The 57,671-nt window shown below is 56.6% G+C and carries 56 protein-coding genes, 1 riboswitch and 1 other annotated feature (1 of these 58 running past the window's edge); of the genes, 52 read left to right on the top strand and 4 right to left on the bottom strand.

Annotation, left to right across the window (positions count from 1 at the left end):
- From BR83_RS15080 to BR83_RS17740, 3 genes are all read right to left on the bottom strand, one after another.
- A protein-coding gene (locus tag BR83_RS15080; RefSeq protein ID WP_051617900.1) for a polysaccharide deacetylase family protein crosses the window boundary here: on the bottom strand, positions 1-358 show its start. The gene continues 950 nt to the left of window position 1, outside the view; the window shows 358 of its 1,308 coding nt (coding positions 1-358); it begins with the start codon at positions 356-358; its stop codon lies off the left edge, out of view.
- A gap of 119 nt (positions 359-477) precedes the next feature.
- Complete coding sequence (locus BR83_RS0104760; RefSeq protein WP_027356117.1) at positions 478-1,653, bottom strand: MFS transporter; 1,176 nt, start codon at positions 1,651-1,653, stop codon at positions 478-480.
- A 142-nt stretch (positions 1,654-1,795) separates the two neighbouring features.
- Complete coding sequence (locus BR83_RS17740; protein ID WP_259497669.1) at positions 1,796-1,930, bottom strand: hypothetical protein; 135 nt, start codon at positions 1,928-1,930, stop codon at positions 1,796-1,798.
- A gap of 172 nt (positions 1,931-2,102) precedes the next feature.
- Here BR83_RS17740 and BR83_RS0104750 point away from each other — a divergent pair, with 172 nt between their 5' ends.
- The 35 genes from BR83_RS0104750 (at position 2,103) to nrdG (ending at position 39,132) form a co-directional block, all read left to right on the top strand.
- The gene (locus tag BR83_RS0104750) at positions 2,103-3,332 is read left to right on the top strand and encodes a D-alanyl-D-alanine carboxypeptidase family protein (RefSeq protein WP_027356116.1); all 1,230 of its coding nucleotides are present in this window, start codon (positions 2,103-2,105) and stop codon (positions 3,330-3,332) included.
- A gap of 112 nt (positions 3,333-3,444) precedes the next feature.
- Complete coding sequence (locus BR83_RS0104745; protein WP_027356115.1) at positions 3,445-3,906, top strand: Fur family transcriptional regulator; 462 nt, start codon at positions 3,445-3,447, stop codon at positions 3,904-3,906.
- 171 nt (positions 3,907-4,077) lie between these two features.
- On the top strand, positions 4,078-4,527 hold the full coding sequence (locus BR83_RS0104740; protein ID WP_027356114.1) for a DUF4912 domain-containing protein: 450 nt from the start codon (positions 4,078-4,080) through the stop codon (positions 4,525-4,527).
- A 27-nt stretch (positions 4,528-4,554) separates the two neighbouring features.
- Complete coding sequence (locus BR83_RS15075) at positions 4,555-7,389, top strand: 1,4-alpha-glucan branching protein domain-containing protein (protein ID WP_051617898.1); 2,835 nt, start codon at positions 4,555-4,557, stop codon at positions 7,387-7,389.
- Positions 7,390-7,445: 56 nt separating this feature from the next.
- Positions 7,446-8,363, top strand: a complete 918-nt coding sequence (locus BR83_RS0104730; protein ID WP_027356113.1) for a patatin-like phospholipase family protein — start codon at positions 7,446-7,448, stop codon at positions 8,361-8,363.
- A gap of 82 nt (positions 8,364-8,445) precedes the next feature.
- Positions 8,446-9,516, top strand: a complete 1,071-nt coding sequence (locus BR83_RS0104725; RefSeq protein ID WP_027356112.1) for a uroporphyrinogen decarboxylase/cobalamine-independent methonine synthase family protein — start codon at positions 8,446-8,448, stop codon at positions 9,514-9,516.
- Positions 9,517-9,518: 2 nt separating this feature from the next.
- Entirely contained in the window at positions 9,519-10,322 is an 804-nt protein-coding gene (locus tag BR83_RS0104720) for a histidinol-phosphatase (protein ID WP_027356111.1), read from the top strand.
- A 441-nt stretch (positions 10,323-10,763) separates the two neighbouring features.
- A complete protein-coding gene (mraZ, locus tag BR83_RS0104715) occupies positions 10,764-11,186 on the top strand; it encodes a division/cell wall cluster transcriptional repressor MraZ (protein WP_027356110.1) in 423 nt (140 codons plus the stop codon).
- 67 nt (positions 11,187-11,253) lie between these two features.
- Positions 11,254-12,207: a 16S rRNA (cytosine(1402)-N(4))-methyltransferase RsmH gene (gene rsmH / locus BR83_RS0104710; RefSeq protein WP_027356109.1), complete on the top strand. Its 954-nt coding sequence runs from the start codon at positions 11,254-11,256 to the stop codon at positions 12,205-12,207.
- 23 nt (positions 12,208-12,230) lie between these two features.
- Positions 12,231-12,728: a cell division protein FtsL gene (locus tag BR83_RS16345; protein ID WP_051617896.1), complete on the top strand. Its 498-nt coding sequence runs from the start codon at positions 12,231-12,233 to the stop codon at positions 12,726-12,728.
- 47 nt (positions 12,729-12,775) lie between these two features.
- Positions 12,776-14,959 carry a stage V sporulation protein D gene (locus BR83_RS0104700; RefSeq protein ID WP_027356108.1) on the top strand — a complete coding sequence of 728 codons (2,184 nt, stop codon included), beginning with the start codon at positions 12,776-12,778 and terminating at the stop codon, positions 14,957-14,959.
- Between the two features lie 118 nt (positions 14,960-15,077).
- Positions 15,078-16,571: a UDP-N-acetylmuramoyl-L-alanyl-D-glutamate--2,6-diaminopimelate ligase gene (locus BR83_RS0104695; RefSeq protein ID WP_027356107.1), complete on the top strand. Its 1,494-nt coding sequence runs from the start codon at positions 15,078-15,080 to the stop codon at positions 16,569-16,571.
- Positions 16,568-17,971, top strand: coding sequence for a UDP-N-acetylmuramoyl-tripeptide--D-alanyl-D-alanine ligase (locus BR83_RS0104690; RefSeq protein ID WP_027356106.1), 1,404 nt, complete (start codon positions 16,568-16,570; stop codon positions 17,969-17,971). Before BR83_RS0104695 ends, BR83_RS0104690 begins: the two co-directional genes overlap by 4 nt.
- Before the next feature lie 77 nt (positions 17,972-18,048).
- A complete protein-coding gene (mraY, locus tag BR83_RS0104685) occupies positions 18,049-19,050 on the top strand; it encodes a phospho-N-acetylmuramoyl-pentapeptide-transferase (RefSeq protein WP_027356105.1) in 1,002 nt (333 codons plus the stop codon).
- A gap of 34 nt (positions 19,051-19,084) precedes the next feature.
- Complete coding sequence (gene murD, locus BR83_RS0104680; protein WP_027356104.1) at positions 19,085-20,476, top strand: UDP-N-acetylmuramoyl-L-alanine--D-glutamate ligase; 1,392 nt, start codon at positions 19,085-19,087, stop codon at positions 20,474-20,476.
- 30 nt (positions 20,477-20,506) lie between these two features.
- Positions 20,507-21,616 carry a putative lipid II flippase FtsW gene (ftsW, locus tag BR83_RS0104675; RefSeq protein WP_027356103.1) on the top strand — a complete coding sequence of 370 codons (1,110 nt, stop codon included), beginning with the start codon at positions 20,507-20,509 and terminating at the stop codon, positions 21,614-21,616.
- Positions 21,617-21,630: 14 nt separating this feature from the next.
- Positions 21,631-22,743 (top strand): undecaprenyldiphospho-muramoylpentapeptide beta-N-acetylglucosaminyltransferase, encoded by a 1,113-nt coding sequence (gene murG, locus BR83_RS0104670; protein ID WP_027356102.1) that lies wholly within the window; start codon positions 21,631-21,633, stop codon positions 22,741-22,743.
- A gap of 134 nt (positions 22,744-22,877) precedes the next feature.
- Positions 22,878-24,260 (top strand): UDP-N-acetylmuramate--L-alanine ligase, encoded by a 1,383-nt coding sequence (murC, locus tag BR83_RS0104665; protein ID WP_027356101.1) that lies wholly within the window; start codon positions 22,878-22,880, stop codon positions 24,258-24,260.
- Positions 24,257-25,168: a UDP-N-acetylmuramate dehydrogenase gene (gene murB, locus BR83_RS0104660; protein ID WP_027356100.1), complete on the top strand. Its 912-nt coding sequence runs from the start codon at positions 24,257-24,259 to the stop codon at positions 25,166-25,168. Before murC ends, murB begins: the two co-directional genes overlap by 4 nt.
- Positions 25,169-25,182: 14 nt before the next feature.
- Positions 25,183-26,439 carry a UDP-N-acetylglucosamine 1-carboxyvinyltransferase gene (gene murA / locus BR83_RS0104655; RefSeq protein ID WP_027356099.1) on the top strand — a complete coding sequence of 419 codons (1,257 nt, stop codon included), beginning with the start codon at positions 25,183-25,185 and terminating at the stop codon, positions 26,437-26,439.
- 205 nt (positions 26,440-26,644) lie between these two features.
- Positions 26,645-27,355: a cell division protein FtsQ/DivIB gene (locus BR83_RS0104650; RefSeq protein WP_027356098.1), complete on the top strand. Its 711-nt coding sequence runs from the start codon at positions 26,645-26,647 to the stop codon at positions 27,353-27,355.
- 27 nt (positions 27,356-27,382) lie between these two features.
- Positions 27,383-28,093: a DUF881 domain-containing protein gene (locus BR83_RS0104645; protein WP_375167396.1), complete on the top strand. Its 711-nt coding sequence runs from the start codon at positions 27,383-27,385 to the stop codon at positions 28,091-28,093.
- Positions 28,090-28,809: a DUF881 domain-containing protein gene (locus BR83_RS0104640; protein WP_027356096.1), complete on the top strand. Its 720-nt coding sequence runs from the start codon at positions 28,090-28,092 to the stop codon at positions 28,807-28,809. The genes BR83_RS0104645 and BR83_RS0104640 overlap by 4 nt, the downstream gene beginning before the upstream one ends.
- A gap of 7 nt (positions 28,810-28,816) precedes the next feature.
- Complete coding sequence (locus BR83_RS0104635) at positions 28,817-29,164, top strand: small basic family protein (protein WP_027356095.1); 348 nt, start codon at positions 28,817-28,819, stop codon at positions 29,162-29,164.
- Positions 29,165-29,241: 77 nt separating this feature from the next.
- Positions 29,242-30,459, top strand: coding sequence for a cell division protein FtsA (ftsA, locus tag BR83_RS15065; RefSeq protein WP_051617894.1), 1,218 nt, complete (start codon positions 29,242-29,244; stop codon positions 30,457-30,459).
- A gap of 33 nt (positions 30,460-30,492) precedes the next feature.
- On the top strand, positions 30,493-31,545 hold the full coding sequence (gene ftsZ / locus BR83_RS0104625; RefSeq protein WP_027356094.1) for a cell division protein FtsZ: 1,053 nt from the start codon (positions 30,493-30,495) through the stop codon (positions 31,543-31,545).
- Between the two features lie 87 nt (positions 31,546-31,632).
- The gene (locus BR83_RS17275; protein WP_207640173.1) at positions 31,633-31,776 is read left to right on the top strand and encodes a hypothetical protein; all 144 of its coding nucleotides are present in this window, start codon (positions 31,633-31,635) and stop codon (positions 31,774-31,776) included.
- A 135-nt stretch (positions 31,777-31,911) separates the two neighbouring features.
- Positions 31,912-32,847 carry a sigma-E processing peptidase SpoIIGA gene (gene spoIIGA / locus BR83_RS0104615; protein WP_084327069.1) on the top strand — a complete coding sequence of 312 codons (936 nt, stop codon included), beginning with the start codon at positions 31,912-31,914 and terminating at the stop codon, positions 32,845-32,847.
- 34 nt (positions 32,848-32,881) lie between these two features.
- The gene (gene sigE / locus BR83_RS0104610; RefSeq protein WP_051617891.1) at positions 32,882-33,613 is read left to right on the top strand and encodes an RNA polymerase sporulation sigma factor SigE; all 732 of its coding nucleotides are present in this window, start codon (positions 32,882-32,884) and stop codon (positions 33,611-33,613) included.
- 118 nt (positions 33,614-33,731) lie between these two features.
- Positions 33,732-34,505, top strand: a complete 774-nt coding sequence (gene sigG / locus BR83_RS0104605; protein ID WP_027356091.1) for an RNA polymerase sporulation sigma factor SigG — start codon at positions 33,732-33,734, stop codon at positions 34,503-34,505.
- A 116-nt stretch (positions 34,506-34,621) separates the two neighbouring features.
- Complete coding sequence (gene spoIIR / locus BR83_RS15060; protein ID WP_051617889.1) at positions 34,622-35,410, top strand: stage II sporulation protein R; 789 nt, start codon at positions 34,622-34,624, stop codon at positions 35,408-35,410.
- An 83-nt stretch (positions 35,411-35,493) separates the two neighbouring features.
- Complete coding sequence (locus tag BR83_RS0104595) at positions 35,494-35,790, top strand: YlmC/YmxH family sporulation protein (protein ID WP_027356090.1); 297 nt, start codon at positions 35,494-35,496, stop codon at positions 35,788-35,790.
- A gap of 238 nt (positions 35,791-36,028) precedes the next feature.
- On the top strand, positions 36,029-36,484 hold the full coding sequence (gene nrdR / locus BR83_RS0104590) for a transcriptional regulator NrdR (protein ID WP_027356089.1): 456 nt from the start codon (positions 36,029-36,031) through the stop codon (positions 36,482-36,484).
- A gap of 92 nt (positions 36,485-36,576) precedes the next feature.
- Positions 36,577-38,595, top strand: a complete 2,019-nt coding sequence (nrdD, locus tag BR83_RS0104585) for an anaerobic ribonucleoside-triphosphate reductase (RefSeq protein WP_027356088.1) — start codon at positions 36,577-36,579, stop codon at positions 38,593-38,595.
- A gap of 24 nt (positions 38,596-38,619) precedes the next feature.
- Complete coding sequence (gene nrdG, locus BR83_RS0104580) at positions 38,620-39,132, top strand: anaerobic ribonucleoside-triphosphate reductase activating protein (protein ID WP_027356087.1); 513 nt, start codon at positions 38,620-38,622, stop codon at positions 39,130-39,132.
- 323 nt (positions 39,133-39,455) lie between these two features.
- Here the strand turns inward: nrdG and BR83_RS0104575 are convergent, their stop codons facing one another.
- Positions 39,456-39,686, bottom strand: coding sequence for an FmdB family zinc ribbon protein (locus tag BR83_RS0104575; RefSeq protein ID WP_027356086.1), 231 nt, complete (start codon positions 39,684-39,686; stop codon positions 39,456-39,458).
- A 194-nt stretch (positions 39,687-39,880) separates the two neighbouring features.
- Between BR83_RS0104575 and BR83_RS0104570 the strand changes: the two genes are divergently transcribed.
- From BR83_RS0104570 to eam, 17 genes are all read left to right on the top strand, one after another.
- Positions 39,881-41,443, top strand: a complete 1,563-nt coding sequence (locus tag BR83_RS0104570) for an MBL fold metallo-hydrolase RNA specificity domain-containing protein (protein WP_027356085.1) — start codon at positions 39,881-39,883, stop codon at positions 41,441-41,443.
- Between the two features lie 74 nt (positions 41,444-41,517).
- Positions 41,518-42,336 carry a peptidoglycan editing factor PgeF gene (gene pgeF, locus BR83_RS0104565; protein WP_242839625.1) on the top strand — a complete coding sequence of 273 codons (819 nt, stop codon included), beginning with the start codon at positions 41,518-41,520 and terminating at the stop codon, positions 42,334-42,336.
- Positions 42,337-42,365: 29 nt separating this feature from the next.
- Positions 42,366-43,067: a response regulator transcription factor gene (locus BR83_RS0104560; protein ID WP_027356083.1), complete on the top strand. Its 702-nt coding sequence runs from the start codon at positions 42,366-42,368 to the stop codon at positions 43,065-43,067.
- Between the two features lie 3 nt (positions 43,068-43,070).
- Positions 43,071-44,462: a two-component system histidine kinase PnpS gene (gene pnpS, locus BR83_RS0104555; protein WP_027356082.1), complete on the top strand. Its 1,392-nt coding sequence runs from the start codon at positions 43,071-43,073 to the stop codon at positions 44,460-44,462.
- A 32-nt stretch (positions 44,463-44,494) separates the two neighbouring features.
- Positions 44,495-45,256, top strand: coding sequence for a phosphate ABC transporter ATP-binding protein PstB (gene pstB, locus BR83_RS0104550; RefSeq protein ID WP_027356081.1), 762 nt, complete (start codon positions 44,495-44,497; stop codon positions 45,254-45,256).
- Positions 45,257-45,317: 61 nt separating this feature from the next.
- The gene (gene phoU, locus BR83_RS0104545; protein ID WP_027356080.1) at positions 45,318-45,977 is read left to right on the top strand and encodes a phosphate signaling complex protein PhoU; all 660 of its coding nucleotides are present in this window, start codon (positions 45,318-45,320) and stop codon (positions 45,975-45,977) included.
- An 84-nt stretch (positions 45,978-46,061) separates the two neighbouring features.
- Positions 46,062-46,967 (top strand): HlyD family efflux transporter periplasmic adaptor subunit, encoded by a 906-nt coding sequence (locus tag BR83_RS0104540; protein ID WP_027356079.1) that lies wholly within the window; start codon positions 46,062-46,064, stop codon positions 46,965-46,967.
- Positions 46,954-47,670: a YggS family pyridoxal phosphate-dependent enzyme gene (locus BR83_RS0104535; protein ID WP_322786309.1), complete on the top strand. Its 717-nt coding sequence runs from the start codon at positions 46,954-46,956 to the stop codon at positions 47,668-47,670. The genes BR83_RS0104540 and BR83_RS0104535 overlap by 14 nt, the downstream gene beginning before the upstream one ends.
- Positions 47,671-47,687: 17 nt before the next feature.
- On the top strand, positions 47,688-48,119 hold the full coding sequence (locus tag BR83_RS0104530) for a cell division protein SepF (protein WP_034634503.1): 432 nt from the start codon (positions 47,688-47,690) through the stop codon (positions 48,117-48,119).
- 14 nt (positions 48,120-48,133) lie between these two features.
- Positions 48,134-48,955, top strand: coding sequence for a pyrroline-5-carboxylate reductase (proC, locus tag BR83_RS0104525; RefSeq protein ID WP_027356076.1), 822 nt, complete (start codon positions 48,134-48,136; stop codon positions 48,953-48,955).
- Positions 48,956-48,967: 12 nt separating this feature from the next.
- Positions 48,968-49,231 carry a YggT family protein gene (locus BR83_RS0104520; protein WP_027356075.1) on the top strand — a complete coding sequence of 88 codons (264 nt, stop codon included), beginning with the start codon at positions 48,968-48,970 and terminating at the stop codon, positions 49,229-49,231.
- A 20-nt stretch (positions 49,232-49,251) separates the two neighbouring features.
- Positions 49,252-50,040, top strand: coding sequence for a YlmH family RNA-binding protein (locus BR83_RS0104515; RefSeq protein WP_027356074.1), 789 nt, complete (start codon positions 49,252-49,254; stop codon positions 50,038-50,040).
- A 14-nt stretch (positions 50,041-50,054) separates the two neighbouring features.
- On the top strand, positions 50,055-50,366 hold the full coding sequence (locus BR83_RS0104510; protein ID WP_027356073.1) for a DUF167 domain-containing protein: 312 nt from the start codon (positions 50,055-50,057) through the stop codon (positions 50,364-50,366).
- A gap of 133 nt (positions 50,367-50,499) precedes the next feature.
- Positions 50,500-50,737, top strand: a binding site (T-box leader).
- 62 nt (positions 50,738-50,799) lie between these two features.
- Positions 50,800-53,580, top strand: a complete 2,781-nt coding sequence (gene ileS / locus BR83_RS0104500; RefSeq protein ID WP_027356072.1) for an isoleucine--tRNA ligase — start codon at positions 50,800-50,802, stop codon at positions 53,578-53,580.
- 633 nt (positions 53,581-54,213) lie between these two features.
- Entirely contained in the window at positions 54,214-54,480 is a 267-nt protein-coding gene (locus BR83_RS0104495) for a hypothetical protein (protein WP_027356071.1), read from the top strand.
- 522 nt (positions 54,481-55,002) lie between these two features.
- A complete protein-coding gene (locus BR83_RS0104490) occupies positions 55,003-55,797 on the top strand; it encodes a sporulation protein (RefSeq protein WP_027356070.1) in 795 nt (264 codons plus the stop codon).
- Positions 55,798-55,870: 73 nt separating this feature from the next.
- Positions 55,871-56,036, top strand: a riboswitch (cyclic di-AMP (ydaO/yuaA leader).
- 136 nt (positions 56,037-56,172) lie between these two features.
- Positions 56,173-57,444: a glutamate 2,3-aminomutase gene (gene eam, locus BR83_RS0104485; RefSeq protein WP_034634532.1), complete on the top strand. Its 1,272-nt coding sequence runs from the start codon at positions 56,173-56,175 to the stop codon at positions 57,442-57,444.
- Positions 57,445-57,671 lie beyond the last annotated feature (227 nt).

The raw sequence follows: 57,671 nt of genomic DNA, 5'->3' as shown, positions 1-57,671 counted from the left end.
ATTCCCTTACTTCCCTGAACAGGGCCCGCGGTCCCAGAAACCAGGGGAAATGATGGCGAAAACCGTGGCTGGCCACCTCGTGTCCCTCGGCAACCATCCTGGTGATTAACTCCGGGTAGGCCCTGGCCTTGTATCCCAGGACAAAAAAGCAGGCTTTAATGCCGTACTTTTTCAGGATATCCAGAACCCGGGGAGTGTAGGTGGGATCGGGACCGTCGTCGAAGGTAATGGCCACCTTCTTGCCGTTCCGGGGTCCCTGCCAGATAACCCCGATATGGCATAAGCGGGCCAGAACGGTGGGCAAGAGGGCATAGACGCCCACCAGGAAGGTAATGATCTTAAACAGGGATTGGGTCATGGTTTTTTTCTCTCTTGTCCACAGTCCTCCGCTTAAATTTATTCTTATTTGGCAGTTGCTTTTCTCATACCGTTGCCCGAACCGGGATGGCGGCCGTCGTTGTTGCCCCGGAACTCCTGTTATTTGACTATGGATTTTTCCAGCGGATAAAAGATGTAAAAAATAGCAATGGTTATGAGAAGAAATGTGGACAGCAGTATGGGAGCCGAGATACCGGCGTACCTGGCCACCAGGCTGCCCAGGGCCGGGCCAATGGCTGCCCCCAGGCCCTCAACGGTGGCGAAAAGCCCCCATCCCGTGGCCTGCTGATCCGGGGGGATGATCCTGGCCAGCAGGGTGTTCCAGGCGGGCAGGATTATGGCGTAGGAAAAGCCCACCAGGGCCGCCAGGATAAAAGCACTGTGGGGATTGTGGCTGGCGGCGAGCAGGCCCAGGCTGACGGCGCACAACCCGAACCCGGCGGCCAGGAAATTCTTCAGAGCCGTGTACCCCAGCAGCATGCCCATGGGGAGAAATGCTATCAGGGCGGTTCCGCCGCCGGTCAGAAGCAGGAGCCCGTACTGGTTATAACTCAAGCCCAGCTGGTTCTGAACAAAAAGGGGCAGGACGGGCAATAGCAGCCCGGCGCAGAAGGTCTGCAGGAACATCCCCGGAATCAGGATTCCCAGCACTGCCGGGCTGGCCGCCATGCGAGCCAGGGAAAGGATAACGCCCCGCGCGGTTTGTACCCTGCGCCCGACCCCGGCCGGCAGGATGAACAGGGTCAGGATTAAGGAGGCCAGCCACACAAGGATAATGGCGGAAAAGGCTACATTAACCCCCTGGTGCAGGATAAAGTTTACGGTCACCAGGCCGGCGCCGGAACCTCCCAGCCAGGCGGCAAAAACCAGCCCTATGCGCTTATTCCGGCCGGGCAGGTCAACCGGGGCGACCTCGCTCATCACCCCCAGCCAGACCGGGGACATGCCCAGGCCCCAGAGGGCGGAGGCTATCACCAGGACCGGCGGCAGGGGCCACAGCTTCATGGTGAGCAGCGAAAAGAGGCCGGTGAGCAACCCGATCAGCAGCACCGGCCTGCCCAGCCGGTCGAAGTGCCAGCCCGCGGCCGTTTTAAATATGGTTTCGGTAAGGTAATGGGCGGTTACGGCCAGGCCGGCGGCGGTTATGGGCAGCCCCAGGTGCCGGACGGCATAAACCGGTAGAAAGGAAAGAAAAAAGGCTCCTCTGGCATATTCTGTCGCAAAAAGGATCGCCAGCAGCACCCATTCCTGTCGTTTCAAATTAAGGGGCAGCAATGAATCCTTTAACCTCCTGATGCGAGGTTTGTCTACATTATAGCGTAGAACAACAAATACCACAAGAAACCATGATTTTTCACCTGACAGAAAAAGGAAGCGGCCCGCTCCTTCCGGGACGGGCCGACCAGAATGTCTACCCTTATGATTCGCGGGTAAAGGCCAGAAGAATTATTTCCCTGCCCTGACGGCCGGCATTCAATTTTTTTTCCGCTTCCTGCAGCTGGCTGATCTGGACATCGTTTAAAGTGGCCAGCTGTACACCCTGAAGGTCCATATTAATTTAATTCCCTCCTTTCCCGGGTCTATAATTAGTATTTCCCCGGAAAGGGGGATTAGCTTGCAAATTTCTGTTGAAAACAGGCTAAAATTTGAATATAATAAAGTCGCTTGATTTCCGCCAACCCATAATTATCTAAAAGTTGTTCATACTAAAAGAGGAGTAAATTATGCGTCGCTGGTGGTTGATCTTTTTTTGTTGTTTGATGCTTTTACTGGCTGAGGAGGCGCGGGCAGCTTCGCCAGCATCACCACCAACACCGCAGGTTACGGGAAAAGCGGCTGTATTGATGGATGCCCGGAACGGTCAGATTTTATACGAGAAAAATGCCGACCAGCCCATGTACCCGGCCAGTACAACCAAGATTCTTACCGCGATCATCGCCCTGGAGCGTTCCCGCCTGGATGAGGTGGTTACCGTTTCCCGAAAGGCCACCCTGGTGGAAGGTTCTGCCATCGGCCTGCAGGAAGGTGAAAGGGTCACCATGGAGGACCTTCTTTACGCCCTGTTGCTGGCTTCAGCCAATGATGCTGCGGTGGCCATTGCTGAGCATGTTGCCGGGTCGGTTCCTGCTTTTGCGACGCTGATGAACGAAAAGGCCCGCTCCATTGGGGCAAAGGAAAGCAATTTCCGCAATCCCAACGGCCTTCCCGACCCGCAACATTACACCACTGCCCACGACCTGGCCCTGATTGCCAGGTATGCCATGCAGAACCCCACTTTCAGGACCATTGTTTCCACCCGGCTGAAGCAGATTCACCGCCCGGACGCGGATAGAAGCAAGGGACCGCCCCAGGAGCACCTCTGGAATCATAACCGGCTCCTCTCCAGCTACGAGGGAGCCATCGGAATTAAGACCGGTTATACCGTTGAGGCGGGGCAATGCCTGGTAGCTGCCGCCCGGCGCGGCAACCGGGAGCTGATTGCCGTAATTATGAAAAGCCAGGGGGCTGCTGTTTACAGTGATGCCAGGTCCCTGCTCGATTACGGTTTTTCGGCCTTCACGCCTGTGAAAATGGTGGACAGGGGAGAGAAGATATCATCCTATTCCGTGACCGGGGGGGCTGAAAAAGTCGAAGTGGTTGCCGGGAACAGCCTGTTTGTTAATCTCCCCGCCGGCCGGGAGCCGTCCGTTGAACGGCAGGTTGTCATGCACCGGGACCTGAAAGCCCCCATAACCCGGGGCCAGGAGCTGGGGGAACTGGTTATTACCGGGGAAGGTAAAGAGCTGGGGCGGGTGGAGCTGGTAGCGGCCAACGACGTGAAGGTAAGTGCCATCAGGCGCTGGCCTGTCTGGCTCCTGGGGGCCCTTGTCCTGGTGGTATCCCTGCGCTTGAGAAAAATAATGGTGCGCCGGCGCCTGCGGCGGCAGCCGCGCTACCTGCGGTACCTGCGCTAGTGCCCGCCCGGCCAGAATAAAAAAACGGGGGCCTGTAGAACGGGCCCCCATTGACTTTTTTCATTATGTTCATTATACTTACACCAAGGGTTTGGTGGCGGGGTGAGCTAAAATGCAGAAGGTCATCGATGAAGTGGAAGAGAAGCTCCGCGCCGGCGATTCCAGGCTTACGCCGCGCAGGGAACATATCCTGCGCGTGCTTTTGGAAAATAAGGACAAGCATTTGAGCGCGGAAGAAATTTATAACCTGGTCAAGCAAAAAGCTCCTGACGTGGGGCTGGCTACTGTTTACCGTACTCTGGAACTCTTCCTGGATTTCGACATCATTCACAGCATTGACTTCGGAGATGGGCGCAAGCGTTATGAATTTGGTGGGGAACGGGGCGAAGGGCACCACCACCATCACCTGGTCTGCAACGGCTGCGGGAAGATTATCGAGGTTAATGAGGACCTGCTGGAAGATCTGGAGAAGCGGGTTACGGAGGCCTACAACTTCGTTATTACCGACCACGAATTGAAATTCTTCGGTTATTGTAAAGAGTGCGCCGCTAAAAAGGCTGAAGGAGGCAGGTAGGTGTTTTTTTGCCGGGGATTGTGCAATTTAGCACAATATTTTTTTCGGTATGTATGTGAAAAAAGGAACATGTAACCTTCAATTATTAATAAAATTAACTCGAGATGGTTGTAATGGTACAAGCTGGTGAAGTATGATAAATATGATAAAGGGTTGAAGGGGGTTATATCCGTGGAACTGCCGCCCTGTTACAATGAGAACCGGCTGGTGCTGATGGTGCAGGAACCTGCCGTTATCTTCAGTTACTGGGAACTGTCCCGCGAGCAGTGGGAGTCCTTGCGAGGGGAGCAATTTTTGTTTTTGCGGCTTTATATTTCCGCTTCCAGTGGGGAAAGCGCCTCCTGGCGCGAAATATCCCTTCCCCCCTTCACCGATAACTGGTATTTCCGGGACGTGCTTCCCGAACAATCTTATTATGCCGAGATTGGCTATTACGGGCCGGAGGGGGAATTTTACCCCCTGGTTCGCTCCAACCGGGTTACCACGCCCCGTACGCGGAAGGTGGCGGGAGTAGCCCGGTTTTTAAAAGCAGATTCGCCCTTCCAGCTAACCACGGGCGAAGATGGGGAGGGTGTCCCGGAAGAAGGATACAGTTCGGCGGATTTATGGTCAAGAAGTTAATTTGTTGACCGGAAAGGGGAAGCCAAAATGCCTGCTGGTTACCTGGCTCTGGTGCTGCATGCCCACCTGCCCTTTGTAAGGCACCCGGAAGTGCCGGAGCGCCTGGAAGAGCGCTGGTTTTTTGAGGCTGTGACCGAGTGCTACATACCTTTGCTGGAAGTGCTCCATAGCCTGGACCGGGACGGGGTTCCCTTTAACCTGACCATCTCCCTTTCCCCGCCCCTTTTGGCCATGCTGGCCGACCCGCTGCTGCAAAAGCGTTACCTGGACCACCTGGAAGCGATGATCCGGCTGGGGGAAGCGGAGTGCCGGCGTACGGCGGGGGATCATAACTTTTACCCCCTGGCGGCCATGTACCTGGAGAAATTAAACGACGTCCGGCGGGCTTACGTGGATAAATACCGGGGCGATCTGGTCGCTGCTTTCCGGAAATTGTGGGTGACGGGAAAGGTAGAGCTGATTACCACCTGTGCCACCCACGGCTACCTGCCGCTGATGCAGACCAGGGAGGCCAGGAGAGCTCAAATTGGTGTGGGGGTGGACTTTTTTACGCGGTTATTTGGCAGGCCTCCCCGGGGGTTCTGGCTGCCGGAGTGCGGTTATGCCCCCGGCGTGGAGGAGCTGTTAAAAGAGTTCGGTATCAGGTACTTTTTCGTGGAAACCCACGGGCTGTTGAACGGGAACCCCCTTCCCCTCTACGGGGTGTTTGCCCCGGCCAGCTGTAACAATGGAGTGGCTGTTTTTGGCCGGGACCCGGAGAGTTCCCGGCAGGTTTGGGACAGGCATGCGGGTTATCCGGGCGACTACTATTACCGGGAGTTTTACCGGGATATAGGTTTTGATCTGGACCTGGAATACCTGCGCCCTTACCTGCCGGGGGGTGTGATTCGGGTGGACACCGGGTTCAAATACTACCGCATTACCGGCCCGGGTTCCTGCAAAGAACCTTATCTGCCCGATCGGGCCCGGGAACGGGCGGCGGAACATGCCGCGCACTTTCTTTCCCGGCGGCAGCAGCAGGTTCTCCGCCAGGGGGCCGGGATGGGCCGCCCCCCGCTGGTGGTCGCGCCCTATGATGCGGAATTGTTCGGTCACTGGTGGTACGAGGGGCCCCAGTGGATAGATTTCCTCTGCCGTAAAATCTGCTTTGACCAGGATATCATCGAGATGATCACCCCCTCCCGTTACCTGTCCCTGTACCCGGATATGCAGGTGGTCGAACCTTCCCTGAGCAGCTGGGGGGAGGGCGGGTACAGCCGGGTGTGGTTGAATCAGGATAACGACTGGATATACCGCCATCTCCACCGGGCGGAAGCCGTTATGGTCGACCTGGCCGCTCTTTACCCGGAGGCCGGGGGCGTGTTAAAACGGGCCTTAAACCAGGCCGCCCGGGAGCTGCTTCTGGCCCAGAGCAGTGACTGGCCTTTTATTCTCAAAATGGGCACGGCCGTGGAATATGCCCGGGAAAGGCTGGTGGAGCATATTGGCAGGTTTAACTTCCTGGTGCAGCAGCTGGAAAAAGGGCCTATAGATGAAGAAACGCTCCGGGAAATTGAGTACCGGGATAATATATTCCCCCACCTGGATTATCGCATTTTCAGCCGCCACCGTTTTCCCGGGAGGGTGACCGGGGGAAGCGATGCGTCCCTGCGCATCCTGATGCTTTCCTGGGAATATCCGCCGGCCACCGTGGGCGGCCTGGCCCGGCATGTTTGCGACCTCTCCCGGGCCCTGGCCCGGCTGGGGGATGAAGTGCACGTCATTACCGGTCCCGTGGCCGGGGAGGGGACATATTCTCTCCAGCAGGGGGTGCACGTGCACCGGCTCCTGCCCGGGCAGCTCAACGCCGGGGACTTCCTGCGCTGGGTTGAACAGTTCAACGAGGGCGCGGTGGAGCTTACCGGGAGCATAATAGAGAGGTGGGGGAAGCCGCACCTGGTTCATGCCCATGACTGGATGGTGGGTGCGGCCGGTGAGCGCCTGCAGGTGGAGTACCATCTTCCCCTGGTGGCCACCATCCACGCCACGGAATACGGGAGGAACAGGGGTATCCATACGGCGCTGCAGCGCCGCATTCACGAGCAGGAATACCGGCTTGTGCAGGAAGCCGGCCTGGTCATCTGCTGCAGCGAATATATGGCCGAAGAAATAAGCCGGCTGTTTGCCGTGGGCCGGGAAAAGATAAGAGTGCTTCCCAACGGGGTGGATCCGGCCAGCTTGCTTGCCGGCCGGGAGAAGGAGCCGGACTGCCGGGATCTTTACCACCGGGAACCGAATATTGTATTCCTGGGTCGCCTGGTGCCCGAAAAAGGGGTGCAGGTGCTGCTGGAGGCCATGCCCGCCATCCTGAGGCAGGTGAGCAACGCCCGCCTGCTGGTGGCCGGCCGGGGCCCCTACGGCGATTACCTGCAGGCCCGCGTCCGGGAACTGGGGCTCCAGGACCATGTCCGGTTTGTGGGGTTTGTGGATGATCTGGGGCGGAACCGGCTTCTGGAGATGGCCCGGGTGGCGGTGTTTCCCAGCCTTTACGAGCCCTTTGGCATCGTGGCCCTGGAGGCCATGGCGGCCATGGTCCCGGTGGTTATAGCCGATACCGGGGGGCTGGCTGAAATTGTGGAACACGGGGTGGACGGGTACAGGGTGCCGGCTGGCAGGCCGGATATGCTGGCCCATTACATAACCCGGGTACTTCTATATCCCGGCCTGGCTGTGGAAATGTGCCGGCGTGCCCGGCGCAAGGTGCTTACCCTGTATGACTGGCAGTATATTGCCGGGGAAACGCGCCGGGTTTACCGGCAGGCCCTGGACAGCCCGGAACCATCCACAGAGCCGCTGCCGTCTCTGCCGGCCAGAACCATTTAGCTCCGGCTTTAATATGATGGTTAAAAAGTGGCGCAGTTAAAGTGGGGGGTTATGTTATGGGGCGCGGGGTTAAACTGGGCCTGGCCCTGGGCGGCGGTTTCCTGCGGGGTATCGCCCATATTGGCGTTTTGAAAGTGCTGGCCGCGGAGGGGATTGAACCGCAGCTGGTAGCGGGAACCAGCGCCGGCAGTATAGTTGCCGCCCTGTACTGCAGCGGCTGGAGCATCCGGGAGATGGAAAAACTGGCCCTGGAATTAAGTCCCCGGGATATTTATGACGGGGGGTTCATGTTCTTTAATCTGGGAGCCATGGCCGCCAAAGCCTTCTTTGATTTACTTCACCTGCCCGTTCCCATCCCCACTCCCCTGGGGTTGATGCCGGGTTGCAGGCTGGAAAGCTGGGTGGAACACCTGGTGGAGCGAAGAACATTCCGCCAGCTCAGCAGGCTGCTGGCCATTACTTCGGTGGATATTCATACCGGGGACCGCGTTATTTTTGTCAGTGAGGATGTGAGCTACAGCCCTCCACCCGGGGATATTTTTTTTATCTCCGGGGTGCCGGTGGCCCGGGCGGTGCGGGCCAGCTGTTCCGTGCCGGGGCTTTTTGAACCAAAGAAAATTGGCAACCGGCTGCTGGTCGATGGAGGCTTGCGGGAAAACGTACCGGTGGAAGTGCTCCACCTCCTTGGCGCCGATGTGGTGGTGGGGGTGGATCTGGGATACGAAGGTGAATATCACCGGTCTATCAATAACATCTTCCAGTTATTGACCCAGTCGGTGGACATCATTGGCAACGAGGTGACCCGGGTCAAGCTGCAAAATTATGCCCATATTGTCATCCGCCCCCTTTTAGCCGGGGTTTCACCCTGGGACTTCTCACGGAATGCCTACTGCATTGAGCAGGGGGAAAAAGCAGCCCGGGAAGTGCTGCCGGAGCTGAAGCGCATCCTGCGGGAGAAGAAGAGCCGCCGCTAGCCCCTGCCTGCGGGCGGGATAAAAAGATGGACGCCGGGAGCGGGCCGTTATATAATTACGTTGTTAAAAGGAGGGATTGGCTATGACTTTTTCTCCCGGCGGCCTGGCCACCGGTATTGGGAGCCTGCCCTTTACCGACCCGGGACAGGCTCTCCCCCTGATTAAAGAAAATATGCCTGAAATTCCCCACTGGCCCCAGCTCCCCCGCAGGGGCAAGGTGGAAGGTTTTGTTTACCAGTTTTTGCAGCCGCTGGTTCACTTTAATCTCCTGGTAATGGAAGAGGAGCGGGCTGTCTTTGATGATGAGAACCCCAGCTGGCCGGAGAGGCTGGCCGATTTTTATACGGCCTACCTGGCCGTGGAAGAAGGGGATCTCGCCGCCCTGGAGTACTTCGCCCTGCCCCGGCAGGCAGCGGCGGGCTTTTATGCCTTTCTGGAGGAAATGGCGACGGACACGGGGGAGGCCCTCTACCTGAAGGGGCACCTGGCCGGCCCCCTGACCATTGCCTTTCAATTGAAGAACCGCCGGGGCCGGCTGGCCTATTACGAGGAACAGCTGCGGGACCTGGTGGTCAAGACCCTGGCGGCCCATGCGTGCTGGCAGGCCCGGGCCCTGGCCGCCCTCAACCGGACGCCCATCATCTTTGTGGACGAGCCGGCAGTCAGCGTTTACGGCCAGTCCAGTTACATTACCGTCACCCGGGAGATGATCAAGTCCGATCTGAACACCATCTTTCAATTTATCCACCGGGCGGGAGGACTGGCCGGGGTGCATTCCTGCGATGCCATAGACTGGTCCATCCTCTGCGAATGCGACCTGGACATCATCAATCTCGATGCCTACAACTTTGGCTCATCCCTGAAAATTTACGCCCGGGAATTGAGGGGCTTCCTGGAAAAGGGCGGAGTGATTGCGTGGGGTATCGTGCCTACCTCGGAAAAGGCCTTTGAGGAGGACGACGCAAGCCTGCTGGAACTGTGGCAAACCCTTGTCCGGGAACTGGCCGGGCGGGGAATACCCCTGGAACTGCTGCATCGCCAGTCCCTGATCACCCCGGCCTGCGGTACCGGGCTCCTGGAACCGGAACTGGCCGGGCATATCTACCGCCTTACCCGTCGGGTGTCGGAACGGGTCCGCCGGGGGGTGTTTTAACCGTGCTGCCCGACCTGCACCTGCACACCGGCCGCTGCGGGCATGCCGGGGGGACTATGGAGGAGTACGTCGCCGCGGCCCGCCAACGGGGCCTCGGGCACATCGGCTTTGCCGATCATCTGCCCATGTACTGGCTGCCCCCCGCCCGGCGGGACCCGGGACTGGCCATGGCCGAAGAAGAACTGCCCGGGTATATTGAAGCGGTTCAAAGGCTCGGCCGGGAAAATCCCGGTCTGACCATTTCTCTGGGCATAGAGGCGGATTACATACCGGGTTGCGAAAGACAGCTGGAGCAGTTCCTTGCCCGGTATCCCTTTGACTACGTTCTGGGCTCGGTGCATTATCTGGACGGATGGGGTTTCGACAACCCGGAACTGGTGGGTGAATACTCGCGGAGGGATATCGATGAGCTTTACCGCCAGTATTTTCAGCAGGTGCAGCAGGCGGCCCGCGCGGGCCTTTTTGACGTCATCGCCCACCCGGACCTGATTAAAAAGTTCGGCTACCGGGCCCGTATGGACCTGTGGGAGCTTTATGAAGAGACGGCCCGGGTTTTTGCAGAAAGCGGTGTATGCGTGGAAGTGAACACGGCGGGCCTGCGCGCCCCCGCCGGGGAAATTTACCCTTCCCTGGAGTTCCTCAGGCTTTGCCGCCGCTACCATGTTCCGGTATCCACGGGTTCCGACGCGCACCAACCCGCCCAGGTTGCCTTTGGCTGGGAAAGGGCGAGGCAGTGGCTGGAAGCTGCCGGTTACCGTGAGGTGGTGGTCTTTAAAAAGCGGGTGAGGGAAGCGGTTCCCCTTTAGAAATCCCGGGTGCGACTTCTTTTCGTCGAACGTAGCTAGCACGGTTGGTACAGGCTGTTGACAAACTCCCCATGTGCCCTGGTTTTAAAGGAGGAGCGACCTGGAGTGAGCGCTGCCGGGCCAGGCCAAGGCGACGGGATGAGGCGGGGCCGCGGACTGGATGTCCGCGGAGGCCACCTGAACACAGGATGTGTGAATGTGGCCGGTACCCGCCGAAGACCGGAGCCGGGGCCTCTTGGCCCGGCCAGCGATACGACCGGGAGCGATGACTAAAACCAGGGCACATCCCAGAAGCACTTTGTCAACAATCCGGAAGCCAGCACGGCTGGCTTTTTTATTTTTTTTTAATAACTGGCAGGAGTTTTTTTCTTCCTGCAGAATTTAGGGTGGTAAGATGTGGAGTAAAAGGGAAACAAAGTGGATCATAGTGGGGCATCCGGCATGTTTCTGGGAGAATACCGGCATACTATCGATGCCAAGGGACGATTGATTATACCAGCCCGCTTCCGCGAAGGCCTGGGCGAAAAGTTTGTTTTGACCAAGGGTCTGGACGGATGCCTTTTCGCCTACCCCCCTCAAGAATGGGCGGAAATGGAAAATAAAATGCGGTCCCTACCCTTGACCAGGGCCGACGCCCGGGCCTTTGTGCGTTTTTTCTTTGCCGGTGCCTGTGAATGTGAGATAGACAAACAGGGCAGAATACTTATTCCAGGTAATTTGAGGGAATATGCAGGTATTGAGAAAGATGTCGTGATCATCGGTGTTTCCGTCAGGGTGGAGATCTGGTCTGCCGAGCGGTGGGAGGCCTACAATTCCCAGGCTGCCGGTCAGGTGGAAGAAATCGCGGAAAAAATTGTGCTTTAACACGCCGCAGGAAAGGGCGGCGCCATACGGCGCACTTTAAAGGAATTACGTTTCAGGAAGGTTCGGGATGGAAGACAGGAACTTTGTGCATCAACCGGTAATGCTGGAGGAAGTGGTGGCCTGGTTGAACCCGCAGGACGGGGGTACCTACGTGGACTGTACTGTGGGAGGAGGGGGACATGCGGCGGCCATTCTGGAAAAGAGCGGCCCGGGGAGCCGCCTGATCGGGCTGGATCAGGACCCCCTGGCCCTGGAGGCGGCCGCCCGGCGCCTGGCTCCTTACGGGGAGCGGGTGACCCTGGTGAAAGAAAATTTCGTCAATTTGGCCCGGGTTCTGAATGAACTGGGTATTGCTGCCGTAAATGGCGTGCTCTTCGACCTGGGCGTGAGCTCCCCGCAGGTGGATATCCCGGAAAGGGGTTTCAGCTACCACCACGATGGCCCCCTGGACATGCGCATGGATCCATCCTCACCCTGCACTGCCGCCGACCTGATCAATAAACTGCCCGAAGAGGAACTGGCCGGCATCATTGCCCGCTACGGCGAGGAGCGCTGGGCCAGGAGGATCGCCTCTTTTATTGTGCAGAAAAGGCGGCAGGAGCCCGTAACATCCACCCTGCAGCTGGTGGAAATAATTAAAGAAGCAATTCCGGCCAGGTACAGGCGCAGCGGGCCCCACCCGGCCCGGCGTACCTTTCAGGCCCTGAGGATTGCCGTAAACCGGGAACTGGAAGTTCTGCCCGGTGCACTGGACCGGGCGGTGGATCTGCTGGCGCCGGGGGGGCGCATTCTGGTAATCACTTTTCACTCGCTGGAAGACCGGATTGTTAAAAATTTGTTTCGCCGGCGGGCAAATCCCTGCACCTGCCCGCCGGGTTTTCCCCAGTGCACCTGCGGGCAAAAACCGGCTTTGCGGGTGCTTGTTCCCGGGGGCATAACGCCTTCGCCGGAGGAGATAGAAGCAAATCCCCGCTCCCGCAGCGCCCGCCTGCGGGTGGCGGAAAAGTTGCAGGTGTTCTAAATAATACGGGGGGTGAATAAGCTTTGATAGTAGCCAGGGAAAAACCATATTACCACAGCCCGCCCGAAAAAGGATCGATTCCTGCGGGTTACCCCCGGCCACAGGAACGACCCCGGGAATATCTGGCCTTGGCGCTGGTCATCGTACTCGTTTTTGCACTGGGTATTATCATATCCATTTTCTATTCCCGGGTTCTTATCACCGGGTACCAGATAACCCGCCTGCAGGAAGAGCTGAACGAAATGGAAAGGGAAACCAGGAACCTTGCCGAGGAGGTGTCCAGGCTATCCTCCCTGGAAAGGGTGGAGGTCGTGGCCACTACCCGCCTGGGCATGGTGAAGCCGGGCGAAGACCAGGTGTTGCTGGTGAAAGCCACGGGCGACTCCCGGGAGCGCCAGCAGGAATCCAGGCCGGCCAGAAAGCCCGTGTCCGGCGGAGAGGAGAGGTCGCGTAACGCCGGTGAGCACCACTGGATCCTGCAGGCTCTGACCGACCTGGTCATGCACCGCCTCTCCGGGTAGCCCTGGAAAACCTTTTTACGGGTGGGCGCTATCTGGAGGAGAAGGATATGCGTGCCACCAGAATTGTTATTCGCCGCAGGCTGACCTTGCTGTTTCTGCTGGCCGCTGCGGCCTTCGTTGCTTTAACGGGACGGCTGATCTGGATTCAATTTGTGCGGGCGGATGAGCTGCAGCAGAAGGCCCTGGAAGTAAGGATGCGGGATATCCCGGTGGAAGCCAGGCGAGGAGATATTTACGACCGGAACGGCCAGTTGCTGGTGACCAGCGTCAGCACCGAGTCCCTCTACGCCATTCCCTATCTGGTAAAAGACCCCCGGCGAACCGCGGAACAGTTAGCCTCCCTTCTGGATATGAAAGAAGAACACCTGTATCAGATTCTTTCCCGCAAATCGTGTTACGAATGGGTTGCCCGCAAGTTAAAACCCGAAACGGTAGAAAAAATAAAGGAACTTAATCTGCCGGGCCTCTTTTTTGTCGAGGAGAACGTCAGGCATTATGAATATGATTCCCTGGCCGCCCACGTGCTGGGGTTTACGGGTATAGATAACCAGGGACTTACTGGTATTGAAAAGACCTTCGACCGGGAACTGCAGGGAACCCGCGGGCGTATTGTGGTGGAACAGGACGCTACCGGGCGCGAGGTTCCCGGAGCATTGCACAAATATATTCCCCCCCGGCAGGGAAACAGCCTGGTGCTGACCCTGGATCGGACCATCCAGCAGTTTGTGGAGCGGGAGCTGGACCGGGTGGTGGAAAAATACAGCCCCAAGCTGGCCGTGATTATAGTGATGGATCCCCGGACGGGGGAAATACTGGCCATGGGCAACCGCCCCACCTTTGACCTGAAGAACTGGATGACCGCTCCGCAGGGGGTCTGGGACCGTAACCCGGCCATCTGGTACAATTACGAGCCGGGTTCCACTTTCAAGATTATTACCACCTCGGCGGCCATCAGTGAGGGAGTGGTTAAGCCCGATGACCAGTTTTTCGATCCGGGTTACATAAAGGTTGCCGACCGCTATATCCGCTGCTGGGCCGATGGGGGCCACGGCAGCCAGACCTTTGAGCAGGTGGTCATGAATTCCTGCAACCCCGGCTTTGTGGAGGTGGGCCTGCGCCTGGGGAAGGAGAAATTTTACTCGTATATCAAGAAATTTGGATTTGGGGAGGTCACGGGTATCGACCTGCCCGGCGAAGCCTCCGGCATCATGATCCCCCAGGAAAAGGCGACCAACCTCAACCTGGCCACCATGGCCATCGGCCAGTCCATTGCGGTGACGCCCATACAGCTGCTCACGGCCACCTGCGCCGTGGCTAACGGCGGTGTTTTGCTGCGCCCCCACCTGGTTAAGGAAATCCGTGATCCGGAGGGCAATGTGCTCAAAACCTTCCAGCCCGAAGTTGTGCGCTGCGTGCTGGATCAGGACAAAGCACGCCAGGTGGCTGAGCTGCTCCAGGCCGTGGTCATGAAGGGTACCGGCCGCAACGCCTTCATTGACGGCTACCGGGTGGCCGGTAAAACAGGTACGGCCCAGGTGGTGGGGGAAGGGGGCGGCTATGTGAGCGGGAAATATGTGGCCTCCTTCACCGGCTTCGCCCCCGCAGACAACCCGCGGGTGGCTGCCCTGGTGATGGTTGCCGAGCCCCAGGGTGGTATTTATTACGGCAGCCAGGTGGCTGCCCCCGTATTCCGGGAAGTGGTTCGCGACACCCTGCATTACCTGCAGGTGCCTGAAACTCCGGGCCTCGAAAAGCCTAAAGATCCCTTCGTATACTTTGATCAGCCCCCGGTGAAGGTCCGGGTGCCCAATGTGGTGAATTACCCCCTGGAAACGGCTCAAAATATCCTGCGCGAAGCGGGCCTGTCTTTTGTGGTCCAGGGGGAGGGGAGTATTGTTCAGGCCCAAATGCCCAAAGCGGGAGCCGAGGTGTTGAGCGGGACATCGGTGGTGCTGGACCTGCAGCCTCCCGGCGGGAAGTCAAAAGAGGGGCTGGTTACCGTTCCCAACCTCACAGGGCTGACCATTACCCAGGTAGCCACCCTGCTGGCAAGCATGGACCTCCGCCTGGAGGCTGTGGGGGTGGGGGAAGCGGCCAGCCAGAACCCCCGGCCCGGGGAAAGGGTTCGCCGGGGTACTGTGGTAAGGGTGGAATTTAAACCCGGAACCTCATCGCTCCAGGCTCCCCCTGCCATTGCCCGGCCGGTGAGGGAGTTTGTGGAAAGGCCCTGATTAGCTGTAAGTGAACTGGTAATAATACCATAAAAGGGTAAACGAGCTTCTATTGCAAAGTTAGATCAGGGGTGGTAGTATAACCACGGGAATCCATTGGTAAGAAGGAGGATTTCACTTGCTGTTTAGCGAGTTGATGGAGGGGCAGGCCTGCCTGTCCACAGGGGGCAACCAGCAGGTAGAAATTAAAGGTATTTCCAGCGATTCCCGGCAGGTGGAGCCCGGCTTTCTTTTTGTGGCCGTAGAGGGTTTTACCACCGACGGGCACCTCTATGTGGAACAGGCGCTGGCCCGGGGAGCGGCAGCCGTGGTGGTGCAGAAGGAGGTTCCCCTTCCTGCCGGCGTTACCTTCGCGCGGGTACCCGACAGCCGCCTGGCCCTGGCCCTGCTGGCAGCGCGTTTCTACGGCTACCCGTCGCGGAAAATGAAACTGATCGGGGTTACCGGTACGAACGGGAAAACCACCACCACTCACCTGCTGGCGGCCATTTACCGCCTGGCCGGGAACAAGGTGGGGCTTATCGGTACCATCGCCAACCGGATCGGTGACCGCGTTCTACCGGTGGTCAATACCACCCCGGAATCCCTGGACCTGCAGAGACTGCTGGCGGAAATGGTCGGTGAAGGGGTCACGGTGGCCGTAATGGAGGTGAGCTCACACGCCCTGGCCCTGCACCGGGTGGCCGGTTGCGAGTATGATGCCGGGGTATTCACCAACATCACCCAGGATCACCTGGATTTTCACCGCGATATGGAAGATTACCTCTCGGCCAAGATGCTGTTGTTCCGCAATCTGGGCCGGGGTGGTAAGCCCGCCCTGGCTGTGATAAATATTGACGATCCGCAGGCGGAAAGGATTATGGCTGTGACGGGAGTACCCGTTTATACCTACGGGCTTTCCGCAGGGGCGCAGGTACGGGCCCGTGAGGTCCGGGTCACTCCCCGGGGTGCCCGCTTTACCGTTACCAGCCCCTGGGGGGAGTGCCGGGTTCACCTGAAGCTTACCGGTTACTTCAACGTTTACAACGCCCTGGCCGCCCTTACGGCGGCAGGAGCCGGGGGGGTCCCCCTGCCCCTGGCGGTCCAGGCCCTGGAAACAGTGGAAAATGTGCCCGGTCGTTTTGAACTGGTTGACCGGGGACAGGATTTTGCCGTGGTGGTGGACTATGCCCATACCCCTGACGGGCTGGAGAATATATTGACCACCGCCAGGGCCATAACCAGGGGCAGGTTGATAACCGTTTTTGGCTGTGGTGGCGACCGGGATCCCTCCAAGCGGCCCGTTATGGGTGAAATTGCGGCGCGCCTCAGTGACCTGGCGGTAATTACCTCCGATAACCCGCGCACCGAGGATCCCATGAGGATTATTTCCCAGGTGGAAGAAGGGGCGCGGCAGGTCCGCCGGGATTACCGGGTGGTGCCCGACAGGCGGGAGGCCATCCGCTTCGCCCTGGAAAATGCCGCCCCGGGGGATACGGTTATCATAGCCGGCAAGGGGCATGAAAATTACCAGATCATCGGTACCACCCGCTATCCCTTTGATGACCGCGAGGAAGCAGTTAAAGTGCTGGATGAGCTTTTAAAAAAACCAGTTAGAGGAGAGACACCATGAAAACCATGACCCTGGGGGAAATAGCGCGTGCGGTTCAAGGAAAGCTCCGGCAGGGGGATGAAGGTACCCCGGTCCGGGCTGTTTCCATAGACAGCCGCAGTATTGCGGGAGGCGAGCTGTTTTTTGCCCTCCGGGGGCAAAGGCATGACGGCCATGATTTCGTGCCCGGAGCCCTGGCCGCCGGTGCAGCCGGGGCGGTGGTGGAGAGAATGGTCCCCGGTGTGGACCCGGGAGTCCCTTTAATTCAGGTGGAAAACACCCTGACGGCTTTACAGCGGCTGGCCAGCTATAACCGTAATGCTTACCGGGTTCCCGTAATCGGTATAACCGGCAGTTCCGGCAAGACCAGTACCAAAGACCTGGTGGCGGCCGCCCTTTCGCGGCGGTTTATTACCCTGAAGACCACGGGCAACCGGAACAACGAGATCGGCTTGCCCCTCACCCTTCTGGAACTCGATGAGCGCTTCCAGGCAGTGGTGGTGGAGATGGCCATGCGGGGCCCGGGAGAAATTGCTTTCCTGTGCCGGCTGGCCAGGCCCACGGGGGCGGTAATTACCAATATCGGGGAAGCCCATATAGAACGCCTGGGATCGGTGGACAACATTGCCCGGGCCAAAGGGGAAATCCTGGAGGCCATCGGGCCCGGGGGGTTTGCCCTCCTGCACCGGGACAGTCCCTATATTTCCAGGGAAGCAGCCCGCTGCCGGGGGCGCGTTTACTTTTTTGGTATTGATGGCGAGGCGGATATCCTGGGCAGGGATATCCGCGCGGAAAAAGGTGGCAGCAGGTTTAAAGTGAGGGTGCCCGGGGGGGAGGAAAGGGAAATTTTCCTGCCTTTACCGGGGCGGCATAACGTGGAAAACGCCCTGGCCGCCATAGGGGTGGCCTGGGCGCTGGGCATCTCCCTGGAGGATATAGCCGCCGGGCTGGCCGGTGCGGCACTGACACCCATGCGGCTGGAACAAATTAACTGCCGGGGTCTGGTCATCCTGAATGATGCTTACAACGCCAACCCGTCCTCAACCCGTGCCGCCCTGCAGGTGCTGGCCGGATGGGAAGCCGGAGGCCGCCGCATTGCCGTCCTGGGAGATATGCTGGAGCTGGGTAGTGAAGCCCAACCCGCCCACTACCGGGCAGGCAGCGAGGCGGCCGGGGTGGCGGATTACCTGGTTGCGGTGGGCTCCCTGGCTCGCTTTATGGCTGACGGGGCCCTTGCAGCCGGCATGCCCGGGGAAAATGTCTTCCGGTGTGCGAATAACGCGGAGGCTGCGGAGATACTGGAAACCCTGGCCCGGCCCGGGGATGTAATCCTGGTTAAAGGTTCCCGGGGTATGCGCATGGAAGAAATCGTACAGGCCCTGATCCGGGGACAAAACACATCCGCGCGGGAAAAAACATAATCTGGCAACGGCTGCCGGGTTATACCTGTAATCCAGGTATATTGAGGGGAGGAACACCGCTGCAGGTGGTAACAGAGATGGGGTACAGTGATCTGTGGTTGCTTTTAAGCAAGGCTTTCCTGGTTTCCCTGGCCGTAACCCTTCTTTTGGGCCCCGTGACCATACCTTTCCTGCGCCGGCTCAAGTTTGGCCAGAAGGTCCGGGATGATGGGCCGGCCACTCACCTTGCCAAGAGCGGCACCCCTACCATGGGTGGAATTATGTTCCTGGCCGGAACGGCTGTGGCCGGGTTATGGCTGGCCCACCGGTTTGCCGACGGCCTGTTGTTGCTGGGAGTTACCCTTGGCTTCGGGTTGATTGGCTTTCTGGACGATTATATAAAGGTGGCCCTCAGGAGATCCCTGGGCCTGCGGGCCAGGGAAAAACTCCTGGGCCAGACCATCTTGAGTTTCCTCCTGGCCCTGGTGGCTGTTTCCACCTTTGGCCGGGGTACGGATGTGGTTATCCCCTTTAGCGGTTTCTTTGTTCCCGGCGGGGTAACCCTGGAATTGAACAGCTGGGGCTTTATTTTATTTGCGGTCCTGATGGTGGTGTTCACGGCCAACGCGGTGAATCTTACCGATGGCCTGGACGGCCTGGCTGCTGGAGTAACCATACCCGTGGCTGCCGCCCTCGTTCTGATCTCCCTTTTAATGGAGAAATGGGGCATTGCCATTATTCTGGCCGCCCTGATGGGAGGCTGCCTGGGTTTTCTCGTCTACAACCGCCATCCTGCCCGGGTATTTATGGGGGATACCGGCTCCCTTGCCCTGGGAGGGGCCCTGGGAGCGGCGGCGGTATTGACCAGGAGTGAATTATTCCTGTTGATCATCGGGGGCATTTATGTGCTGGAAGCCCTGTCCGTGATCATCCAGGTCATCTCCTTCCAGCTTTTTGGCCGGAGGGTGTTCAGGATGAGCCCCCTGCACCATCATTTTGAGCTGGGCGGGTGGAGTGAGCAGCGGGTTGTCTACACTTTCTGGGGAGGGGCCTTGATACTGGCCTTCCTGGGAATGGCCGGCCTGTACCAGCTGGGTTGATAAAGCTTAAATTGCGGGAAGGAAGGTAAGTGACGTGGATTTTAAAGAACAGAGGGTTCTGGTAATCGGAGCAGGTAAAAGCGGTATAGCAGTGAGCTATTTTCTGGCCGGTAAGGGAGCGCGGGTGGTCCTGACCGACCGGAAGGAGGCAAACTCTTTTTCCCCGCCCCTGCAATCCCTCCTCCCCCCGCAGGTGGAACTGGTGCTGGGGCATTACCCTGAAGTGGTGGCAGGCAGATTTGACCTGGTTGTGGTCAGCCCGGGGGTTCCTCTGACCATCCCGCCGGTAATGCAGGCCCGGGAGCTGGGCATTCCGGTGACCGGTGAGCTGGAGCTGGCTTACAGGCTGGCCAGGGCGCCCATCGTGGCCATTACCGGGACCAACGGGAAAACCACTACCACCAGCCTGGTGGGTGAGATTTTTAACGGGGCCGGCATAAGAACCCTGGTTGCCGGTAATATAGGGCGGCCGCTGATTACCGAGGTGGAGAAGTACGGGCCCGGGGACCTGCTGGTCCTGGAAGTCAGCAGTTTCCAGCTGGAAACCACCAGTTTATTCCGCCCCCGGGTGGCGGCCATTTTAAACATAACCCCCGACCACCTGGACCGGCACGGTAATATGGAGAACTATGTGGCGGCCAAGGCGCGCATTTTTGCCAACCAGGGGGGCGGGGACTATACGGTTTTAAATTACGATGATCCCCTAACCAGGGATCTGGCCCCCCTTTGCCCGGGAAAAGTAATATTTTTCAGCCGGCGGCATAACCTGGAAGAAGGGGTAGTCCTCAGCAACGGTTTCCTGGCCGTCAGGGAAAAGGGCAAAACCCACCCCATTCTTCCGGCCACTGCCCTGCGCATTCCAGGCGCGCACAATCTGGAAAACGCCCTGGCTGCCGCGGCCTGCGGCTGGGTCCTGGGTGTCCGGGAGAAGCAGCTGGCAGCTGCCCTGCAGCACTTTTCCGGCGTGGAGCACCGCCTGGAATTTGTGGCCGAAATCGGCGGGGTGAAATATATCAACGACTCCAAGGGTACCAATCCCGAAGCCAGCATGAAGGCCCTGCAGGCCTATGACCAGCCAATTGTACTGCTGGCCGGGGGCAGGAATAAGGGCAACGACTTTACTGCTTTTATGCAGCTGGTAAAGGAAAAGGTAAGGGTGCTGGTTGTGATGGGAGAATGTGCCGGGGAAATTGAAGCGGCTGCCAGGATGGCCGGCGTAAGCCGGATTGTCCGGGCAGGGGATTTTCGGGATGCGGTCATAAAAGCCCACCGGGCGGCCCAACCGGGGGATGTGGTGCTTTTGTCCCCGGCCTGCGCCAGCTGGGATATGTTCAAAAGCTACGAAGAGCGCGGGGAAATGTTTAAGAAGCTGGTGCACGAATTGATCTTGCGGGAAATGTCCGGGGGCAGTGAATTATCTTGCTGAACATTCACCCGGAAAAGGCAGGGAGAATCCATGCGTTTACGCAGGCGTCCACCGGATTTTATCCTCTTCCTGACCGTACTTACGCTTTTGAGCATCGGCATCGTGATGGTTTTCAGTTCCAGCTACTACTATGCCATGTTTCCGCCCTTTAACAACCCTTTTCATTTCCTGGTCCGCCAGTCCATCTGGGCCATCATCGGCCTTACCGGTATGTTCGTGATGATGAATTATGATTACTGGCACCTGAAAAGGTGGGCAGGAATACTGCTGGTCCTGGCCTTTGCCCTGTTAATTGCCGTGCTCATTCCGGGAATCGGCACTTCCAAGCTGGGAGCCCAGCGCTGGCTGAACCTCGGGCCTTTAAGCTTTCAGCCTTCGGAATTCTCCAAGCTCTGCCTGGTCATTTTTACAGCCTTCGGCCTCTCCCGGCACCCCGAGCGGATTACTGATTTTCGCCAGGGCCTGCTGCCCTACCTTATAATTATGGCGATGGCCGCGGGGTTGATCCTGATGCAGCCGGACCTGGGGACAGCCGTTACCCTGGCCGGGACCATCGTGCTGATGCTTTTTGCTGCCGGCGCTTCCCTGGTGCACCTGGGGGCCCTGGGAGTTCTGGGCATAGCGGCTGTGGCCCTGGCCATCTGGACGGAACCCTACCGCATGAAACGGTTCCTGGCCTTTCTTGATCCCGAGAAGGACCCCTCGGGGTCGGGGTGGCATATTTTAAACTCCCTCATGTCCCTTGGTTCCGGCGGCCTCCTGGGGACCGGGCTGGGGCAGGGCCGCCATTCCAAATTTCTCTACCTGCCCGAAAGACAGACCGACTTTATTTTTGCCGTAATCGGGGAAGAGCTGGGCTTCATTGGCGCCTGCCTGGTGATCCTGCTGTTTGTGCTGTTCATCTGGAGGGGATTAAAAGTGGCCATTACCACCCCGGATACTTTTGGCAGCCTGCTGGCCGCCGGTATTGTTTCCGGAGTGGGCATTCAGGCCATCATCAATATCGGTGTGGTTACAAGTTCCCTGCCGGTAACCGGTATCACCCTCCCCTTTCTCAGCTTCGGGGGAACATCTCTGGTATTCACCCTGCTGGGAGTGGGTATTTTGTTGAACGTATCCCGCTACAGTGCCCCTAAATGACGGGAGGTGAGCCCTTGCGTTTTGTAGTTACCGGAGGTGGTACGGGTGGGCATATTTACCCCGCCCTGGCTATTGCCCGGGGAATACTGGCCAGGTACCCTGAAGCACGGGTTCTTTACATCGGCCGTGAAGGGGGCCTGGAGGCCGAGCTGGTGCCCAGGGCGAACCTGCCCTTTTATGCCATCCCAGCAGCCGGCTTAAAACGCAGCCTTACCTTGCGCAACCTGCTGGTATTCTGGCAGGCGACCAGGGGGATTCTCCAGGCCCGGAAGATCCTGGCCGGGTTCAAGCCGCAGGTGGTGGTGGGCACGGGTGGTTATGTTTGCGGCCCGGTGGTCCTGGCGGCGGTAATGATGGGCATTCCCACCATGATTCACGAGCAGAATGCCCTTCCCGGTTTGACCAACAGGCTCCTGGCCCGGTTTGTCAACCAGGTGGCGCTGACTTTTGAAGAGGCCCGAAAATACATGCCCCGCAGAGCCCGGATTAAAGTGACCGGGCTTCCGGTGCGTCCTGAGATCATGGGCTGGCAAAAGGACGAGGCCAGGCGGGCCATGGGTCTTCCGGAAAACGCCCGGCTGATTCTTTCCTTTGGTGGAAGTCAGGGAGCCAGAACAATTAACCGGGCCATGATTGAGGTTTTAAAACATTTTTATAACCGGGATGGCGTCTATTTTCTTCATGTAACCGGTCCCCGGCATTACAAGGAGTTCTGCCAGCAGCTGGGGGAGGCGGGTTTAAGCAGGCCTGAAAATGGCAATATTATCCCTGTACCTTATCTTGATGAGATGCCCCGGGCCATGGCCGCGGCCGACCTGGCCATCTGCCGGGCCGGCGCAGCCACCCTGTCGGAACTGACGGCGGTGGGACTACCGGCCATTCTCGTTCCCTATCCCCACGCCACCGGGAATCACCAGGAGTACAATGCCCGTTCCCTGGAAAGGGAAGGCGCAGCCCTGGTCATCAGGGATCAGGATTTGACGGGGCCGGTACTGTGTGAGAAGCTAACCCGGCTCCTGGAACGGCCTGCTGAACTGGAGGCTATGGCCCGGGCCAGCCGCCGCCTGGGGCGCCCCCGGGCGCTGGAAGAGATAGTGGAAATTATAAGTGAACTGGCCCGGCAGTAGAAGCGGTTCACCGGGCGATACCGCTGGACAAGCCCGGTAAAGCACACCTTATTTGTTTCAGGCATAGTATGATGGTGTATCGCGAAGCTTTATCTACGGCCAGGAGCTGTGACCCGGAAAGGAGATGAAAGTCATTGCAGGCACTACCCCGGCGGGTACATTTTATTGGTATTGGTGGAGCTGGCATGAGCGGCCTGGCCAGCATCCTTCTCGATCTGGGCTATGAGATCAGCGGTTCGGATCTTTCTTCCACGGATATCACCCGCAGGCTGGAGTCACGGGGAGCCGTTTGCCACGTGGGCCATGCTTCCCGGAACCTGGATACCTCGCAGCTGGTGGTTATTTCCTCGGCGATCAAACCGGATAACCCCGAATTGCTGGCCGCCCGGGAAAAAGGCATACCGGTTATACACCGGGGAGACCTGCTGGCCTGGTTGATGCAGCGGCAAAAGGGTATTGCCGTGGCAGGAGCCCACGGTAAGACCACCACCACTTCCATGCTGGCCCTGGTGCTGGAAAGAAGCGGGTTTGACCCGACTATCGTTATCGGAGGTGAATTGAACGATATTGGTGGAAACGCCAAGCTGGGCCGGGGGGAATACCTGGTGGCCGAAGCTGATGAAAGTGACGGTTCGTTTTTAAAGTTGCAACCGCTGGCCGCAATCATAACCAATATTGAAGATGATCACCTGGATCATTACGGCTCGGTGGAAGAGATAAAAAAAGCCTTCCGGCAGTTCATGCATAAAGTGCCGGAGCACGGTCTGGTCGTTGCCTGTATTGATGATCCCAATGTACGGGAAACAATCCGGGATCTGGAGCGCCCCCTGATAACCTACGGCAGCGAGGGGTCCGGTGCCAGTTATACCCTGCGCCAGCTATCTCTGGATAGCGGAGGCAGCCGCGGGGATGTATATTATGAAGGCCGGTTCCTGGGTACCCTGGAACTTTACGTTCCCGGAAGGCATAATATGCTCAATGCCCTGGCCGTGGTGGCAGCCGCTCGCTGGCTGGGCCTGGATTTCAACCTGATAGCTTCCATTCTCAGGGAGTTCCGGGGCGCCAGGAGAAGGTTTGAGCTGCTGGGGGAAGCGGGGGGTATACGGGTGGTGGATGATTACGCCCACCATCCCAGCGAGATCAGGGCCACCCTGCAGGCCGCCCGCCAGACGGAGCCCGGGCGCCTGGTGGTGGTATTCCAGCCCCACCGCTATACAAGGACGCTTTTGTTAAAAGAACAATTTGGCAGGTCCTTTGCCGATGCCGACCTGGTGATAGTAAATGAAATATACAGTGCCGGAGAAACACCTATTGAAGGGGTCAATGCCCAGTTGATTGTCCAGGCTATAAAAAATTACGGCCGCCCGCCTGTGGTTTACCTGCCCGCCAGAGAACAGGTGGTCAATTACCTGGCCGCCGAGGCCCGCCCCGGTGATTTAATTTTGACCATGGGAGCAGGTAATATCTGGCTTTGCGGGCTGGACCTGCTGAAAAGGTTGAGGGAGAAAACAGCATGATTTCACCAGCCGGCTATAAAGAATTGAACGCCCTTTTACCCGGACAGGTCAAGGTTTTCGAGCCCATGGCCCGCCATACTACCTGGCGTATCGGCGGGCCGGCGGATATCTTTGTGGAACCGGCGGGAGTTAAGGAGCTGGCCCGCCTGGTAAGCTGGGTGCACCACCGCGGTCTACCCCTCTATTTTATGGGGAATGGTTCCAACCTGCTGGTAAAGGATGGCGGCATCCGGGGCGTGGTGGTAAAAATCGGCCGTGCCCTCGGCAGGGTACAGGTTTGTGAAACAACCATCACCGCAGGGGCGGGGGCCATGCTGGGCGTGCTGGCTTCCGCCGCTCAAAAGAACGGTGTGGGCGGCCTGGAATTCGCCACCGGTATTCCGGGAACGGCCGGCGGGGCGGTGGTGATGAATGCCGGTGCCAACGGTTCTTCCATGGCCGACCTGGTGCGGGAAGTTATGGTGATGAACCCGTCCGGCGATCTGGAGCGGAAGAAGGCCCATGAATTAAATTTCGGTTACCGTACCAGCAATTTGCTGGGCGGCTCGCTGGTGGTTGTGGAAGTGACCTGCCGGGGCATTTCCCGGGATCCGCAACGGATCCGGGCGGATATGGAGGAGTATCTTGCCCGCCGCCAGGCCACTCAACCCCTGTCCTACCCCAGTGCCGGCAGCGTTTTTAAGAATCCTCCCGGGAAGTCAGCAGGCTGGTTAATTGAGCAGGCCGGGTGCAAGGGCATGCGCCAGGGTGACGCTCAGGTATCCACGGTCCACGCCAACTTTATCGTTAATCTGGGGAGGGCTACCGCCCGGGATGTGCAGGCCCTGATTCACCGGGTCCAGCAGCTGGTCTACGAGCGCTTCGGGATATCTTTAGCTCTTGAGGTACAGGTTCTCGGTGAGGATTGAGCGGGGGTGACAGCATGGAGAGATTTTTCATTACGGGCGGTAATCCCCTGCAGGGTAGCGTGCGGGTCAGCGGGAGTAAGAATGCCACCCTGCCCATACTGGCCGCCTGCCTCCTGCACGGGGCACCGGATATCATCCGGCAGGCACCGGCGTTGAAAGACGTGGAAACCATGTGCGATGTCCTGGAATACCTCGGGGCCAGGGTAATAAAAGAGGGGGACTCCATTACCGTTGATACCACGCACATCCATTCCGTGGAAGTGGGAGAAGAATTAATGCGCCGGATGCGGGCGTCCAACCTGGTGCTGGGCCCCCTCCTGGGGCGCTTCCACCGGGTCAGGATTTCCCACCCCGGCGGGTGCAATATCGGCTCCCGGCCCATGAACCTCCACTTAAAGGGACTCCGGGCCCTGGGTGCCAGGATCGAGGAGAAATTTGGCTATATTAATGTTGTGGCAGACCGGCTGGAGGGGGCGGAAATCCACCTGGATGTTCCCAGTGTGGGCGCTACCGAAAATATTATGATGGCTGCCGTGCTGGCCAGGGGTACGACCGTCATCCGGAATGCGGCCAGGGAACCGGAGATCGTTGACCTGCAAAATTTTTTAAACCGCATGGGGGCACGCATCAAGGGGGCGGGGACGGATGTAATTCGCATTGAAGGGGTTGAACATCTTGAATCCGTGGAACATACGGTCATTCCCGACCGCATTGAAGCCGGAACGCACCTTGTTGCTGCCGCCATTACCGGTGGTGAGGTAACGGTAACCAACGTTATTCCCGAACACCTCGAAGCCGTGCTGGCCAAATTAAAGGAAATGGGTTTCCAGGTGGAAGTGGGTGATGATTGGATCCGCCTGAATGCCCGGGACATGCGGCCGCGGCCGGTAGATATAAAAACACTGCCCTATCCCGGTTTCCCCACCGATATGCAGCCCCAGATGATGGCCCTGGCCTGCCTGGCGGAAGGAACCAGCGTGATTACCGAAACAATTTTTGAGAACCGCTTTAAACATGTAAGTGAGCTCCTGCGCATGGGTGCCGACATAAAAGTGGAAGGGCAGGCGGCCATTGTCAGGGGGGTAAAGAAGCTGACCGGAGCGCCGGTTATGGCTACGGATTTGCGGGCAGGTGCCGCGCTGGTCCTGGCCGCCTTTGCCGCAGAAAACGGTTCTGTGATTGAGGGTGTGGAACATATCGACAGGGGCTATGAAAAAATAGAACAGAAATATACCGCCCTGGGAGCCAGGATAATCAGGGTATCTGATTAACTTGCTTTTTTTAGCTTTTTAATGGACAAGCTTTTCCGGTTGTTATAAGATTTTGGTATAATAATCCGGGAACGGAAAATCACGATAAAAAGCAGCCCTTAAAATTTAACAGCTGGAGCTATCCGGAAAGGTACTAAGGAAGTGCCGGGTATCCGCGGGCATCAATTCAGCCGGTTCCGGGGCAAAATATTAGGAGTGGTGGGCCTTGAGCATTCCGCGGTATACCGGAAGATTTCTTGCGGAAAGGATTTTCTTTGCCTTACTGATTCTTCTGGCCGCTTTTATCCTTCTGGGTTCACCCCTGTTTGAGGTTCGCGAGATAGAAGTTACCGGTAACAGAGTTGTGCCGGAGGAAAAAATTTTAGAGCTTGCCGGAATAAATACGGGAACAAATATTTTCAAGGTCAATTTAAAAGAAGCGGAATCCCGTATTCTTACCATGCCGCTCATTAAAAACGCCAGCCTGGTCCGTAAATTCCCCTCCCGCATTGTTATCCGGGTTGAGGAAAGAAAAGCACTGGCTTTGCTGCCTGTAAAAGATGGCTTTATACAGGTTGACGGGGAAGGGGTGTGCCTGAAAGAAAGCGGCGTGGGCGGTTCCCTTCCGGTGGTGACGGGGGTGGCGGTACCGGACCCCGCTCCGGGTGACGTAATCCGGGACGCAAAACTTGCCACGGCTTTAAAGGTGCTCGGCCAGCTTCCCGGCTCTCTGTACAGCAAGCTCTCGGAAATACATATCACTGCCGGTGGGCAGGTGGTGCTCTATACCCTGGAGGGAATTGAGTGCCGCCTGGGCGCTCCAGCAGATATCCGGAAGAAGGCCGGAATTATTCTTCAGGTGCTGGAGCAGGTTAAGGGGCGGCAGATAGCCTACATAGATCTTACGGGCGTTCCTGTGGTTAAATACCTGGAATAGGGCAAATGGGGGCACGGTTTGGTGAAAATGAGGGGATTTCACTGGGCGCTGATCCTGGTGGGGCTTGTTATGGGTTTAATGCTGGCGGTACAGTTTCGTTTGACCAGGGATATTCAGGAAACCCCACCGGTTAAGCAGGCACAGAACCTGGCCGCTCAGGTTAACCAGGCCAGGAAAGAACGGGATGAACTCCAGCGGCAGGTAACCGAGCTGCGGGCACACCTGGATGAGGTAACGGCCGGACCCCGCCTGGACGCGCTGAAGGAGGAGCTGAACCGGGTGCGCATTGCTGCCGGGCTGGTAGAGGTCAGCGGACCCGGGGTGATGATAACCTTAAATGATAGCAACCAGGTTATCCAGCCGGGACAAAATCCCAACCTTTATGTCCTGCATGATGAGGATGTGCTGAAAATTATCAATGAATTGAAGGCTGCCGGAGCAGAAGCCATATCCATTAACGGCCAGCGTATGCTGGCAACCAGCGAAATACGCTGTATCGGCCCCACCATCCTGACCAACCGCAACCAGCGTTTGACCCCTCCTTTTGTCATCTCCGCCATTGGGAATCCTGATAATTTAGTTAACTCCCTCCTCATGCGGGGTGGAGTTGTGGAACAGCTGCGCTTCTGGGGCATTCAGGTGGAAGTTAAAAAAGTGGCCCAGCTTACGGTGCCTGCCTATACGGGGGGAGTGCGTTTTGATTTTGCCCGCCCGCTGGAGGGTGGTGAAAAGCAATGAAACTACCGGCAAAATTACCTACTTACCTGTCCCTCGCACTGGTGGCGGTGGTTCTGGGTATACTGATTGCGTTCCAGTTCCGGGTTACCAGGCATATTGAACAGGGCGTCCCGGCCGGGCGGGCGCAGGAACTGGCCCTGGAACTGCGCCAGCTGGAAAAAGACAAGAGCAAGCTTAAAGCCGAGGCCAGTGACCTGAACCTCAAGCTGGACCGGGCTACCCGTGGCCAGGCCGAGGCGGAGAAAGCCCTTGAAGATGAGCTGGCCAAGGCCAGGCTGCTGGCCGGACTGGTTCCCGTAACCGGTCCCGGCATTGAGGTAACCCTGGACAACCCTCCCCAGCAACCTGGTGGAAAGGGGCCGGCCAGCCTTTATACCATCCGGGACGAGGATCTCCTGCGGGTGATCAATGAACTGCGGGGTGCAGGGGCGGAGGCCCTGTCCATAAACGGCCAGCGCATCGTAGCCCAAACGGAAATCCGCTGGGCGGCCCCTTTTATCAATGTCAACCTGACGAGGGTAGTACCCCCGTATCATATACTGGCCATTGGTGAACCGGAGAACCTGAAAAGCGCCCTGGAAATACCCGGCGGGCTGGTGGAGTACCTGCGGGATCTGGGGGTTCAGGTAAGCATCCGGCCCTATGAACAGCTTACCCTGCCGGGTTATACCCGGCCGATGGAATTTCGCTATGCCAAACCAGTATTAAAAGGGTGAGAAAGCTATGTGGTTGGGCATCTGGCTGGCCGTTGCCGGCCTGGTTATAGGTGTGCTGCTGGGGCTCAACATTCCCCTGGTACTGCCCCAGGTTTATGCCAAGTACCTTTCCGTGGCCGCCCTGGCCGCCCTGGATTCGGTTTTTGGCGGGATCCGGGCGGCTATGGAGGATCAATTTGACAATACCGTTTTTATTTCCGGTTTTTTCAGCAATGCCCTCCTGGCTGCCGTCCTGGCTTTTATCGGGGAGCGTCTGGGGATCGATCTCTACCTGGCTGCTGTGGTAGCCTTCGGGGTGCGTTTATTCCAGAACCTGGCCATTATCCGGCGTCACCTGTTTAAAAAAATAAAATAAAAGCCGGCTTTTAGAGGGAAAAAAGTACCGGCGTAGAATTTTACATTTTTAGTAACTGTTTGAGGGGGGTGCCCCGCTTGACTGCAAGGGGATTTGTGGCCGGCCTGGATGTGGGGACATCCAGCATGGTGGCGGTGGTAACCCGGGTTGCCGATCCGGAACGGGTGGCTGGAATGGGCTGGTGCCCGTCCCTGGGGATGCGTAAAGGCATCGTGGTAGATATGGAAGGCGCAGCTCAGGCTATCAAGCGGGCTGTAGAAATGGCCCGGGAAGCGGCCGGGTGCAGGATCGGTACTGTAAGCGTGGGGTTTTCCGGCCATGGTGTAAACATACTCACCAGGCATGCCGATATAACTATTGGAAATAATAAAAAAATTACTGCCGGTGATATATCCACCCTGATGCAGTTAATCAGGCAGGTGGAGATACCTGCTGGAAGGCGGGTTTTACAGGTAATTCCGGTGGAGTTCAAGGTTGACGGCCTTCCTGTGAGGGGCAACCCCGCCGGTCGTACTGGTTCGCGATTATCCCTGGAAGCACGGGTGATAACTGCAGATAGTCAGATGGTTGAGCAGCTGGTTACGTCGGTGGAAAGCGCAGGTTTGCGGGTTAAGGAGGTTGTGGTAAACTCACTGGTGCTGGCCCGGGAGGTTTTAACCACCGTGGAAAGAGAACTGGGTGCGGTGCTGGTGGATTTTGGTGGCGGGACAACTGCTGTCACTTTCTGCAAGGGCGGTGCCCCCGTGGATTTATTCGTTATTCCTGTGGGTGGGGAACACATTACCAGTGACCTGGCCATTGGTGTGAGAACGTCCCTGGAAGCAGCGGAACGAATGAAAAAGGAAATTGGTCTTTTGCCCCAGGAAGCGAAGTGGGTGGAATTACCAACCATGGATGGCCGGGCCTCCCGGCGGGCCAGCCTTGCTGTCGTGAGGCAAATAATCGAGTCCAGGGTGCTGGAGATTCTTGATTTGATTAAGCAGAGCATTTACAGGCTCGCCCCGGGGGAGGCCCTGCCGGGTGGAGTGGTATTCACCGGGGGTGGTTCCCTGTTAAAGGGGTTGCCGGACCTGGCTTCCCGGATTTTACAGTTACCTGTCCGGGTAATAACAGAAGAACCGGACTACCAGGCTGCCCGCCTTCTGGCCAGGCGTGCCGCGGTGGAAGCAGCCGGCCAGGGGGAGCAAAAGCTGGCGGTGGCAGCCGGGGATTTCCGGCTGGGAACAAGGGGTGTAAAACAAATCTTTGAGTATATACGCCGGGGTTATCCCCGCGGCAGCGGTTTGGAGAGCTAATCTTGCTTTCAGGAATTCTAGAGGGGGATTGTCATGCTCGATTTTGAACTCGAGAACAACCAGCTTGCCAATATTAAAGTTATTGGAGTGGGAGGAGCAGGTAACAACGCTGTCAACCGGATGATCATGGCCGGCCTGCGGGGGGTGGAGTTTATTGCCGTCAATACCGATGCCCAGGCTCTCCAGCTGGCCCAGACGAGCAATAAAATTCAAATTGGGGCCAAGTTAACCAAGGGGCTGGGTGCCGGTGCGAACCCGGAGATCGGGCAGAAAGCTGCTGAAGAAAGCCGGGATGAAATTATCCAGGCTTTAAAAGGAGCGGATATGGTTTTTGTCACTGCCGGTATGGGAGGGGGAACCGGCACCGGAGCAGCACCGGTGGTGGCTGAAGTGGCCAAAGAACTGGGTGCCCTGACTGTGGGTGTGGTCACCAAGCCCTTTACCTTCGAGGGCAGGAAGCGGATGAACCAGGCGGAGATGGGTATTCAAAACCTGAAGGGGAAAGTGGACACCCTGATTACCATTCCCAACGACCGCCTGCTGCAGGTTATAGATAAGCACACCTCCATTGTGGAAGCTTTTCGCATAGCGGACGACGTTCTGCGCCAGGGGGTACAGGGTATTTCGGATTTGATTGCCGTTCCCGGCCTGATTAACCTGGATTTTGCCGACGTAAAAACGATCATGAAGGAGACCGGCTCCGCCCTTATGGGCATAGGGCTGGCCAGCGGTGAGAACCGGGCCACGGAAGCCGCCCGGATGGCCATTTCCAGTCCCCTGCTGGAAACATCCATTGAAGGGGCCAGGGGCGTGCTGCTGAATATAACCGGAGGGACATCACTGGGTCTTTTTGAGGTCAATGAGGCGGCTGAGATTATCTCCCAGGCTGCCGATCCCGAGGCCAACATAATTTTTGGTGCTGTGATCGATGAACGTATGGAAGATGAGGTGCGGGTGACGGTTATAGCCACCGGCTTTGACCAAAAGGTGGTTAAAAAAGAGCGGCCCAGGGATGAGCTGGAGATTAAACCCTTCACCAACCACGATGATCTTGATATCCCGGCCTTCCTGCGCCGGCGCGGTTAAGCGCTATTTTGCCGGTAGTTTTTGAAAAAGCCTGTCTTGATGACATGGCTTTTTATTTTTTGTGCACACTAAGCGCAGAAGGAGGGAATGAACTTGGAACACCCGGAGCATGAAAAAACTGTGGAGGTTAAGGGAAATCGCAAGGAGGACTTGAACCGCATCAGGGGTACCCAGCTTCTGGTTGATCCCGAAAGAGGGCCTGAAAACAAGAAAAAAAGGGGAACCCGGTAAACATGGAATGACATTTATTACCAGTCTGGTGGTGTATAATTAAGCCAGGCTTTTCTTTTGGCCTGTGGAAATGCTGGATTAATAAGGTTGTCATAGAGTACCGCGGGCGGTCATATAAATGGTAGAGGGCTGTGCATGGCCGTTGTGGGAGTGGGCTGGATGACCGGCTACGTTGTTTATGTGGATCAGGTCCTGGCGGGCAACTTGCTCCTCAACTATATTTTATTGTGGACTGCCGGGCGGCTGTCACAGGTAAGGACAACTATATTTCGCCTGGTTTTATCCAGTGCTCTGGGCAGCTTATACACATTGTTCTTTTTTCTTCCGGGTTACAACCAGTTATTCAGTTTACCTTTTAAATTGTTCTTTTCTTCCATCATGGTTTTAGGAGCCTTTGCCCCCCTTCCCCTGAAGAGATTGCTCGCCTGTATGATATTTTTTTACCTCTCCTCCTTTGCCCTGGGGGGGCTCTGGCTGGGGATTATATATTTCCTTTATTCCAGCGGGGGGTTTGCCCCCGCCGTCAACCAGACCCTGAATATTATCCAGCGGTATTTCTGGCCCGGCCTTTTACTGGCGGTTGCGGCTCTGGTGGGTGGGGGACGCGTGCTGGCTTTAATCATGCACCAGCGGCTGGAACAGCAAGGATACAGGGTGAAACTGGCAGTGGAAATGGCTGGCCGGCGGGTGGAAGTGCAGGGCCTGGTGGATACGGGCAACAGTTTGCAGGACCCCCTTACCGGTTACCCGGTGATTGTCGTGGAGTACAGCGCCCTGCTGCCCGCCCTGCCCCCATCCCTGCAGCAGGTTATTGAAAGGTGGGGGGATTCCGGCGACCCCTCCCTGCTGGCAGCCCTGGCCGGTACCGGCTGGGCGTCCCGCATCTGTTTAATTCCTTTCCGCTCTGTGGGCCGGGAGCAGGGAATGATGGTGGGCATTCGCCCGGACCGGGTGGAAATTTACCGGCGGGACGGCCGGGCTCGCATCCAGCAGGTAGTTATAGGTATTTACAGGCATGCCCTGGGAAGTTATCAAGCGCTGGTGCCCCCGGCACTGGCCGGGGCGGCCTGAGGTATAGAGGTCAGATTGAGGTGGGGGTGGAAATATGTCTTTGCCGCCAATTGTACAGTTGAAATGGCATTGCCGCCTGTTTTTGATCAGGTTGACAACCTGGCTGGGCTGGCGCCGTGAAGTATTTTATGTGGGCAGCAGTGAGGCGCTTCCACCACCCCTTTCCAACGATGAGGAATCTTTTTTAATCAACAAGCTGGAGGCCGGGGATACCGCCGTACGTACCGTGCTCATCGAACGCAACCTCCGCCTGGTGGTGTACATAGCCCGCAAGTTTGAAAATACGGGTGTGGGGATAGAGGACCTGGTTTCCATAGGAACCATCGGGTTGATAAAGGCGGTGAACACTTTCGACCCGGCCAAGAAGATTAAACTGGCCACCTATGCTTCCCGCTGTATTGAAAACGAAATTCTCATGTACCTGCGGCGCAACAATAAAACCAGGGCTGAAGTGTCTTTTGACGAACCTTTAAACATTGACTGGGAGGGCAACGAGTTGCTGCTCTCCGATGTCCTGGGTACGGAGAACGATATTATTTATAAATATATTGAGGATGAAATAGATAAAAAGCTCCTGTACATGGCGCTGAACAAATTGAGTGGCCGCGAACGCAAGATTATGGAGCTGCGGTTTGGTCTGAATAACGGGGTGGAAAAAACCCAGAAAGAAGTGGCCGATATGCTCGGTATTTCCCAGTCCTATATATCGCGGCTGGAGAAGAGAATAATCAAACGGTTGAAAAAAGAGATGCACCGGCTGGAATAAGATTCCGCTGTTCCCGGCAAGCCGGGTTTTTTTATTTATGTATAAGAGCAGGTAGCCGGGGTAATAATGAGGTTATGGCCAAGCGCAAAAAAATTTGAAAAGAGGTGGGCGGTCTTCCATGCTGCTGAACAAGGTAGAGATCAGTGGTGTGAACACCTCCAAGCTACCCCTGCTGACGGGGGCCCAGATGCGCCAGTTGTTCGAAGCAATGCATAATGGAGACCGGGAAGCCCGAACCCAGTTGATAAATGGCAACCTGCGCCTGGTACTTTCGGTAATCCAGCGCTTTACCAACCGCGGTGAATATGTGGACGACCTCTTTCAGGTGGGTTGCATCGGATTGATGAAGGCCATTGATAATTTCGACCTCTCCCAGAATGTCAAGTTTTCCACCTATGCAGTTCCCATGATTATTGGTGAAATCCGCCGTTATTTAAGGGACAATAACTCCATTCGCGTGAGCCGCTCTTTACGGGATATCGCCTATAAAGCCCTGCAGGTAAGGGATAACCTGGTCAACAAATATTCCCGCGAACCTTCGATTAATGAAATTGCCGGGGAGCTGAAGTTGCCCCGGGAAGAGATAGTTTTTGCCCTGGACGCCATCCAGGAGCCCATCTCCCTTTTTGAGCCCATATATCATGACGGAGGGGACCCCATTTTTGTCATGGACCAGATTAAAGATGAAAAGAACCACGATCAGAACTGGCTGGAGGGTATTGCCATAAGGGATGCCCTGGGGAGATTGAGCGAGCGGGAAAAATTAATTCTCACCCTCCGTTTTTATGAAGGTAAAACCCAGATGGAAGTGGCCGAAGAAATTGGCATTTCCCAGGCCCAGGTTTCCCGCCTGGAGAAAGCTGCCCTGAATAATATGCGTAAATATTTATAGGTACTGTCGTTCCTTTTTCATTTCCCCCTTTTGACAGCAACGTTTAAAGTGTCGAAATACGGGTAAAACTAGGATTAGAACAAACATTTGCAGATTGAATAATGGGGGAACAAGGAATGTTTTCACTAAAGCGGATCGGATTCTGGGTTTTACTGATGTGTATTTTACTGGCCGGGTGGGGCTGGTACCGGCAGGTTGTGGATTATCCCTACCGCCCCGATCATTTGATCCGCTTCCATGTTATGGCCAACAGCAATTCACCTGCCGATCAGGCTTTAAAATTGCGGGTCCGTGATGTTCTTGTGCAGGCCATGACCCCTTATTTCCAGCAGGCTGGCAGTGTGGAAGAAGCCAGGGCCATTGCCCGGGATAAGCTGGATTATATGGAGCAACTGGCCAGGCAAACCATTCGCGAGTCCGGTGCGGATTATCCCGTTACCGTATCGCTGGGGCGTTATCATTTTCCAGCCCGGACCTATCATGTGGCCGGTGCCGGACCGGGGGCAATTCACGACCTGATCCTGCCCGCCGGTGAGTATGAAGCGGTGCGGGTGGTTATCGGTAAGGGTGCGGGTGCCAACTGGTGGTGCGTGCTGTTCCCTCCCCTTTGTTTTGTGGATGTTCAGGATAACCGGCAGGAGCCGGAAGTAACCCGCGAACCGGCCGGGGATAAAAAGGATTTAACCCCGCCGGAGGAAGGTGCTGCCGGAAAGGCGGAACCGGCTTTTAAGTGGTCCGGGCCGCCCGCCGTGGCCACCCTGGCCCCTCCCCGTGAAGACAGCCGGGATGAAGGTGCTGTTTTGAAGGTAAATTCCCCCGATGGTACTACCGTGGAATTTCGCTTCCGCATCCTGGATTTCCTTGCCGGTACGCGTAGCTGGCTGGATCATCTCTTCCATGTTTAGGCTGCTGTGAACAATTTTTCAGCGCGTGCCCGGTTCAACCTGCCCGCCCGGTGGCATATAATATGCCAGGGGGTGCAGGGAAGGTGGTAAAGGTATCGGATCTGCGCATGCGGGAAGTGATCAATATTGCCGACGGGCGCCGCATGGGGCCAATTAAGGATATTGACATTGACCTGGAACAGGGGCGCGTCAGCGCCATCATTCTCCCCGGTCAGAGCAGCCGTTTTCTGGGTTTGTTCGGCCGGGAGGAGGAAATTATAGTTCCCTGGCATAAAATAAAAAAAATCGGCCTGGACGTAATCCTGATCGACCTGCGGGATATTACGGAAGTAAGGCCGGATAACAGTTCTGCGGGTAACGGGAAGGAAAGGTTTTTCTAAGGGCCCGCCGGCCGGTGATGTTTTCCCCTGGAAGGGGAGACAAGCATTCCGGATAAGGGAAAAATATGAAAAGGGTGCCTCCGGGGAACAGAGAAGGAGTAAATGATTTATGTTTGGTCAGGAGGTGCCCTTTTTGCGTTTTTGTTTTTACCCCAATATATAGTATAATATCTCTGCCAGCTGTACTACATATATAAAAATCCGTTCCAGGCCTGTGATAAGAGAGTGGTGAGGCAGCGTGCGCTGTCCCTTTTGCGGTTTTTCGGAAAGCCGGGTGCTGGATTCCCGTCCGGCGGAGGACGGTTACTCCATCCGCCGCAGGAGGGAATGTGCAGGTTGTGCCCGGCGTTTTACCACCTATGAAAGAGTGGATGAACTGCCCCTGGTGGTGGTCAAGAAGGACGGCCGGCGGGAGGTTTTCAACCGTAACAAGCTCCTGGCCGGACTGGTGAAGGCCTGCCAGAAACGTCCCGTATCCATGACCACCCTTGAGGCCATGGTGGACGAGGTGGAGCGCACATTGCGCAGCACGGCGGAGCTGGAGGTTTCCAGCCGGCAAATTGGCGAGATGATTATGGACCGGCTGCGGGTTCTGGATGGGGTGGCCTACGTGCGCTTTGCCTCCGTTTACCGGGAGTTCCGGGACGTGGAGGAATTTTTGCGGGAAATCCAGCGTCTGTCCGAAAAACCGTAAGCGAGCCGTTATTTGCAGCTGGTGTATTCAGTTAATCATTAAATTTTAATCGTAGCATTTTTTCACATCAGGTTATAGAGGAGGCTGCCAGCTTGTTTAAGGTTATCCGGAAGCGGGATGGGCGGGAAGTGCCCTTTGACGAGACCAAGATTACCGATGCCATCTTCAAGGCTGCCCGGGCGGTGGGGGGCGAGGACCGCCAGACGGCCATGGAGCTGACCATTGAAGTTCTCAAGATGCTGAAGAAAAAGTACAACGGCCAGGTTTTTGGCGTGGAAGATGTTCAGGATGTGGTGGAAAAGGTGCTCATTGAGGCCGGTCACGCTCGCACCGCCAAGGCTTACATCCTTTACCGGGATAAACGAACCCGCATCCGGGAGGCCAAGGGCGACTTAATGGATGCGGTGGAGGAAATCCTGGCTGAAACCAACCGGGAAAATGCCAATGTGGGTAATTCCCCTTCGGCGAAAATGCTGCAGATTGCCAGTGCCGCCAGCAAGAAATATTATCTCACCCGCCTCCTGGATGAGGATTTTTCCGGCGCCCACATGCGGGGGGATATCCACATTCACGATCTCGACTGGTACGCCAAAACCCTGAACTGCCTGCAGATACCGCTGGACAGGCTCCTAACGGAGGGTTTTAACACCGGTCACGGCTATATCCGGCCTCCCAGGCGGCCCACCTCGGCCACGGCCCTGGCAGCAATTATCCTGCAGAGCTCACAAAATGACATGTTCGGGGGGCAGTCCTTTCCTTTCTTTGACCGGCAGATGGCTCCCTTTGTGGAGAATGCGGATGAAAACGAGACATACCAGGCCATGGAAGCGCTGGTGTACAACCTTAATTCCATGCATTCCCGGGCCGGGAGCCAGGTGCCATTTTCCAGCATCAACCTGGGCACCGACACTTCCGAGGCCGGTCGCAAGGTAACCCGCAACCTGCTTCTGGCCTATGAAGCCGGGCTGGGGCGGGGGGAAAATCCCATTTTCCCCAATATCATCTTCCGCCTCAAAAAAGGGGTTAACTTTGAGCCGGGAGATCCAAACTATGACTTATTCCAGCTAGCTATCCGGGTAGCCAGTAAGAGGCTGAATCCATCCTTTGCCTTTATGGATTCTTCTTTCAACCGTCCTTACGGGGACCAGGTGGCCTACATGGGCTGCCGCAGCCGGGTGATGGCCAACCGGAGGGGTCCGGAAGTGACGCCGGGAAGGGGTAATTTGTCCTTCACCACCATCAACCTTCCCCGGCTGGGTATTAAAGCCGAGCGGAATATCAAGCGGTTTTATGAGCTCCTGGCGGAGGTTATGGAGCTGGCCATAAGGCAGCTTTATCACCGGTTCCGGGTACAGGCCAGGCTCAGGGTTAAGGACATGCCCTTTGTCATGGGACAGGGGCTCTATCTCGGTTCGGAGGGTCTGAAGGAAGAGGACTGTATCGAGCCGGCCATTGTCAACGGTACCCTGGCCGTGGGGTTTATCGGCCTGGCCGAAGCCCTGGTAGCCCTGACCGGCCAGCATCACGGCCAGAGCGAGGAATCCCAGGCCCTGGGCCAGGAGATTGTAGCCTTTATGCGCCGGCGCATTGATGAGGCCTGTGAGGAGTACAACCTGAACTATACCCTGCTGGCTACACCGGCCGAAGGGCTCTCCGGGCGGTTTGTACACCTGGACCGGCGGGAGTTCGGTATTATTCCCGGGGTGACAGACCGGGAATATTACACCAATTCATTCCATATACCGGTTTATTATCCCATAAGCAGTTTTGAGAAGATCAGCCTGGAGGGGCCGTACCACAAGTACTGCAACGCCGGGCACATCAGCTATGTGGAAATGGCCTCGCCGCCGGTACATAACCTTGAGGCGGTGGAAGCCATCATTCGGCACATGGCGGCCTGCGACATGGGTTATGCGGCCATTAACTTCCCGGTGGATTTCTGTACCGGATGCAACCTGACGGGTGTGATCAATGAAAGCACCTGCCCCCGCTGCGGGTCGGCTGCCATCCGGCGGGTGCGGCGGATAACCGGTTATCTTTCCACCGTGGATCGTTTCAATGACAGCAAGGTGGCGGAATTGAACGACCGCCTGCCCCACAGCCTGCGTTAGAGATTTTTCGCGGGAGAGATGAACATGCGCTTGCGCGTAGCCGGGATAATTGAAGAAAGTGTGGTGGACGGGCCCGGCCTGCGGCTGGTGGTTTTTGTCCAGGGCTGTCCCCATCGCTGTCCCGGTTGCCATAATCCCCACACCTGGGACCCGGCCGGGGGCACCCTGATGGAGGTGGAAGAAATCCTGGCCATGGTTAAAAGGAATCCCCTGTTAAAAGGGGTAACCCTTTCCGGGGGTGAGCCCTTTGCCCAGGCCGGTGCCCTCGCTGTTCTGGCCCGGCAGGTGCGTGCCCTGGGCCGGGATGTAATTACGTATACAGGTTATACCTGGGAGAAGCTCCTGGAACTGGCCGGGAGGGACGGGGCGGTAAAAGAGCTGGTGGAGCTTTCCGATTATATTGTGGATGGACCTTTTATCCAGGAAAAAAGGGATCCGGAACTACCCTTCCGCGGCTCCAGCAACCAGCGGGTGATCGATGTACCCGCATCCCTGGCCTGCGGGCGGGTGGTCATTGCCCCGTGGGGTGGACAGTAAAAGAGAACGGGGCAGGTACCATGGCGGTACCTGCCCTTTGACTGTAGATAAATTACATCCGCGATGTGCCCTGGTTTTACCCGTCGCTCCCGGTCGTTTCGCTGGCCGGGCCCTGGGCCCCGGCTCCGGTCTTCGGCGGGTACCGGCCACATTCACACCTCCTGTGTTCAGGTGGCCTCCGCGGACGTCCTGTCCGCGGCCCCGCCTCGTCCCGTCGCCCTGGCCCGGCCCGGCGGCGCTCACTCCAGGTCGCTTCTCCTTTAAAACCAGGGCACATAAAGAGCTGGTCAACCATCTGAAAAGGGGCCTGTCGGCCCCTTTTTTCAGTGCCCGCAGGTGGCGCAGCTTCCTCCGGAGCAGCCGCTGCAACTACTGCCGCTGCCGGAGCTGCCGCCCGCATCCCGGTTGCCCGGTGAGGCGAAGCTGCTCATAACCCGTTCCGCGCCGGTGGCCCGGCATGCCGGGCAGACCTGGTGTTCTCCACCTTCTCCCAGCGAGCATAATTTTTCAAAGCGGTGACCGCAGGTATGACAGCGAAATTCGTAAATGGGCATCTGGTAACACTCCTTTCTCCATGGACGGGCCGGACTCCCCGGCTATTTTTAGCTTACGCCGCAGATTGTCCCCTGTCAAGGCAAGCTTTTTCACCCGTCCGGGGAGGGATTGGCCGAGGGGAGAGGGAATTATTAAAAAAAGGGAGTAGTAATTGAATAGCCGAAAGAATAAATAAGCAGTTAGGAGGATTTACATGCGCGTTCGTTTTTTGGGAGCCGCGCAGACGGTTACAGGCTCCTGTTTTCTCCTGGAAACAGGTCCCATCAGGATAATGGTGGATTGCGGGATGTTCCAGGGGCCCCGGGCTTTACGGGAGCGTAACTACCGCCCTTTTTCTTTTTCGCCACTCAGTGTGGATTATGTTCTGCTTACCCACGCCCATATAGATCACAGCGGTTTGATTCCCAAACTGGTGAAGCATGGTTTTCGCGGAAAGATTCTGGCTACCCCGGCTACCATCGATCTGTGCGCCGTCATGCTGCCCGACAGCGGGCATATCCAGGAAATGGAGGTGGAAAGGCTTAACCGCAAGGCTGCCCGGGCCGGCCGCCCGCTCATAGAACCAATTTATAACGTTGAGGACGCCCACCGGGCCATGAATTTTTTTCAACCAGTCGATTACGGCCAGACGGTGAATCTTACCAAAGAGATCAGCGTACGCTTTTTGGAAGCGGGACACATCCTTGGTTCGGCCATGGTGGAGCTTACGATAAAGGAAGGGGCGCAGGAATCCAGGCTTCTTTTTACCGGCGATCTGGGGAGAAAAAATAAGCCTTACCTGAACGACCCTTCGTATGTTGAACATGCCGATTTTATCTTTTTGGAATCAACCTACGGTGACCGCCTGCATGCGGAACAGGAGGAGCATTTGAACCTCCTGCACGATATTATCTGGGAAACTTATCGCAAGGGCGGTAATTTAATTATTCCTGCTTTTGCTGTGGAGCGTACCCAGGATTTAATTTATGATCTCAATCTCCTGATTACCAGCAACCGTTTCCCGCCCATGAAGGTTTATATTGATAGCCCCATGGCGGTGGCGGCGACGGAAGTTTTCAAGAAATACAGGCCTTATTTTGACTCTGAAACCCAGGAGCTCATGGCTAGTGGAAAGGACCCCCTGACCATGGCCGCCCTGGAGTTTGCCCGCACCACCGAAGAATCCGTGGCCCTGAATAAGATAAAAAGCGGTGCCATCATTATCTCGGCCAGCGGTATGTGCGAGGCCGGCAGGATTAAGCACCACCTGCGCCATAACCTGTGGCGTCCCGAGTGCACCGTTTTATTTGTTGGCTACCAGGCCCCGGGAACCAAGGGCCGCAAGATAAAGAACGGGGCCAAATTTGTGCGCCTGCACGGGGAAGAAGTGGCCGTACGGGCAGACATCAGGAGTATCGATAGCTATTCCTCCCATGCGGATAAGGAGGAACTGCTGGATTGGCTGGGGCACCTGCAAAAACCGCCTCAAAAAGTTTTCCTGGTTCATGGAGAACCTTCCTCCATGAGTGCCCTGGCCCGGGATATAGCCCTGCGCTACGGTTTTGCGGTGCACATCCCCGTGCTCGAGGAAGAAGTCCAGCTTACCCCGGCCCTGCCGGTGGGTGAGGAGGAACTGCGCCGGGCATATGATGCTGTGGCCAGCCGCCTGCAGGATGTGCTGGCCAGCGGCCTGGGCAGGGGATATTATAGGGAGATAGTGGAACAGCTGGATCATTTGAACGCCTTGCTGGCATCCATTCAAAAGCAGGCCCAATAATTTTATTATTGCCTGCATGAGGGTAGAAAGCTTAAAATTAATCAAACAAAAATCAAGCGGGAGGATTGACTCTGGTGGTCCCTTACCTGTGGCAGGAAAAGGGAATGGTTAAATGGCTGGCCTGGAAGGCCTTTCTGGATACCGGCCTGGTGAGCCACGGCTTTACCGCCCGCCATGGCGGTACCAGTACCGGGGAGTTCGCTACTTTAAATATGGCCCTGCACGTGGGTGATGATCCCGAACAGGTATTGAGCAACCGGGAGCGGGCCTGCCGGGCTATGCATATAAACCCCGCCCACCTGGTGGCCGGCCAGCAGGTACACGGGGACCGGGTGGCGGTGGTGGGAGTGGAACACCGGGGCCGGGGAGCCCGCACCCAGGAAGACGCCCTGCCGGCCACCGATGCCCTGATTACCGGTGAGCCCCTGGTCCCCCTGTCCAGTTACTACGCCGATTGCGTGCCGGTTTTTCTTCTTGACCCGGTCCGGCGGGTGGTCGGCCTGGCCCATGCCGGCTGGAGGGGAACCTTTCTTGATATTGCGGCCAAAACGGTGGAAGCCATGGGCCGTTTCTTCGGCACCCGGCCGGCGGATTGCCTGGCGGGCATCGGCCCTTCCATCGGGCCCTGCTGCTATGAAGTGGATGCACCTGTGGCTGACCTTTTTAAAGAGCATTTTCCGCTCTGGCAGGAGCTCTTAACATCCAATCCATCGGGCAGGTGGCAGATGAACCTCTGGGAAGCCAACCGGCGCATCCTCCTAAAAGCAGGTCTTTTACCGGAAAATATTTTTACGGCCGGTATCTGCACCTGTTGCCGGCAGGATCTCTTTTTCTCCTACCGGGGCAGTGGCGGTCGAACGGGGAGGATGGCGGCCCTGCTCATGCTGACCTGAAAGCTTTTTTACCGGGGGAGGGTGAGTATATGGCTAAGATCCTGGTGGTCGATGACGAGGAACATATCCTCGAGCTGATACGTTTCAACCTGGAGAAAGAAGGTTACCAGGTGGTGACCGCTACCGATGGGAATACGGCTGTGGAAATAGCTCGCTCCCAGCGGCCCGATCTCATCCTCCTGGATGTAATGCTGCCGGAGCAGGATGGGCTGGCCGTCTGCCGGATCTTACAGCAGGAAGCTGCCACCCGCCGCATTCCGGTTATTATGATCAGCGCCCGGGGGGATGAACTGGATAAAGTCCTGGGTCTGGAAATGGGAGCCGATGATTACGTGACCAAGCCCTTCAGTCCCCGGGAGCTGGTGGCCCGGGTTAAAGCTCGCCTGCGCCGGTCCGGGGAAGACAGGCGTGCTCACCACCGTGGAGGGAGGCTGGTTCGCGGCCGGCTGGTAATTGATCCGGAACGTTTTCTGGTCACCATTGACGGTGTAAAGCAGGATCTGACCCCGAAAGAGTTCGAGTTGCTCCGCCTGCTGGCCAGTGAACCGGGAAGGGTATTTTCCCGGGATTACCTCCTGGAACAGATCTGGGGTTACGACTATACCGGTGATTCCCGGACGGTGGATGTTCACATCCGCCATATCCGCCAGAAGCTGGAGCAGGTACCCGGTGCCCCCCAGTATATTGAAACGGTGCGCGGGGTGGGTTATCGTTTCCGGGAGGTGCCTTAGAGGGTGAAGCTCAACTTCCTGCAGGGTGTATCCTGGCGGCCGGTGGTCAGTTATTTTTTCCTTATGGTTATCTTTTTTGCCCTCCTGCAGCTCTATGCCGCCAAAAAGTTGAGCGTCCTGGGGGCCTTGTTAATCATCCTGCCCCTATCGGTATTGCTGGCCTGGCTTTTATACCGGAGGGTTATCGGCCCGTTAAATGAAATAATTGCCGCGGCCAGGGATATGGCCCGGGGTAACCTGGACCGGGAATTGCACCTGTGTACACCCGATGAAATAGGAGAACTGGCCCGCAGTATTAACGAAATGGCCCGGCAGCTGCGGGAAACTATAGCTATGATTACCGAGGAAAAGAACAGGGTGCGGGCCATTTTGAACAGTATGGCCGACGGTGTAATTGCCCTGGACCGGGATGGTCGCGTGCTGCTTATAAACCCGGTGGTAGAAGAAATTTTTGATTTAAGGGAGGAGGCCTGCCTGGGGAAAAAAATCCTGGGGGTTATCCGTAACTATGACCTTGAGCGCCTCCTGAGCAGGACTCTGGAGTCGCAAAACTCCACCAGTGAGGAAATAAAAATTCTGGGGGCCGGCTCGGAGCCGCGTTTCTTTCGCCTCCAGGCCACCCCTCTGAAAGGTTGCCACGGGGAAACAGGCGGGGTAGTGGTGGTCCTTAGGGATATCACCGAACGCAAAAAGCTGGAGCAAATGCGAACCGAGTTTGTGGCCAACGTTTCCCATGAGCTGCGCACCCCTTTAACCTCCATTAAAGGATTTCTGGAAACCCTGCTCGACGGGGCGATTGATGATCCCGGGGCATCCCGTCATTTCCTGGAAATAATAAGCCAGGAAACAGAGCGCCTGACCCGCCTGGTTGATGAGCTGCTCAACCTGTCTAAAATAGAGGAACGGCGGGTGGTGCACCGCTGGCAGCGGGTGAACCTGGCGGACATTATCAGCCGCGTGGTCTCCCTCTTCCGGCCCCGGGCAGGGGAAAAATCGCTCACTCTCTCCCTGGAAGTACCCCGGGACCTGCCTGCGGTTTACGGTGACCCCGATATGCTCGCCCAGGTGTTGATTAATTTGCTGGATAATGCCGTTAAATATACCCCGCCCCGGGGCAGCATAACCATCCGGGCCATGGTCCGGGGGGATCAATTGAGGGTGGAAGTGGAGGATACCGGCATCGGTATTCCAGCTGAAAGCCTGCCCCGGGTTTTTGAGCGCTTCTACCGGGTGGATAAGGCCCGTTCCAGGGAACTGGGGGGGTATGGGATCGGCCTGGCTATTGTGAAGCATATTATCCGGGCCCACGGCGGGAAAATTGATGTGCAAAGCACGCCCGGGAAGGGAAGCCTGTTTTTCTTCACCCTGCCCCTGGCAGAAAATGTATCCGGTTAAAGCAGCAGAAAAGTTCATGTGGGGGTGCCCTGATGGAGAACCGGGTAAAAATTGATATTAAGAATTTAAACCTCTATTATAAGGATTTTCAAGCTTTAAGGGATATAAATTTAAGCATTCAGGCCAACAAAATAACTGCCCTTATTGGCCCTTCCGGTTGCGGCAAATCAACCTTCCTGCGCACCTTGAACCGGATGAATGATCTTGTCGAGGGTGTGCGGGTTGAAGGCCGGGTCCTGCTGGACGGCCAGGATATTTACGCTCGTGATGTGGATGTGGTTCACCTGCGCAAGCGGGTGGGCATGGTCTTCCAGCGCCCCAACCCCTTCCCCATGTCCATTTATGATAACGTGGCCTACGGTCCCCGGGTTCACGGTATTAAGAACCGGCGGCTGCTGGACGAAATTGTTGAAAGAAGCCTGCGGCAGGCGGCCCTGTGGGATGAAGTGCGGGACCGCTTGTTCAAGTCGGCCCTGGGTCTTTCCGGCGGCCAGCAGCAGCGCCTCTGCATTGCCCGCCTCCTGGCGGTGGAACCGGAGGTCCTGTTGATGGACGAACCCAGTTCCGCGCTGGATCCCATTTCCACTTTAAAAATAGAAGAATTGATTCAGGAGCTGAAAAAAGACTATACCATTGTTATTGTGACCCATAACATGCAGCAGGCCGCTCGGGTTTCGGATATTGCCGCGTATTTTTTAAACGGTGAAGTGGTGGAATGGGGGGCAACGGAAGAAATTTTCACCCGTCCCAGGGATCGGCGTACGGAAGATTACATTACCGGAAGATTCGGTTAATTATATTTACTGTATTCTGGCTTCCAGGGGATAAAGTTTATATTTTCCGGGAGGGATGACCGTGAGTCCCCGTTCTTCCTTTGAAAGGGCCCTGGCCGAACTTCAGCAGGACATCCTGCGCATGGCCAGCCTGGTGGAGCAGGCCATTTACGATTCAGTACAATCCCTGATCAGGCTCGACGTGGCCGGTGCGGCCCAGGTAATTATGAGCGATGAAATGATTGACGAACTTTACCTGGAAATTGAGGATAAGTGCGTCAAGTTAATTGCTACCCAGCAACCCCTGGCCCGGGATTTGCGAGTGGCCATTACCGGGATCAAGATTCTTTTGAGCCTGGAGCGAATGGCCGACCATGCGGTGGATATTGCCCGGGCTACCATGTGCCTGAGCGGCCAGCCTTTAACAGTAAAATGCCTGGATTATATCCCGCGGATGGCCCGGCTTGCCCAGCAGATGGTCAAGGACGGGCTGGATGCCTATGTCAATGGCGATGTCCAGAAAGCCAGGGAGATGTGCGCCCTGGACGACGAGGTGGATTATATTTTTGCCAGGGTGTTCCGGGAACTGGTCAACAGCATGAGGGAAGATCCCCGGACGGTAATGCAGTCGGCCTACCTTTTATATGTCAGCCGCTATCTGGAAAGAATAGCCGATCATGCCACCAATATCGGGGAAGCGGTTATCTACCTGGTTACCGGTGAGCGCTGGGAGCTGAACTGATTCTTAACTTTGGCGCAGGATTTACCCCGGGAAACGTCGAATAAATCAAGTTGCATCTACATCCAGGTTTGGCAGGTGACGGGATTGACTTCCCTGCCCCGGATCAGAAGAATATATTTCCTGGTCATCCTTGTCCTGATTCTCATGTTTTACCTGTGGAATCTGGTCAGGGTTCGGCTGGTAGATATAGAGTGGTTGAAGGAGGACAGGATTTCCCGCACCATGGCCACCTCCGGGTGGCTGATCAAGGAAGAACAGTTGCTTCTCTCACCGGGGAGGGGCCAGTTAAGACTGCTGGTGGATGATGGGGAAAGGGTGCGGGCCGGCGCTCCGGTGGCAGAAGTCATCCTCTCACAGAACGGTGGTGCAGGGGAAAAACGGGTTGTTTACGCCCCCCGGGGAGGGGTTTTTTGCAACCATATTGATGGCCTGGAAGAGGTGCTGCGGCCCGCAAATGCATTGAAAATGGAAGCCGTGGAAAAACTGGAAGTAAAACCCGTTTCTCCCGTTACCGGGAGCAGGGTGGAAAAGGGAGAGCCGGTGGGCAAGCTGGTGGATAACCTTTCCGGTATATGGTACTGGTGCCGCGTTGATGGGGAAGGAAACCGGGCGGTAAAATGGCCTGCCGGTCAGCAGGTGGTTATCCTGTGGCAGGGGCGGCCGGTGGAGGCCCGTCTGGAGAAGATTGCCGGAGAGGAAATGCTTTTTCTGTTACCCGCTTATCCCGGTGACCTGATTCACCGGCGCCAGGTTCAGATGGAGCTGAAGGTAGGGGAACTGTCCGGATATGTAGTACCTTCCCGGGCGCTGGTGAAAAGGGGGGAGGAGCAGGGAATTTATATTGTCTCCCGCCGCCGGGTCGCGTGGGTTCCCGTACGGGTCCTGGGGGGAACACCGGAACGGGTAATTATTACCGGGGAGCAGCTGTCTGCCTGCACCCGCTACGTGGCCAACCCGTTCTGGGTACGGGAAGGCGATGAACTGGAGTGAGGAGCTGGAGGGACGGATATTGGGAGTAAGGGAGAACCTTGCCCGTGTATGGGAACAGGTAGCAAGGGCAGCACTCAAAACCGGCCGGGATCCCGGTTCGGTTAAACTGGTGGCCGTAACCAAGAATGTTTCCCTGGAAGTCATGCAAGAAGCCCTGGCGGCAGGAATAAAAGTTTTTGGTGAAAACCGGGTGCAGGAACTGGTGGCCAAACAGCCCCGTCTGCCGGGAGATATTGAATGGCATATGATCGGGCATTTGCAAACCAATAAGGTAAAGTATATTATTGGTAAGGTGAGCCTGATCCATTCCCTGGACAGCCTGCGCCTGGCCCGGGAAATCAGCCGCCGGGCCCGGGAACGGGGGCTGGTGGCGGAAGTTCTGGTTCAGGTGAATATTTCCGGGGAAGAAACCAAATACGGTGTGCCGCCGGGAGAGGTAAAAAGCTTTATTGAAGAAGTGGCCGGCCTGGAGGGTGTCCGCGTGCGCGGGTTAATGACCATCGCTCCCTTTGTTTCCGATCCCGAGCAGGTGAGACCGGTTTTCAGGGAGCTGAACCGGATGGCCGGCTGGCTCAAGCGGGAATTGCCGGGATTGCCCCTGGATTATTTATCCATGGGGATGAGCAATGATTTTACCGTAGCCGTGGAAGAAGGGGCAAACATCATCCGGGTGGGTAGCGCCATTTTTGGCCCCCGACCATAATTCCAGGAGGGATAACCATGGCCAGGAAACTGGTGGACAAAGTCTTGGGTTTTATGGGTTTTGAAGAGGAGCCCGTGGAGGAAGAGGAAAAGGAGCATTTCCGGGAAGAAGATCCGGTGCCCCAGGTAAAGCGCAAGGGCCAGGTTTTCAGCCTGCACACCCAGCGCCAGGTGCGGGTTATTGTGGCCGAACCCAGGGTCTTTGAAGATGTGCAGGCTATAGCCGATCATTTGAAAAACCGTCGCCCGGTGGTGGTTAACCTGGAGAGGGCGGAAAGCGATCTGGCCAGGCGCATAGTGGATTTTATCAGCGGCGCCACTTACGCGCTGAACGGGAGCATGCAAAAAGTGGGTAATGGAATTTTTCTCTTCGTTCCCAGCAACATGGATATTGCAGGAAACATTAAAGAATATGGGGAACGGGGAATTTTCCCCTGGAAAGATGAATAACGGGGGTGTTCTTTTTGCCGTTAACGGGACTCGCCATTGGCTGCCTGGGGGGCGGGGCCATGGCCCAGGCCCTGCTTACGGGGTTGATTAAAAGCGGTATTCAGGCCCGTAACCTGTATGTGAGCGATACCCGCCACGAGAGGCTGGATTACCTGAGCCGGGAGCTGGGCGTTAATGGACGGGAGAGTAACAGGGATCTGGTCAGGGAGTCGGATGTGGTTATCCTGGCGGTTAAGCCCCAGGTGGTGGAGGAGGTTTTAAAAGAAACGGGGGACCTGTTCCAGCCCCGGCAAACGCTGATTTCTATTGCCGCCGGTATCACTACCCGGTTCATTGAAAAATTTCTCCCTGAGCCGGTACCGGTAATTCGCGTTATGCCCAATACGCCGTGTCTTTTGGGGTGCGGGGCCAGTGCCCTTTGCTCCGGCACCAATGCCGGCGACCGGGACCGGGAGCGGGCGAGAGCCATTTTCAGCGCCGTCGGCCGGGCGGTAGAAGTACCGGAAGGGTTGATGGATGCTGTAACAGGACTCAGTGGCAGCGGGCCCGCCTATATGTATGTTATCCTGGAGGCGCTGGCTGATGCAGGGGTGCGGGTAGGCCTCCCCCGGGATGTGGCTCTTCTGCTCAGTGCCCAGACCATGCTGGGGGCAGCCCAGATGGTCCTGGAAACCAGTGAACACCCCGGCCGCCTTAAGAATATGGTTACCACCCCGGGAGGGACGGCCATTGCGGGTGTTTATGCCCTGGAAGAGGGAGGGTTACGGGTAACCCTTATGCGGGCGGTAGAAGAAGCCACCCGCCGTTCCCGGGAACTGTCCGAGGGATTAAAATAAAAGGAGAGCGTCATGAGCCTGGAACGTATTATTAATGTCGCCTTTCAGGTATACACCTGGTTAATTTTTATCCGGATTATTTTATCTTTTATCCGTCACAACCCCTATCATCCTCTGATCCGCTTCATTTACGAAATTACCGAACCTGTACTGGGGTTTTTCAGGCGTTTTATTCCCCCTGTGGGTATGCTTGACTTTTCACCCCTGGTAGCCTTTTTTGCGTTGGAACTGCTGCGCCAGATAATCCTCAACGTGATCCGGGCACTGGGATTGTAGGACCAGAAGGATGTGAAGACGTGCTGGACAAGGAGTTTTTGCTCTGCCATGCCAGGAACCAGGAGGAAAAAGAGATGCTGGCCAGGATTTATGACCTGGTACAGCAGGTTTTACGTACCCGGCAGCCCCGGGTAACCGATTTCCTTGATCCCTATCACGCCGGTCTGGTGGATATGGCCCTGAAGAGGGTTCCCGATCTGGCAGCCGGAAGCGACGGCGGTTACCCGGCTGCCGAAAGGGTGCGCGTGCTTATTTATCCCGATTACCTGGAGCCCCGGGAGGAAGACTGGCAGCTGGCGTACCTTTCGCTGCGGGGCTCCTTTGCAGAGCAGGAGCTCAGCCACAGGGATTTTCTCGGGGCCCTGCTCTCCCTGGGCCTGCGCCGGGAGAAAATTGGAGACATCCTCCTGCATAACGACCGGGCTCAGCTGGTGGTGGCTGCCGAAGTGGCACCTTTCGTGCAATCCCAGCTGACCAGGGTGGGTTCCGTCCCTGTGACTGTGGAGGAGATTTCCCGGGAGCAGATCTGCCCTCCCCCCCGGCGGGTCAGGGAAATCAAGGCCACCGTTCCTTCCCTGCGCCTGGATGTGGTGGCAGCCGCCGGCTTTGGCACTTCTCGCACCAGGATGGCCCGGGAAATTACCGCCCAGCGGGTTAGCGTGAACTGGCAGGTCTGCACTGAACTTTCACGAACGGTGCGGGAGGGGGATATTATTTCCGCCAGGGGACGCGGTCGGGTTCAGGTGACCCGTGTCACAGGAACGACCAGAAGCGGCCGCCTGGCGCTTATCCTGCACCGGTATGTTTAACGGGTGGCGGTTTTATGGTCTTCCTGCGTGAAGAAAAGGAAGCGGTGGTTTTTAAGGTGCGCGTTCAGCCCCGGGCAGCCAGGAATGAGCTGACCGGGCTGCATGAAGATGCCCTGAAAATACGCCTCACGGCCCCCCCTGTGGAGGGGGAAGCCAACGAAGCCCTGCGTGATTTTCTGGCCCGGCTGCTGGGGGTGCCCAGGTCGCAGGTGGAAATTGTGGCCGGGCAAAAGGGACGCAGCAAGTTAATCAGGGTAAAGGGCATTGCTGCCGGGAGGATACTTTCCCTGCTGGAAACCACCACCGGCGCCAGGAACAACGGATAAAATGGTCGCTGTTCCGGCACGCCAGCGAGCGGCCTTTGAGCCGGGGAGAAATTAAACTTAACCCCGGCCTAACCGGCCCGTAAGATTGACGCTGGCCCTGTTTTTGTGTATAATACTCCTTGTTTTAAAGCTGTTAAAGCCTGTGAACGGGACGAGTAGCCCGGCACTCCTGTTACAGAGAGCCCGGGGAAGCTGGAAACGGGTACAGGGGTCCGCGGTGAAAATCACCCGGGAGGTTCCGGCTGAACGGCGGGTAACCGCCCAGTAAGCCCGGACGGTCAGCCACCGTTACCGGCAAAATGAGGGGACAGGTAGAAAGGCCTTTTTACCTGTCTAGAAGGGTGGTACCGCGGGAATATCCCGTCCCTTTGGGGCGGGCTTTTTCTATTTGGGGGACATGCTTGAGGACTAATGTTAGCCTGAGGTGGTGCGGATGGATTACAGCCAGACTTTGAACCTGCCCAAAACTGATTTCCCCATGCGGGCCAATCTGCCCCAGCGGGAACCAGAGATCTTGAAGTTCTGGGATGAAATTAATATTTACCGCCTGGTACAGCAAAAGAATGCCGGCCGGCCCAAGTTTATCCTGCATGACGGGCCGCCCTACGCCAACGGGCACATCCACCTGGGGACTGCCCTGAACAAGGTGCTCAAGGATATTGTGGTTAAATATCACTCCATGGCTGGCTATGATGCCCCCTATGTTCCCGGGTGGGATACCCACGGGCTGCCCATAGAACAGCAGGCCATTAAGAGCCTGGGGTTGAACCGGCATGCCGTTCATCCCGTGGAGTTCCGGCGCAGGTGTAAAGAATACGCTTTAAAATTTGTGGATATCCAGCGCCAGGAGTTCAAGCGCCTGGGTGTGCGAGGGGATTGGGAACATCCCTACCTCACCCTGATGCCCCACTATGAGGCCGCGCAGATAGGTGTTTTCGGAGAAATGGCCCGCCGGGGTTACATTTATAAGGGCTTGAAACCCGTTTACTGGTGCGCTACCTGTGAAACTGCCCTGGCCGAGGCGGAAGTGGAGTATCAGGATAAAAAGTCCCCCTCCATCTATGTTTCTTTTCCCGTTAAAGATGGAAGGGGCCGCTTGCCGGTTGGTAGCCAGGTGGTTATCTGGACCACCACTCCCTGGACGTTGATTGCCAATGTCGCCGTTTGCCTGCACCCGGAATTTGCCTATGCCCTGGTGGCTGCCGGTGCAGAGAAGTACGTGGTGGCCAGGGAACTGGTGCCTTCATTTGCCCGGGCCGTCGGCCTGGAAGAATGGACCGTTATAGAAGAGTTTACGGGGAAAGACCTGGAGGGTGTGGTTTTAAAGCACCCCTTTATCGAGCGGGATTCTTTAGTCATTTTAGGCGATCACGTTACCCTGGATGCCGGAACCGGTTGCGTGCATACGGCTCCCGGTCACGGCCATGAAGACTACCTGGTAGGGCTGCAGTATGACCTGCCCATTCTTTCTCCCGTTGATGGCCGGGGATATTTCACCGGGGAAGCGGGGCAGTTTGCCGGCCAGTTTTATGCGGAGGCCAACGATAATATTATTGCCGAGCTAAAAGCCAGGGGCAAGCTGCTCAATAGCGGTACCATCAGCCACCAGTACCCCCACTGCTGGCGCTGCAAGAAGCCTGTCTTTTTCCGGGCCACAGAACAGTGGTTTGCTTCCATTGAAGGCTTCCGCAAGAAGGCCCTGGAGGCTATCCGCCAGGTGCGCTGGATTCCGGCCTGGGGAGAAGAGCGCATTTATAATATGGTGGCCAACCGCAGCGACTGGTGTATCTCCCGCCAGCGGACCTGGGGTGTACCCATACCCATTTTCTATTGTCAGGCCTGCGGAAAAGAGATTATTACCCCGGAAACCATATCCCACCTACAGGGGTTGTTCAGAGAACATGGCTCGGATATCTGGTTCATGAAGGAAGCGGCGGAATTGCTCCCTCCCGGTTTCAAATGCCCGTTCTGCGGGGCCGGTGAGTTTACCAGGGAAACCGACATTATGGATGTCTGGTTTGATAGCGGTACTTCCCATGTGGGTGTGCTGGAGCAGCCGGATATATGGCCGGAACTGAGCTGGCCGGCGGATCTCTACCTGGAAGGTAGCGATCAGCACCGGGGCTGGTTCAACAGTTCCCTTTCCACGGCGGTGGCTGTGCGGGGCCAGGCTCCCTACCGGGCCGTACTCACCCATGGTTTTGTGGTTGACGAGCAGGGCCGCAAGATGAGCAAGTCATTGGGGAATGTTATCGATCCTATGAAGATCGTCGAGCAAATGGGAGCCGATATTTTACGCCTCTGGGTGAGTTCGGCGGATTACCGGGGTGACCTGGCGGTATCGCAGAACATCCTCAAGCAGATGACGGAAGCTTACCGTAAAATCCGCAATACCTGCCGGTTTTTGCTGGGGAACCTTTATGATTTCGGCCCCGGTGATCAGGTGCCCTATGAACAGCTTCCGGAAATGGATCGCTGGGCCCTTTTACGCCTGCACCGGATGATAGAACGGGTACTGGCTGCTTACAGGGATTATGAGTACCATGTGGTTTTCCACACCATTCATCATTTCTGTACCGTTGACATGAGCGCGCTGTATCTGGATATGATCAAAGACAGGCTTTATACCACTCCCGCCCTTTCCCTGGAGCGCCGGGCGGCTCAAACCGTGCTTTACCAGGTGTTGCATGCCCTGGTACGCCTGCTTACGCCCATTCTGGCCTTTACTACGGAAGAAATCTGGCGTTATGCTCCCAAAGAAAAGGATGCGCCGGTAAGTGTTCAGCTAACCGACATGCCCCGGGTCAATGAAGATTACCTGGATCCGGAACTGGAGACCCGGTGGGAGCGCCTGCTGGCGGTACGGGGCGAGGTTACCCGGTCCCTCGAAGCAGCCCGCAGGGAAAAGCTAATCGGTAACTCCCTGGAGGCGGCGGTGATATTATATGCCCGGGGGGAATTATATGATTTCCTCTCCGGGGTGGACGAGCTGCCGGCAATTTTCATCGTTTCCGCCGTGGAGCTGAAAAGGTGGGACGGGGACTTGCCCGAAAAAGCAATGGCTTCGGAGATGATTCCCGACCTGGCGGTGGCGGTGGAAAGGGCGCCGGGGAAAAAGTGTGAGCGCTGCTGGATGTACCACCCCGGGGTCGGACAGCATCCGGAACACCCCACCTTATGCCCCCGTTGCGCAGGGGTTATAACCGGGCAGTAAATAAAGAAACCCTTCTCCGTGGAGAAGGGTTTCTTTTTCGAGCCGGTAACAGCCTTCGCTACAGCCATTACAGATCCCTGCATAGCCCACGATAACCTTTCGGCTGTCGCAAACCATTACGGAACCCGTAATGACCTTTGCTCGACCATTACAGATACCTGGGAAGCCTGGTACAATCTCTCGACTGCACCAAACCTCTCTTTTTTGTCAATGACAAAAGCTGTTTGTCAGATGACAAAAACTGCCGGCACCTGTAATGATCTTAGCTCGATCGCTGAACATTCCTTACGACCCGGCAGTAATCCTTCGGACCGCTGCCGAGCCTGCCGGGACATCCAGCGATCTGCCCGCCGGCTGGTAGCGAGCCCTGTGACCCGCTACCAACCTTTGGCCGGCTGCTACAGAGCCATTTTTAAGTGACCCTGTAGCAGTCTTGGCTCGGCCATTACCGACCCTGTTGCTCATATTATTACCCCTTTCTTAACGGATATACACCGGGGCAAACGGTAAATATAGCCATTAAGTATTAAAATTGCTATGCGAAAAACGGTTATCTCCCGGTTACCATTGAACGTTTGATCCTGCCTGCTGGAGGAACTGATCTGGTTACTGGGCTGTACCCTGCTGGCTCAGGTGCAGGCCGAGCTTTCCTCCCGGGACGGGCGGATCACACGTCTGGCTCCGCTGCGTTCCGTGGGTGACCGGGTACACCTGCAGGTTTGTCTGTGCGATGGCGGACGTCCGGAATTCTGCCTTCCCGTGGCTTTGCCCCTCAGGGCTGTTCAGGAAAGAGATGTGGGCAGCCTTGCCTCCCAGATTCTCTGGGCGACCGAGCATGGTTTACGGGTAGCAATAGTGGAACCTCTGGAATCCAGCCGCTCCTTCCGGATAACGGCTTGACCTGCCCCTCCGGGGCAGTTTCAGACTACCGACAAACTTCCTATGTGCCCTGGTTTTAAAGAGGAGCGACCTGGAGTGAGCGCTGCCGGGCCAGGCCCGGGCGACGGGATGAGGCGGGGCCGCGGACCGGATGTCCGCGGAGGCCACCTGAACACAGGAAGTGTGAATGTGGCCGGTACCCGCCGAAGACCGGAGCCAGGGCCTTTTGGCCCGGCCAGCGATACGACCGGGAGCGACGACTAAAACCAGGGCACATCCTGGAAACACTTTCTCTACAAGCTGCCTGCCCCTCCGGGGCAGTTTTATTTTAGAAAAATCAGGACGGATGAAGATTATCTGAGGAAGACAGAAATGGGGGGAGAGGGGTTATAACTATGATGGGATGCTGTTAAAAAGCGGGACCGGATGGTCCGGCGGCCATAACCGGAGGAGCAACATTACGGAAGGGTAGCAGCAGGAAATGTTTTCTCCGGGAGCGAATAATTAACAAAAGTCCGGTAAGCGGGGGGAGGGTGGGGATCTTTGAGCCTGTGGAACAATATAAAAGGTAAAATTTTCGATCTTTCCCTGGATGTTCATTTACCTGCCCTGGAATATGTCCAGGGTGGAACAGTACAGGGGGAAGTTTCTCTGAAAGCGGCGAAAATCTCCCGGCGTATAAGGGGGATCAGGTTGGAACTGCTGGAAGAATGGTGGGAAGGAGAGGAAAGTGAGAAAGGGCGTCACCAGAAAAGGGAAGTTACGGCCAGAATGGATCTGGCCGGGGAAGCAGTTATTTATCCTGATAAAGGGTTGAACATCCCTTTCACCCTGCGCCTGCCCCTGAACCTGGCCATCAGCAGCTCTCATCACCACTGTTATTTACGGATTCAGGTCCTGGTTCCTCTTGCCCCCGATCTCACCCGTATGATTGAGCTGAATATAAAGCCGGCACCGGCCATAACTGCCGTTTGGGAAGCTTTATCCTGGCATCTGGGGTTTGCCTCCTGTGGTCTCATCTCTACCTCCCGGCAGCAGGTATTTAAATTCTGTTCCGGCCCGGGTACACCGGCAGATTTCCGTCATATTGAGGATATAGAAATGATCTTTGAAAACGAGAAGGACGGCCTGCGCATTCACATGAAGGCCAAGGTGAACCTGCTGGGAAACTTTGATGCCGATAATTATTTTACATTGTTTATTCCTTACGAGGAAATGTTCCGTAAAGACGGTACGCCAGCACATCAATGTATCGGAGAAAGGATCATCCGCCGCCTGCTGGACTCTTTAAAGCCGGTGGGCCAGAGCCTTTTAACGGGTCGTGAACCCCGGTGTTAAAATAAAAACCATTTACAATTGCTCCGGAAAATGATAAAATTTAAGGAAAGTTAGTTAACAAAATAAATATTTTATGTCCTGAACGCTTAATTCTTTACCCGAAAGAAGCGGAGGACCCATTTCCTGGGGTGAATCCCCCTGGAGAGGAGGCGTGATAGTGCGCCCGTTTTCCCGGGGGTAGGGTTATCCTTTCAACCCGAACCCGACAGCTAACTTCGTAAGCGTGGAAGGGAGGACATATGTGCTCGGGGTGGCACGGGTTACACCCATGTGCCTGTGCTGTCCCGATGACGGGTTCACTTTCTTCTGCCCCAGGAAAAATATTCCTGGGGCTATATTTTTCCATAAGGGGGGGTATAAATGGCTATTTTCCCAATGCCTCCAGCAGGATTTGACATCGCAGAAAAACAAAACGTTTCAGCCGAGGAAAAACGCCGGATTTCACTGCAACGGGCGCAGGAACTGAAGGAAAGCATCCGTGACTACCTCCAGGTTAAGGATAAGATCCCGACCGGACTTGATCTGGTCGAGCAGCTGGAAGCAGCCCGGCAGAAAATCCTTTCAATCTTTAAGGCTGGAAAAGAGCAGTGGGCTGACTGGCACTGGCAGATGGCTCATCGCATTACCACCGTTGAGCAGTTAAGCCAGATTGTAGATCTGACACCCGAGGAACAGCAGAGTATTGCCAGGGTGGGGAAACGCTTCCGGTGGGCAATATCTCCCTATTATGCCAGCCTGCTGGCCGTTGACCGGCCCGGGGGGCCCATATGGCTGCAAGCCGTGCCCCAGGAGGCGGAATTGACCGATAATGGCGGTAGCGATGATCCCATGGCCGAGGCTTTTACCAATCCGGCTCCGGCCATAACCCGTCGTTACCCCGACCGGTTGATTATCAATGTAACCAACCAGTGTGCCATGTACTGCCGCCATTGCCAGCGGCGCCGTAATATCGGGGAAATAGACCGGCACCAGCCCAGGGAAGTTCTCAAGGCTGCCCTGGATTACATCCGTAGTAATCCTGAAATCCGGGATGTGCTGATTACTGGCGGGGATGCCCTGCTGTTAAGTGATCGCTGTCTGGACTGGTTGTTAAGCGAACTTGACGCCATTCCCCATGTGGAGATAAAGCGCATTGGAACCAGGGCCATAGTAACCATGCCCCAGCGCATTACCCCCGCGTTATGTGCCATCCTGGAAAAACACCCGCCCATTTACATCAACACCCAGTTCAATCATCCCCTGGAGATTACGCCGGAAGTGAAAGAAGCCTGCGATCGCCTGGTTAAGGCGGGTGTGGTTCTGGGCAACCAGGCGGTACTGCTGAAAGGGGTTAACAACAATCCCCATGTAATGAAAAAACTCAACCAGGCGCTCCTGCGCATCCGGGTTCGTCCCTATTACATCTTCCACGCCAAAGAGGTCAGGGGAACCAGGCATTTTATTACCAGCGTGGATGAGGGTATAGAGATTATGGAAAAATTGAGGGGGTATACCTCCGGCCTGGCTGTGCCGACCTATATCATCAATGCCCCCGGCGGGCTGGGGAAAACCCCTGTACTGCCCAGGTACCTGGTCTTCCGGGATGATAAGCACGTCATCTTCCGTACCTGGGAGAAAAAAATTATCTCTTATCCCAACCACCGTTAAAGGTAATCGCCGGTGACAAACTTCCCAAGTGCCCTGGTTTTAAAGGAGGAGCGACCTGGAGTGAGCGCTGCCGGGCCAGGCCACGTGCCGCGGACAGGATGTCCGCGGAGGCCACCTGAACACAGGATGTGTGAATGTGGCCGGTACCCGCCGAAGACCGGAGCCGGGGCCTTTTGGGCCCGGCCAGCGATACGACCGGGAGCGACGACTAAAACCAGGGCACATCC

Origin of the sequence: Desulfofundulus thermocisternus DSM 10259 (genome assembly GCF_000686645.1) — a bacterium.
Classification (GTDB): Bacteria; Bacillota; Desulfotomaculia; order Desulfotomaculales; family Desulfovirgulaceae; genus Desulfofundulus; species Desulfofundulus australicus.
This window is presented reverse-complemented; position numbering and strand designations above follow the sequence as displayed.

Coding starts and splice junctions, on each gene's coding strand:
- ftsW (WP_027356103.1), top strand. CDS start 20,507: ATGCGTTTACGCAGGCGTCCACCGGATTTTATCCTCTTCCTGACCGTA.
- BR83_RS0104570 (WP_027356085.1), top strand. CDS start 39,881: ATGCGCGTTCGTTTTTTGGGAGCCGCGCAGACGGTTACAGGCTCCTGT.
- BR83_RS0104510 (WP_027356073.1), top strand. CDS start 50,055: ATGGTCTTCCTGCGTGAAGAAAAGGAAGCGGTGGTTTTTAAGGTGCGC.
- BR83_RS0104640 (WP_027356096.1), top strand. CDS start 28,090: ATGAAACTACCGGCAAAATTACCTACTTACCTGTCCCTCGCACTGGTG.
- sigE (WP_051617891.1), top strand. CDS start 32,882: ATGTCTTTGCCGCCAATTGTACAGTTGAAATGGCATTGCCGCCTGTTT.
- mraZ (WP_027356110.1), top strand. CDS start 10,764: ATGTTTCTGGGAGAATACCGGCATACTATCGATGCCAAGGGACGATTG.
- BR83_RS0104560 (WP_027356083.1), top strand. CDS start 42,366: ATGGCTAAGATCCTGGTGGTCGATGACGAGGAACATATCCTCGAGCTG.
- BR83_RS0104520 (WP_027356075.1), top strand. CDS start 48,968: ATGAGCCTGGAACGTATTATTAATGTCGCCTTTCAGGTATACACCTGG.
- ileS (WP_027356072.1), top strand. CDS start 50,800: ATGGATTACAGCCAGACTTTGAACCTGCCCAAAACTGATTTCCCCATG.
- BR83_RS0104645 (WP_375167396.1), top strand. CDS start 27,383: ATGAGGGGATTTCACTGGGCGCTGATCCTGGTGGGGCTTGTTATGGGT.
- BR83_RS0104535 (WP_322786309.1), top strand. CDS start 46,954: ATGAACTGGAGTGAGGAGCTGGAGGGACGGATATTGGGAGTAAGGGAG.
- sigG (WP_027356091.1), top strand. CDS start 33,732: ATGCTGCTGAACAAGGTAGAGATCAGTGGTGTGAACACCTCCAAGCTA.
- spoIIGA (WP_084327069.1), top strand. CDS start 31,912: ATGGCCGTTGTGGGAGTGGGCTGGATGACCGGCTACGTTGTTTATGTG.
- BR83_RS17740 (WP_259497669.1), bottom strand. CDS start 1,930: ATGGACCTTCAGGGTGTACAGCTGGCCACTTTAAACGATGTCCAGATC.
- nrdG (WP_027356087.1), top strand. CDS start 38,620: ATGCGCTTGCGCGTAGCCGGGATAATTGAAGAAAGTGTGGTGGACGGG.
- BR83_RS0104700 (WP_027356108.1), top strand. CDS start 12,776: ATGCGTGCCACCAGAATTGTTATTCGCCGCAGGCTGACCTTGCTGTTT.
- BR83_RS0104745 (WP_027356115.1), top strand. CDS start 3,445: ATGCAGAAGGTCATCGATGAAGTGGAAGAGAAGCTCCGCGCCGGCGAT.
- pstB (WP_027356081.1), top strand. CDS start 44,495: ATGGAGAACCGGGTAAAAATTGATATTAAGAATTTAAACCTCTATTAT.
- BR83_RS0104725 (WP_027356112.1), top strand. CDS start 8,446: ATGACTTTTTCTCCCGGCGGCCTGGCCACCGGTATTGGGAGCCTGCCC.
- spoIIR (WP_051617889.1), top strand. CDS start 34,622: ATGTTTTCACTAAAGCGGATCGGATTCTGGGTTTTACTGATGTGTATT.
- BR83_RS0104750 (WP_027356116.1), top strand. CDS start 2,103: ATGCGTCGCTGGTGGTTGATCTTTTTTTGTTGTTTGATGCTTTTACTG.
- murB (WP_027356100.1), top strand. CDS start 24,257: ATGATTTCACCAGCCGGCTATAAAGAATTGAACGCCCTTTTACCCGGA.
- BR83_RS0104530 (WP_034634503.1), top strand. CDS start 47,688: ATGGCCAGGAAACTGGTGGACAAAGTCTTGGGTTTTATGGGTTTTGAA.
- BR83_RS0104730 (WP_027356113.1), top strand. CDS start 7,446: ATGGGGCGCGGGGTTAAACTGGGCCTGGCCCTGGGCGGCGGTTTCCTG.
- BR83_RS15075 (WP_051617898.1), top strand. CDS start 4,555: ATGCCTGCTGGTTACCTGGCTCTGGTGCTGCATGCCCACCTGCCCTTT.
- murA (WP_027356099.1), top strand. CDS start 25,183: ATGGAGAGATTTTTCATTACGGGCGGTAATCCCCTGCAGGGTAGCGTG.
- BR83_RS0104690 (WP_027356106.1), top strand. CDS start 16,568: ATGAAAACCATGACCCTGGGGGAAATAGCGCGTGCGGTTCAAGGAAAG.
- BR83_RS17275 (WP_207640173.1), top strand. CDS start 31,633: ATGAACTTGGAACACCCGGAGCATGAAAAAACTGTGGAGGTTAAGGGA.
- mraY (WP_027356105.1), top strand. CDS start 18,049: ATGGGGTACAGTGATCTGTGGTTGCTTTTAAGCAAGGCTTTCCTGGTT.
- BR83_RS0104575 (WP_027356086.1), bottom strand. CDS start 39,686: ATGCCCATTTACGAATTTCGCTGTCATACCTGCGGTCACCGCTTTGAA.
- BR83_RS0104635 (WP_027356095.1), top strand. CDS start 28,817: ATGTGGTTGGGCATCTGGCTGGCCGTTGCCGGCCTGGTTATAGGTGTG.
- rsmH (WP_027356109.1), top strand. CDS start 11,254: ATGGAAGACAGGAACTTTGTGCATCAACCGGTAATGCTGGAGGAAGTG.
- eam (WP_034634532.1), top strand. CDS start 56,173: ATGCCTCCAGCAGGATTTGACATCGCAGAAAAACAAAACGTTTCAGCC.
- ftsZ (WP_027356094.1), top strand. CDS start 30,493: ATGCTCGATTTTGAACTCGAGAACAACCAGCTTGCCAATATTAAAGTT.